The sequence below is a fragment of the Metapseudomonas phytobenefica genome (genome assembly GCF_043392685.1).
In the GTDB taxonomy this organism is placed as follows: domain Bacteria; phylum Pseudomonadota; class Gammaproteobacteria; order Pseudomonadales; family Pseudomonadaceae; genus Metapseudomonas.
In genome coordinates, this window is sequence record NZ_JBHZGM010000017.1 from 1 (window position 1) to 54,555 (window position 54,555).

The 54,555-nt window shown below is 65.7% G+C and carries 59 protein-coding genes, 2 pseudogenes and 1 riboswitch (1 of these 62 only partly in view); of the genes and pseudogenes, 30 read left to right on the forward strand and 31 right to left on the reverse strand.

The genetic code is table 11. The annotated features are described in order from the left end of the window. A partial coding sequence (locus tag ACFW0B_RS14610) for an aldehyde dehydrogenase family protein (RefSeq protein ID WP_449149315.1) occupies positions 1-308 on the forward strand: 308 nt, incomplete at its 5' end. Between the two features lie 311 nt (positions 309-619). Here the strand turns inward: ACFW0B_RS14610 and qhpR are convergent. Then, complete coding sequence (gene qhpR, locus ACFW0B_RS14615; protein ID WP_449149317.1) at positions 620-1,672, reverse strand: AraC-like transcriptional regulator QhpR; 1,053 nt, start codon at positions 1,670-1,672, stop codon at positions 620-622. A 298-nt stretch (positions 1,673-1,970) separates the two neighbouring features. Between qhpR and eat the strand changes: the two genes are divergently transcribed. From eat to ppa, 7 genes are all read left to right on the forward strand, one after another. Beyond that, a complete protein-coding gene (eat, locus tag ACFW0B_RS14620) occupies positions 1,971-3,338 on the forward strand; it encodes an ethanolamine permease (RefSeq protein WP_449149319.1) in 1,368 nt (455 codons plus the stop codon). A gap of 108 nt (positions 3,339-3,446) precedes the next feature. Further along, positions 3,447-4,841, forward strand: coding sequence for an ethanolamine ammonia-lyase subunit EutB (locus tag ACFW0B_RS14625; protein ID WP_449149321.1), 1,395 nt, complete (start codon positions 3,447-3,449; stop codon positions 4,839-4,841). A gap of 16 nt (positions 4,842-4,857) precedes the next feature. Continuing rightward, entirely contained in the window at positions 4,858-5,691 is an 834-nt protein-coding gene (gene eutC / locus ACFW0B_RS14630) for an ethanolamine ammonia-lyase subunit EutC (protein ID WP_449149323.1), read from the forward strand. A gap of 220 nt (positions 5,692-5,911) precedes the next feature. Beyond that, positions 5,912-6,370, forward strand: coding sequence for a GNAT family N-acetyltransferase (locus ACFW0B_RS14635; RefSeq protein ID WP_449149325.1), 459 nt, complete (start codon positions 5,912-5,914; stop codon positions 6,368-6,370). Positions 6,371-6,570: 200 nt separating this feature from the next. Beyond that, a complete protein-coding gene (locus tag ACFW0B_RS14640; RefSeq protein ID WP_449149327.1) occupies positions 6,571-7,227 on the forward strand; it encodes a DedA family protein in 657 nt (218 codons plus the stop codon). Between the two features lie 10 nt (positions 7,228-7,237). After that, the gene (locus ACFW0B_RS14645) at positions 7,238-8,056 is read left to right on the forward strand and encodes a M90 family metallopeptidase (RefSeq protein ID WP_449149329.1); all 819 of its coding nucleotides are present in this window, start codon (positions 7,238-7,240) and stop codon (positions 8,054-8,056) included. A gap of 78 nt (positions 8,057-8,134) precedes the next feature. After that, positions 8,135-8,662: an inorganic diphosphatase gene (gene ppa / locus ACFW0B_RS14650; RefSeq protein ID WP_004420411.1), complete on the forward strand. Its 528-nt coding sequence runs from the start codon at positions 8,135-8,137 to the stop codon at positions 8,660-8,662. Between the two features lie 78 nt (positions 8,663-8,740). Here the strand turns inward: ppa and ACFW0B_RS14655 are convergent, their stop codons facing one another. The 5 genes from ACFW0B_RS14655 to ACFW0B_RS14675 are packed head-to-tail and all read right to left on the reverse strand — an operon-like array spanning position 8,741 to position 14,251. Beyond that, the gene (locus ACFW0B_RS14655; RefSeq protein WP_449149331.1) at positions 8,741-9,892 is read right to left on the reverse strand and encodes an acyl-CoA dehydrogenase family protein; all 1,152 of its coding nucleotides are present in this window, start codon (positions 9,890-9,892) and stop codon (positions 8,741-8,743) included. Continuing rightward, positions 9,892-11,001: an enoyl-CoA hydratase/isomerase family protein gene (locus ACFW0B_RS14660; RefSeq protein WP_449149333.1), complete on the reverse strand. Its 1,110-nt coding sequence runs from the start codon at positions 10,999-11,001 to the stop codon at positions 9,892-9,894. Before ACFW0B_RS14660 ends, ACFW0B_RS14655 begins: the two co-directional genes overlap by 1 nt. A 2-nt stretch (positions 11,002-11,003) precedes the next feature. Beyond that, a complete protein-coding gene (mmsB, locus tag ACFW0B_RS14665; protein WP_449149335.1) occupies positions 11,004-11,897 on the reverse strand; it encodes a 3-hydroxyisobutyrate dehydrogenase in 894 nt (297 codons plus the stop codon). Between the two features lie 19 nt (positions 11,898-11,916). Beyond that, a complete protein-coding gene (locus ACFW0B_RS14670) occupies positions 11,917-12,690 on the reverse strand; it encodes an enoyl-CoA hydratase (RefSeq protein ID WP_449149337.1) in 774 nt (257 codons plus the stop codon). A gap of 46 nt (positions 12,691-12,736) precedes the next feature. Then, the gene (locus ACFW0B_RS14675; RefSeq protein ID WP_449149339.1) at positions 12,737-14,251 is read right to left on the reverse strand and encodes a CoA-acylating methylmalonate-semialdehyde dehydrogenase; all 1,515 of its coding nucleotides are present in this window, start codon (positions 14,249-14,251) and stop codon (positions 12,737-12,739) included. A 146-nt stretch (positions 14,252-14,397) separates the two neighbouring features. On the opposite strand from ACFW0B_RS14675, the gene ACFW0B_RS14680 reads away from it, so the two are divergent. Then, a complete protein-coding gene (locus ACFW0B_RS14680; protein WP_449149341.1) occupies positions 14,398-15,306 on the forward strand; it encodes a LysR family transcriptional regulator in 909 nt (302 codons plus the stop codon). Between the two features lie 175 nt (positions 15,307-15,481). On the opposite strand, the gene ACFW0B_RS14685 is transcribed toward ACFW0B_RS14680, so the two are convergent. Continuing rightward, the gene (locus ACFW0B_RS14685; protein WP_449149343.1) at positions 15,482-15,622 is read right to left on the reverse strand and encodes a hypothetical protein; all 141 of its coding nucleotides are present in this window, start codon (positions 15,620-15,622) and stop codon (positions 15,482-15,484) included. A 109-nt stretch (positions 15,623-15,731) separates the two neighbouring features. Between ACFW0B_RS14685 and ACFW0B_RS14690 the strand changes: the two are divergent. Next, positions 15,732-17,411: pseudogene (locus ACFW0B_RS14690) on the forward strand (T1SS-143 repeat domain-containing protein); the annotation flags it as partial. Between the two features lie 193 nt (positions 17,412-17,604). On the opposite strand, the gene ACFW0B_RS14695 reads toward ACFW0B_RS14690, so the two are convergent. Together ACFW0B_RS14695 and ACFW0B_RS14700 are read right to left on the reverse strand one after the other, a co-directional pair. Then, positions 17,605-18,321: a response regulator transcription factor gene (locus ACFW0B_RS14695; RefSeq protein WP_449149345.1), complete on the reverse strand. Its 717-nt coding sequence runs from the start codon at positions 18,319-18,321 to the stop codon at positions 17,605-17,607. A 376-nt stretch (positions 18,322-18,697) separates the two neighbouring features. Next, a complete protein-coding gene (locus ACFW0B_RS14700) occupies positions 18,698-19,528 on the reverse strand; it encodes an oxidoreductase (RefSeq protein WP_449149347.1) in 831 nt (276 codons plus the stop codon). A gap of 287 nt (positions 19,529-19,815) precedes the next feature. Between ACFW0B_RS14700 and ACFW0B_RS14705 the strand changes: the two genes are divergently transcribed. Next, positions 19,816-20,754, forward strand: a complete 939-nt coding sequence (locus ACFW0B_RS14705; RefSeq protein ID WP_449149349.1) for a class I SAM-dependent methyltransferase — start codon at positions 19,816-19,818, stop codon at positions 20,752-20,754. A 45-nt stretch (positions 20,755-20,799) separates the two neighbouring features. On the opposite strand, the gene ACFW0B_RS14710 is transcribed toward ACFW0B_RS14705, so the two are convergent. The 7 genes from ACFW0B_RS14710 to ACFW0B_RS14740 all read right to left on the reverse strand — a co-directional run bounded on the left by ACFW0B_RS14710 (position 20,800) and on the right by ACFW0B_RS14740 (position 26,399). Next, positions 20,800-21,687: a SphA family protein gene (locus tag ACFW0B_RS14710; RefSeq protein ID WP_449149351.1), complete on the reverse strand. Its 888-nt coding sequence runs from the start codon at positions 21,685-21,687 to the stop codon at positions 20,800-20,802. A 91-nt stretch (positions 21,688-21,778) separates the two neighbouring features. After that, on the reverse strand, positions 21,779-22,840 hold the full coding sequence (locus ACFW0B_RS14715; protein ID WP_449149353.1) for an NADH:ubiquinone reductase (Na(+)-transporting) subunit F: 1,062 nt from the start codon (positions 22,838-22,840) through the stop codon (positions 21,779-21,781). 10 nt (positions 22,841-22,850) lie between these two features. Next, complete coding sequence (locus tag ACFW0B_RS14720; RefSeq protein WP_449149355.1) at positions 22,851-23,210, reverse strand: phenol hydroxylase subunit P4; 360 nt, start codon at positions 23,208-23,210, stop codon at positions 22,851-22,853. Positions 23,211-23,266: 56 nt separating this feature from the next. Beyond that, the gene (locus ACFW0B_RS14725) at positions 23,267-24,793 is read right to left on the reverse strand and encodes an aromatic/alkene/methane monooxygenase hydroxylase/oxygenase subunit alpha (RefSeq protein ID WP_449149357.1); all 1,527 of its coding nucleotides are present in this window, start codon (positions 24,791-24,793) and stop codon (positions 23,267-23,269) included. A 35-nt stretch (positions 24,794-24,828) separates the two neighbouring features. Then, the gene (locus ACFW0B_RS14730; RefSeq protein WP_449149359.1) at positions 24,829-25,098 is read right to left on the reverse strand and encodes an MmoB/DmpM family protein; all 270 of its coding nucleotides are present in this window, start codon (positions 25,096-25,098) and stop codon (positions 24,829-24,831) included. Then, positions 25,095-26,090 (reverse strand): aromatic/alkene monooxygenase hydroxylase subunit beta, encoded by a 996-nt coding sequence (locus ACFW0B_RS14735; protein ID WP_449149361.1) that lies wholly within the window; start codon positions 26,088-26,090, stop codon positions 25,095-25,097. The genes ACFW0B_RS14730 and ACFW0B_RS14735 overlap by 4 nt, the downstream gene beginning before the upstream one ends. 54 nt (positions 26,091-26,144) lie before the next feature. Continuing rightward, positions 26,145-26,399 (reverse strand): phenol hydroxylase subunit, encoded by a 255-nt coding sequence (locus tag ACFW0B_RS14740; RefSeq protein WP_449149363.1) that lies wholly within the window; start codon positions 26,397-26,399, stop codon positions 26,145-26,147. On the opposite strand from ACFW0B_RS14740, the gene ACFW0B_RS14745 reads away from it, so the two are divergent. From ACFW0B_RS14745 to ACFW0B_RS14825, 17 genes are all read left to right on the forward strand, one after another. Further along, positions 26,398-26,637: a hypothetical protein gene (locus ACFW0B_RS14745; protein WP_449149365.1), complete on the forward strand. Its 240-nt coding sequence runs from the start codon at positions 26,398-26,400 to the stop codon at positions 26,635-26,637. The genes ACFW0B_RS14740 and ACFW0B_RS14745 overlap by 2 nt on opposite strands. A gap of 145 nt (positions 26,638-26,782) precedes the next feature. Next, the gene (locus ACFW0B_RS14750) at positions 26,783-28,486 is read left to right on the forward strand and encodes a sigma 54-interacting transcriptional regulator (protein WP_449149367.1); all 1,704 of its coding nucleotides are present in this window, start codon (positions 26,783-26,785) and stop codon (positions 28,484-28,486) included. 89 nt (positions 28,487-28,575) lie between these two features. Further along, a complete protein-coding gene (locus ACFW0B_RS14755; RefSeq protein ID WP_449149369.1) occupies positions 28,576-29,010 on the forward strand; it encodes a 3-isopropylmalate dehydratase in 435 nt (144 codons plus the stop codon). Between the two features lie 320 nt (positions 29,011-29,330). Next, the gene (locus tag ACFW0B_RS14760) at positions 29,331-30,089 is read left to right on the forward strand and encodes a sulfite exporter TauE/SafE family protein (protein WP_449149371.1); all 759 of its coding nucleotides are present in this window, start codon (positions 29,331-29,333) and stop codon (positions 30,087-30,089) included. A gap of 168 nt (positions 30,090-30,257) precedes the next feature. Next, a complete protein-coding gene (locus ACFW0B_RS14765; protein WP_190826621.1) occupies positions 30,258-30,500 on the forward strand; it encodes an exodeoxyribonuclease VII small subunit in 243 nt (80 codons plus the stop codon). After that, positions 30,497-31,384 (forward strand): (2E,6E)-farnesyl diphosphate synthase, encoded by an 888-nt coding sequence (ispA, locus tag ACFW0B_RS14770; RefSeq protein WP_449149373.1) that lies wholly within the window; start codon positions 30,497-30,499, stop codon positions 31,382-31,384. The genes ACFW0B_RS14765 and ispA overlap by 4 nt, the downstream gene beginning before the upstream one ends. A gap of 115 nt (positions 31,385-31,499) precedes the next feature. Continuing rightward, positions 31,500-32,435: a 4-hydroxyproline epimerase gene (locus tag ACFW0B_RS14775; RefSeq protein WP_449149375.1), complete on the forward strand. Its 936-nt coding sequence runs from the start codon at positions 31,500-31,502 to the stop codon at positions 32,433-32,435. Beyond that, complete coding sequence (locus tag ACFW0B_RS14780; RefSeq protein ID WP_449149377.1) at positions 32,432-33,550, forward strand: NAD(P)/FAD-dependent oxidoreductase; 1,119 nt, start codon at positions 32,432-32,434, stop codon at positions 33,548-33,550. The genes ACFW0B_RS14775 and ACFW0B_RS14780 overlap by 4 nt, the downstream gene beginning before the upstream one ends. Continuing rightward, positions 33,547-33,783 carry a 2Fe-2S iron-sulfur cluster-binding protein gene (locus ACFW0B_RS14785; protein ID WP_449149379.1) on the forward strand — a complete coding sequence of 79 codons (237 nt, stop codon included), beginning with the start codon at positions 33,547-33,549 and terminating at the stop codon, positions 33,781-33,783. The genes ACFW0B_RS14780 and ACFW0B_RS14785 overlap by 4 nt, the downstream gene beginning before the upstream one ends. Continuing rightward, positions 33,780-35,024: an FAD-dependent oxidoreductase gene (locus ACFW0B_RS14790; RefSeq protein ID WP_449149381.1), complete on the forward strand. Its 1,245-nt coding sequence runs from the start codon at positions 33,780-33,782 to the stop codon at positions 35,022-35,024. Before ACFW0B_RS14785 ends, ACFW0B_RS14790 begins: the two co-directional genes overlap by 4 nt. Before the next feature lie 130 nt (positions 35,025-35,154). After that, entirely contained in the window at positions 35,155-35,901 is a 747-nt protein-coding gene (locus tag ACFW0B_RS14795) for an AraC family transcriptional regulator (RefSeq protein ID WP_449149383.1), read from the forward strand. A 259-nt stretch (positions 35,902-36,160) separates the two neighbouring features. Continuing rightward, positions 36,161-36,982 (forward strand): ABC transporter substrate-binding protein, encoded by an 822-nt coding sequence (locus ACFW0B_RS14800; RefSeq protein WP_449149385.1) that lies wholly within the window; start codon positions 36,161-36,163, stop codon positions 36,980-36,982. 56 nt (positions 36,983-37,038) lie between these two features. Further along, a complete protein-coding gene (locus ACFW0B_RS14805; protein ID WP_449149387.1) occupies positions 37,039-37,704 on the forward strand; it encodes an amino acid ABC transporter permease in 666 nt (221 codons plus the stop codon). A gap of 10 nt (positions 37,705-37,714) precedes the next feature. Further along, positions 37,715-38,365 (forward strand): amino acid ABC transporter permease, encoded by a 651-nt coding sequence (locus ACFW0B_RS14810; protein WP_449149389.1) that lies wholly within the window; start codon positions 37,715-37,717, stop codon positions 38,363-38,365. Then, positions 38,358-39,080 (forward strand): amino acid ABC transporter ATP-binding protein, encoded by a 723-nt coding sequence (locus tag ACFW0B_RS14815; protein ID WP_449149391.1) that lies wholly within the window; start codon positions 38,358-38,360, stop codon positions 39,078-39,080. The genes ACFW0B_RS14810 and ACFW0B_RS14815 overlap by 8 nt, the downstream gene beginning before the upstream one ends. Before the next feature lies 1 nt (position 39,081). Further along, complete coding sequence (locus ACFW0B_RS14820; RefSeq protein WP_449149393.1) at positions 39,082-40,119, forward strand: trans-3-hydroxy-L-proline dehydratase; 1,038 nt, start codon at positions 39,082-39,084, stop codon at positions 40,117-40,119. Positions 40,120-40,243: 124 nt separating this feature from the next. Next, complete coding sequence (locus ACFW0B_RS14825; protein ID WP_449149395.1) at positions 40,244-41,161, forward strand: dihydrodipicolinate synthase family protein; 918 nt, start codon at positions 40,244-40,246, stop codon at positions 41,159-41,161. A gap of 88 nt (positions 41,162-41,249) precedes the next feature. Here ACFW0B_RS14825 and ACFW0B_RS14830 read toward each other — a convergent pair whose 3' ends face one another. The 3 genes from ACFW0B_RS14830 to ACFW0B_RS14840 form a co-directional block, all read right to left on the reverse strand. Further along, complete coding sequence (locus tag ACFW0B_RS14830) at positions 41,250-42,257, reverse strand: Ldh family oxidoreductase (protein WP_449149397.1); 1,008 nt, start codon at positions 42,255-42,257, stop codon at positions 41,250-41,252. A 103-nt stretch (positions 42,258-42,360) separates the two neighbouring features. Beyond that, the gene (locus ACFW0B_RS14835; protein ID WP_449149399.1) at positions 42,361-43,260 is read right to left on the reverse strand and encodes a phosphatase PAP2 family protein; all 900 of its coding nucleotides are present in this window, start codon (positions 43,258-43,260) and stop codon (positions 42,361-42,363) included. Continuing rightward, positions 43,257-43,529: a hypothetical protein gene (locus ACFW0B_RS14840; RefSeq protein WP_449149511.1), complete on the reverse strand. Its 273-nt coding sequence runs from the start codon at positions 43,527-43,529 to the stop codon at positions 43,257-43,259. Before ACFW0B_RS14840 ends, ACFW0B_RS14835 begins: the two co-directional genes overlap by 4 nt. Here ACFW0B_RS14840 and ACFW0B_RS14845 point away from each other — a divergent pair. Both ACFW0B_RS14845 and dxs read left to right on the forward strand, forming a co-directional pair. Then, positions 43,504-44,049, forward strand: a pseudogene (locus ACFW0B_RS14845) (carboxyl transferase domain-containing protein); the annotation flags it as partial. The gene ACFW0B_RS14840 and the pseudogene ACFW0B_RS14845 sit on opposite strands and share 26 nt — an antisense overlap. Before the next feature lie 260 nt (positions 44,050-44,309). Next, positions 44,310-46,205, forward strand: a complete 1,896-nt coding sequence (gene dxs, locus ACFW0B_RS14850) for a 1-deoxy-D-xylulose-5-phosphate synthase (protein WP_449149401.1) — start codon at positions 44,310-44,312, stop codon at positions 46,203-46,205. A gap of 143 nt (positions 46,206-46,348) precedes the next feature. Here the strand turns inward: dxs and ACFW0B_RS14855 are convergent, their stop codons facing one another. The 12 genes from ACFW0B_RS14855 to ribD form a co-directional block, all read right to left on the reverse strand. Further along, entirely contained in the window at positions 46,349-47,146 is a 798-nt protein-coding gene (locus ACFW0B_RS14855) for a cobalamin-binding protein (protein ID WP_449149403.1), read from the reverse strand. Further along, positions 47,146-47,565 carry an MFS transporter gene (locus ACFW0B_RS14860; RefSeq protein ID WP_449149405.1) on the reverse strand — a complete coding sequence of 140 codons (420 nt, stop codon included), beginning with the start codon at positions 47,563-47,565 and terminating at the stop codon, positions 47,146-47,148. The genes ACFW0B_RS14855 and ACFW0B_RS14860 overlap by 1 nt, the downstream gene beginning before the upstream one ends. Then, positions 47,562-48,176 carry a GTP cyclohydrolase II gene (gene ribA, locus ACFW0B_RS14865; protein WP_449149407.1) on the reverse strand — a complete coding sequence of 205 codons (615 nt, stop codon included), beginning with the start codon at positions 48,174-48,176 and terminating at the stop codon, positions 47,562-47,564. The genes ACFW0B_RS14860 and ribA overlap by 4 nt, the downstream gene beginning before the upstream one ends. Before the next feature lie 108 nt (positions 48,177-48,284). Next, positions 48,285-48,953 (reverse strand): retropepsin-like aspartic protease family protein, encoded by a 669-nt coding sequence (locus ACFW0B_RS14870; protein WP_449149409.1) that lies wholly within the window; start codon positions 48,951-48,953, stop codon positions 48,285-48,287. Then, positions 48,940-49,695 (reverse strand): substrate-binding periplasmic protein, encoded by a 756-nt coding sequence (locus tag ACFW0B_RS14875; RefSeq protein WP_449149411.1) that lies wholly within the window; start codon positions 49,693-49,695, stop codon positions 48,940-48,942. The genes ACFW0B_RS14870 and ACFW0B_RS14875 overlap by 14 nt, the downstream gene beginning before the upstream one ends. 46 nt (positions 49,696-49,741) lie before the next feature. Then, a complete protein-coding gene (locus ACFW0B_RS14880; RefSeq protein ID WP_449149413.1) occupies positions 49,742-50,242 on the reverse strand; it encodes a phosphatidylglycerophosphatase A family protein in 501 nt (166 codons plus the stop codon). Continuing rightward, entirely contained in the window at positions 50,235-51,203 is a 969-nt protein-coding gene (gene thiL, locus ACFW0B_RS14885; protein ID WP_449149415.1) for a thiamine-phosphate kinase, read from the reverse strand. Before thiL ends, ACFW0B_RS14880 begins: the two co-directional genes overlap by 8 nt. 21 nt (positions 51,204-51,224) lie before the next feature. Further along, complete coding sequence (gene nusB / locus ACFW0B_RS14890) at positions 51,225-51,698, reverse strand: transcription antitermination factor NusB (protein WP_449149417.1); 474 nt, start codon at positions 51,696-51,698, stop codon at positions 51,225-51,227. Continuing rightward, complete coding sequence (gene ribH, locus ACFW0B_RS14895; protein ID WP_377694892.1) at positions 51,695-52,171, reverse strand: 6,7-dimethyl-8-ribityllumazine synthase; 477 nt, start codon at positions 52,169-52,171, stop codon at positions 51,695-51,697. Before ribH ends, nusB begins: the two co-directional genes overlap by 4 nt. A gap of 62 nt (positions 52,172-52,233) precedes the next feature. Continuing rightward, positions 52,234-53,328, reverse strand: a complete 1,095-nt coding sequence (ribBA, locus tag ACFW0B_RS14900) for a bifunctional 3,4-dihydroxy-2-butanone-4-phosphate synthase/GTP cyclohydrolase II (protein WP_151131619.1) — start codon at positions 53,326-53,328, stop codon at positions 52,234-52,236. A gap of 17 nt (positions 53,329-53,345) precedes the next feature. Then, a complete protein-coding gene (locus ACFW0B_RS14905) occupies positions 53,346-54,008 on the reverse strand; it encodes a riboflavin synthase (RefSeq protein WP_449149420.1) in 663 nt (220 codons plus the stop codon). Positions 54,009-54,227: 219 nt separating this feature from the next. Beyond that, a riboswitch (FMN riboswitch) is annotated at positions 54,228-54,453 on the reverse strand. An 88-nt stretch (positions 54,454-54,541) separates the two neighbouring features. Further along, a protein-coding gene (gene ribD, locus ACFW0B_RS14910) for a bifunctional diaminohydroxyphosphoribosylaminopyrimidine deaminase/5-amino-6-(5-phosphoribosylamino)uracil reductase RibD (protein ID WP_449149422.1) crosses the window boundary here: on the reverse strand, positions 54,542-54,555 show its 3' portion. The gene runs 1,096 nt beyond the window's last position; the window shows 14 of its 1,110 coding nt (coding positions 1,097-1,110); its start codon lies off the right edge, out of view; its stop codon occupies positions 54,542-54,544.

Here is a 54,555-nt window from a genome sequence, read left to right on the forward strand (position 1 = left end):
GCCCGGTGGTGGGCGTCACCACCTTCAAGGACGAAGCCGAAGCCCTGGCGATCGCCAACGACACCGAGTTCGGCCTCGGCGCCGGCCTGTGGACCCGCGACATCAACCGCGCCTACCGCATGGGCCGCGGTATCAAGGCCGGCCGCGTGTGGACCAACTGCTACCACCTGTACCCGGCGCACGCCGCCTTCGGTGGCTACAAGAAATCCGGCGTCGGCCGCGAAACCCACAAGATGATGCTCGACCACTACCAGCAGACCAAGAACCTCTTGGTGAGCTACGACATCAACCCGCTGGGCTTCTTCTGATCTCTGGCACCCCCATAAAAAACGCGGCCTCGGCCGCGTTTTTTCATTCTCATGGGCAATGTTCCTGTAGGGGGGAATTCATTCGCCAAGCAGGCCGAAGGGCTGCAATTGCGAACGCCTAGCTGGCCGGATGCCTCCCTCATCCGCACGCGGCCTGCCCCGGCCCCGCCGTAGGAGCGAGCTCTGCTCGCGAATGGCCCACGCACCGAATCGCGAGCAGAGCTCGCTACATACTCTTGAACTCCGCGCGGAGGCATTAACCCTCTCCCTGAAGGGAGAGGGGGCGGTTTGTGCCAAGACTTCCACAGGCCTCAGCGCTCATCCCCCCGCCACTGCCGCGGGCTCACGCCGAACCAGCGGCGGAAGGCACGGGAGAAGGCGCTGGTTTCGGAATAGCCGAGCAACGGCGCCAGTTCGGAGATGGGCCGCTGGCGCTGGCGCAGGTAATGCAGCGCCAGTTCGCGGCGGGTCTGTTCCACCAGTTGGCTGAAGCTGAGGTTCTCTTCGCGCAGGCGGCGTTGCAGACCGGTCGGGGTCAGTTCCAGGCGCTCGGCGATCTGCTCCAGGCTGGGTTCGCCCAGGCTCAGAGCCAGACGGATCTGCGTGCCCGCCGCCTCCAGCAGGCTCGGCTCGCCGCCCTGCTCGCCCAGGCGGCGGATCACATCCTGGAACAGGAACAGCAGATTGGGATCGGCCTCGGGCATCGGCTTGCCCTGCACGTCGCCCTTGGGCACCAGCAGAAAATTGCACGGCCGGCCGAACTGCACCGGCGCACCGAAGGCCTGGCTGTGCTCCTGCCAGCCCTCAGGGCGGTCATGCACGAAGGCCACCGCGCGCGGGGACCAGTCGCGGCCCAACACGTGGCGGATCAGGTTGAGCGCCATGCCCATGGTGAGCTCGGCGTCCTGGCGGCGGTCGAGGATCGCGCCGTGGCGAACCTGGTAGTCGAAGCGCAAGCACTCGCCGCAATCCACCAGGCGGATCAAGGTGCTGTGCTGGTGATAGGGAAAGGCCGCGGCAAAGTTTTTCAGCGCCTCTTCCAGGGTGTTCGAGAACAGCCCGACATAGCCCAGCAAGCCGAGGTCGCGGGGTTGGAACTGCTGGCCGTAGCGCAAGCCGAAATTGTCGCAACCGGATTGTCGCGCAGCCTCTTCCAGCACTTGGCAGTAGTTGGTCAGGGCCAGGCTCAGGGTCGGGTGCCGCAGTTGTTCCGGATCGATCCCGGCACGGCCGAAGATGCGGTCGAGGTCGCCGCCCTGATCCGTGATGAAACGGTCGAGACCACTGGCGGCAGCCGATAACACGCCGACGTTGCTGGTCATGTGCGCCTGCAGGCCGGCACTGGGGAACAGGGACTGGTTCATCACGGACTTCCAGGTCTTTTTTTGATCGCACGTTCAAGCAAAACCCATGCCCTTGCGCCGTACCTTGCAGGCATTGGCCGCAGCCCCCGCGCGCGGGCCATTGCCGGGCCAGATCCGTGCACGGTGGCGCTCCATGCACCGGGCCGGAGCAGGGGCCGTGGGGCGATGGGTAACAAAGCGACACAACTTGACCGCACAGGCCGCACATGGCGTTCCACGGTCAAGTCCTGCGCAGGGGCGCTGGATAAGATCGGACCTGGTCTTCCACCAACGACGCCCCCTGGGGCGAGGAGTCCCGATGAGCACAACACAACTAAAACCAACGCTCGGCACCCTGCACCTCTGGGGCATCGCGGTCGGTCTGGTGATCTCAGGCGAATACTTCGGCTGGAGCTACGGCTGGGGCACGGCCGGCACCCTCGGCTTCCTGGTTACCGCCCTGCTGGTGGCCACCATGTACACCTGTTTCATCTTCAGCTTCACCGAACTGACCACCGCCATTCCCCACGCGGGCGGCCCCTTCGCCTACAGCCGTCGCGCCTTCGGCGAAAAGGGCGGGCTGATCGCCGGCATCGCCACCCTGATCGAGTTTGTCTTCGCCCCGCCGGCCATCGCCATGGCCATCGGCGCCTACCTCAACGTGCAGTACCCGGAACTGGACCCGAAGCACGCCGCGGTGGGCGCCTATATCGTGTTCATGACCCTGAACATCCTCGGCGTCAGCATCGCCGCCACCTTCGAGCTGGTGGTCACCGTGCTGGCCGTGGCCGAGCTGCTGGTGTTCATGGGCGTGGTCGCGCCGGGCTTCAGCTTCTCCAACTTCGTCTTCAACGGCTGGGCCGGCTCCGATGAGTTCGGCAGCCAGGCCATCTCCGGCATCTTCGCCGCCATTCCCTTCGCCATCTGGTTCTTCCTCGCCATCGAGGGCGCGGCCATGGCGGCCGAAGAAGCAAAGGATCCGAAGCGCACCATCCCGCGTGCCTACATCGCCGGCATCCTCACCCTGGTATTCCTGGCCATCGGCGTGATGATCATGGCCGGAGGCGTGGGCGACTGGCGCGAACTGTCGAATATCAACGACCCGCTGCCGCAGGCCATGAAGGCCGTGGTCGGCAACGACTCCACCTGGATGCACATGCTGGTGTGGATCGGCCTGTTCGGCCTGGTGGCCAGCTTCCACGGCATCATCCTCGGCTACTCGCGCCAGTTCTTCGCCCTGGCCCGCGCCGGCTACCTGCCGCGCAGCCTGGCCAGGCTGTCGCGCTTCCAGACGCCGCACCGCGCCATCATCGCCGGCGGCGTGGTGGGCATCGCCGCCATCTACAGCGACGGCCTGGTGAACCTGCAGGGCATGAGCCTGACCGCCGCGATGATCACCATGAGCGTGTTCGGCGCCATCGTGATGTACATCATCAGCATGCTCAGCCTGTTCAAGCTGCGCGCGAGCGAACCGCACCTGGAGCGCACCTTCCGCGCGCCGGGCTATCCGGTGGTGCCCGCCATCGCCCTGGTGCTGGCCGTGGTCTGCCTGCTGGCGATGGCCTGGTTCAACACCTTGATCGGTTTCATCTTCCTTGGCTTCATGGCGGCGGGGTATATCTACTTCCAGTTCACCGCCCACCATCGCGCCGGTGCCCCGGCCGATGCCCTGCTGAACCGCGCCTGAGTCAGGCGAAGAAGGCCCAGCAACGATGGATAGAAAGCGCTATCCACCCCACGGGTTGCGCTCGACCCAGGAGCGTGGCCCGGGGCACCTCACCAAGGAGAGCTTCGAGTGAGCAGTTTTTCCCACAGCGTCGGCGGTGAAACCTGGCGCTTCGACAGCCTCAAGGACGTCATGGCCAAGGCCAGCCCGGCACGCTCCGGCGACTACCTCGCCGGTGTAGCCGCCACCAGCGACGGCGAGCGCGTCGCCGCGCAGATGACCCTGGCCGACATCCCTCTGAAGCACTTCCTCGACGAGGCGCTGATTCCCTACGAGGAAGACGAGGTCACGCGGCTGATCATCGACAGCCACGACCGTGCCGCCTTCGATCCGGTCAGCCACCTCACCGTCGGCGGCTTCCGCGACTGGCTGCTCAGCGAGCATGCCGACGAAACCAGCCTGCGCGCCCTGGCCAAGGGCCTGACGCCGGAGATGGCCGCGGCGGTGTCGAAGATCATGCGCGTGCAGGACCTGGTGCTGGTGGCGCAGAAGATCCGCGTCATCACCCGCTTCCGCAACACCATGGGCCTGCGTGGCCGGCTCTCGACCCGCCTGCAACCCAACCACCCCACGGACGACCCCGCCGGCATCGCCGCGAGCATTCTCGACGGCCTGCTCTATGGCAACGGCGACGCCATGCTCGGCATCAACCCGGCCACCGACAGCATTGCCTCCATCTGCGCGATGCTGGAAATGCTCGATGCGATCATCCAGCGCTACGAGATTCCCACCCAGGCCTGCGTGCTGACCCACGTCACCACTTCCATCGCCGCCATCGAGCGTGGCGTGCCGCTGGACCTGGTGTTCCAGTCCATCGCCGGCACCGAGGCGGCCAACGCCAGCTTCGGCATCAGCCTGAAGATTCTCCAGGAAGGCTATGAAGCCGGCTTGTCGCAGAAGCGCGGCACCCTGGGCAACAACCTGATGTACTTCGAAACCGGCCAGGGCAGCGCGCTATCGGCCAACGCCCACCACGGCGTCGACCAGCAGACCTGCGAAACCCGGGCCTATGCGGTTGCCCGGCACTTCAACCCGTTCCTGGTGAATACCGTGGTGGGCTTCATCGGCCCGGAGTACCTCTACAACGGCAAGCAGATCATCCGCGCCGGCCTGGAGGACCACTTCTGCGCCAAGCTGCTGGGCGTGCCCATGGGCTGCGACATCTGCTACACCAACCACGCCGAAGCCGACCAGGACGACATGGATACCCTGCTGACCCTGCTTGGCGTGGCCGGGATCAACTTCATCATGGGCATCCCCGGCTCCGACGACGTGATGCTCAACTACCAGACCACCTCCTTCCATGACGCTCTCTACGCCCGCCAGAGCCTGGGCCTGAAGCCGGCGCCGGAGTTCGAGGCCTGGCTGGAGCGCATGGGCATCCTGGTGCAGAGCGATGGCCGGGTCATGCTCGGCGACCAGCTGCCGCCCGCCTTCCGCCAGGCCATCGCACGACTGGCCTGACCCCGAGGAGAGATGCATGAAAACTCCACGCCCCATCTCCGGCCACACCGCCAACCCCTGGGAAGAACTGCGCCGCCTGACCCCGGCACGCATCGCCCTGGGCCGCGCCGGCATCAGCCTGCCCACCCATGCCCAGTTGAACTTCCAGTACGCCCACGCCCAGGCGCGAGACGCGGTACACCTGCCGTTCGACCACGCCGGCCTCAGTGCCGCGCTGGCCGAACGCGGCCGCGACAGCCTGCTGCTGCACAGCGCGGCGGCGGACCGCGACACCTACCTGCAACGCCCGGACCTCGGCCGGCGCCTGGATGCCGCCTCGCGGGAACAGCTGCGGGAGTACGCGCGGGCCAATCCCGGCGGCTACGACCTCGCGGTGGTGGTGGCCGACGGCCTGTCCGCCCTGGCGGTGCAGCGCCACAGCCTGCCCTTTCTCGAACGCATGGAAGAACAGGCCCTGGCCGAAGGCTGGTCGCTCTCGCCCGTGGTGCTGGTGCAACAGGGGCGCGTGGCGGTGGCCGACGAGATCGGCGAACTGCTCGGCGCGAAGATGGTGGTGATCCTGATCGGCGAACGCCCCGGCCTCAGCTCACCAGACAGCCTCGGCCTGTACTTCACCTGGGCGCCGAAGGTGGGCCTCACCGATGCCTATCGCAACTGCATCTCCAACGTGCGACTGGAAGGCCTCAGCTACGGCATGGCGGCCCATCGCCTGCTCTACCTGATGCGTGAAGCCTGCCGCCGCCAGCTCTCCGGGGTGAACCTGAAGGACGAAGCCGAAGTACCGAGCCTTTCCGGCGAGCCGGACCGCGCCCTGGCCGGCAACTTCCTGCTGGCGACCGACCACCACTGACTTTTCCGCAGCCGGCGCTGCGCTCGAACCACGCGCCTTCATCGAATCCCCGCCGGCAAGCAGCCGCCCTCGTGACGGCACCAGCAGTCACGAGGCGACCAGCCAGTCAAACGCTTGTTTGGATTGCGCTTTCCACATTGTCTGATGCAGCATCGACCGCGCTGGCTGGCACAGCCCCTGCATTGCCATTCACGTCAATCCACAGATACCGAGGCCCACCATGCGCATCGTCCAAGCCACCCTGGAGCACCTGGACCTGCTTACGCCGCTGTTCGTGAAGTATCGTGAGTTCTACGGTGAACTGCCGTTCCCGGAGTCTTCGAAGAAGTTTCTGGAAAAGCGCCTGAGCCGCAAGGAGTCGGTGATCTACCTGGCCTTCGCGGATGACGACGACACCCGCCTGCTGGGCTTCTGCCAGCTCTACCCGAGCTTCTCCTCACTGGCCCTCAAGCGTGTGTGGATCCTCAACGACATCTATGTCGCCGAGGACGCCCGCCGCCAGCTGGTGGCCGACCGCCTGCTGCAGACCGCGAAGAAGTTGGCGCGGGAAACCAATGCCGTGCGCATGCGCGTGTCCTCCAGCGTGAGCAACGAAGTGGCGCACAAGGTGTACGAATCCATCGGTTTCCACGAAGACACCGAGTTCAAGAACTACATCCTGCCGATCAACAGCGACTGAACCCGCTGCCAGGGCCCGGCCAGCGAGCCGGGCTCTGCCCACTCCCCTTCCCTCGCAATCTGATCCGCGAAATCACTCGCAACAGATGCAGTCCTCGTGCCGTCCGCAATTCGGACAACCGCTCGCCGTTGCCGGGAAACTTCCCCCTATAATGCGCCGATAAACGCCCTCACCCGCCGCAGCCACTCACAAGGCGTCTCATGGATTTCAACCCGATCGACCTCATCCTGCACCTGGACCAATACCTCAACCTGCTGGTCACCAACTACGGAACCTGGATCTACGCCATCCTCTTCCTGGTCATCTTCTGCGAGACGGGCCTGGTGGTAACGCCCTTCCTGCCCGGCGACTCCCTGCTCTTCATCGCCGGCGCCGTCTGCGCCACCGGCGGCATGGACCCGTGGCTGCTGGGCGGCCTGCTGATGCTCGCCGCCATCAGCGGCGACAGCACCAACTACCTGATCGGACGCACCGCAGGCGAGCGCCTGTTCAGCAACCCGGACTCGAAAATCTTCCGCCGCGACTACCTGCAGCGCACCCACGAGTTCTACGACCGCCACGGCGGCAAGACCGTGACCATGGCGCGCTTCCTGCCCATCGTGCGGACCTTCGCCCCCTTCGTCGCCGGCGTGGGCCGCATGCCCTACCCCCGCTTCCTGGCCTTCAGCGTGCTCGGCACCATCCTCTGGGTGGGCGGCCTTGTGACCCTCGGCTTCTTCTTCGGCAACGTGCCCTTCATCAAGCAGAACCTCTCGCTGATGGTGATCGCGATCATTGGCGTATCCCTGCTGCCGATGGCCATCGGCTTCGCCCGAAGCCACTTTCGTACCGCCAAGAGCGCCGAGCACTCGAGCTGATCCGCGCCCCATGTGGTCCTATCGCAGCTGGCGCCGTCGGCGCATCCTCGCCCGCAATCCGGTCACAGCCCAGCAATGGGCGGTGGTGCAACACCGCCTGCCGATCCTCGACGGCCTGGACGAAGCGGAGAACCAGCGCCTGCGCGAGCGCAGCGTGCTCTTCCTGCATGAAAAGCGCATTACCGCCCTGCCCGGCGTCGAGCTCACCCACGAGGACCGCCTGACCCTCGCCGCGCAGGCCCAGCTGCCCCTGCTGCACCTGCCCGACCTCAACTGGTACCAGGGCTTCCATGAACTGGTGCTCTATCCCGACGACTTCATCAGCCCCCAGCGCCACCGCGACGCGGCGGGCGTGGAGCACGAATTCGACGACGAGCGCAGCGGCGAATCCTGGCAGTACGGCCCGGTGATCCTCGCCTGGCCCGGCGTGACGGCCAGCGGTGGCTGGGATGGCTACAACCTGGTGATCCACGAGCTGGCACACAAGCTCGACATGCTCAACGGCTCGCCCAACGGCCTGCCGCCGCTGCACCGCGACATGCGCCAGTCCGACTGGGCGCTGGCCATGAAGACCGCCTTCGACTCACTGAATGCCCAGCTCGACCGCGACCCGGACGCCGAAACGCCGATCGATCCCTACGCGGCCGAAGACCCGGCGGAATTCTTCGCCGTTGCCAGCGAGTACTTCTTCACCGCACCGGACTTGCTGGACCAGGCTTTTCCCGCTGTCTACCGCCAGCTCCAGGCCTTCTACCGCCAGGATCCGCTGGGCCGTCTCAAGCACTTGCAGGACACCCATCCCGACTATCGCGACGCGACCAATGGATGAGCACAACTGCGTGGCATCGGCCCTGGAATGTGCCTATAATCGCGCCCACTTTTTTGGCCTACCCCCAGGGAGTTGACCATGAGCTACAGCAAGATCCCGGCTGGCAAAGACCTGCCGAACGACATCTACGTCGCCATCGAAATCCCGGCCAACCACGCGCCGATCAAATACGAAATCGACAAGGACAGCGACTGCCTGTTCGTCGATCGCTTCATGGCCACCCCGATGTTCTACCCGGCCAACTACGGCTACATCCCCAACACCCTGGCTGACGACGGCGATCCCTTGGACGTGCTGGTCGTCACCCCCTACCCGGTCGCCCCGGGTGCCGTGATCCGCGCCCGTCCGGTCGGCGTCCTGCACATGACCGACGAAGCTGGTGGCGACGCCAAACTGCTGGCCGTTCCCCACGACAAACTGAGCGTCCTCTACAAGGACGTGAAGGAATACACCGACCTGCCGGCCCTGCTGCTGGAGCAGATCAAGCACTTCTTCGAGAACTACAAGGACCTCGAAAAAGGCAAGTGGGTGAAAGTAGAAGGCTGGGGCAACGCTGACGAAGCCCGTGCCGAAATCACTAAAGCGGTTGCGGCTTACCAAAAGTAAGTCCCGACCTCTCATGAAAAGCCGGCCACAAGCCGGCTTTTTTATTTCTGGTATCAGGCGGCATACGCCGCCTGACACTTACAGGGTGTAAGTACTGAGCTCACGAGCGATCAGCAAACGCTGGATTTCACTGGAGCCTTCGTAGATCTGGGTGATGCGGGCATCGCGGTAGAACTTCTCCACCGGGTAGTCCTCCAGGTAGCCGTAGCCACCGTGGATCTGCACGGCGCTGGAGCAGACTTTCTCCGCCATTTCCGAAGCGAACAGCTTGGCCTGAGACGCTTCGGAAAGGCACGGCACGCCAGCGTCCTTCATCCGCGCGGCATGCAGGATCAACAGACGCGCCGCGTTTATCTGCATGTGCATGTCCGCCAGCATATTGGCGATGCTCTGGTGCTCGATGATCGGCTTGCCGAACTGCACCCGTTCGCGGGCGTAAGCCAACGCCGCCTCGAACGCGGCCCTGGCGATGCCCAAAGCCTGCGCAGCGATGCCGATGCGGCCGCCTTCCAGGTTGGACAGGGCGATGGCCAGGCCCTTGCCGCGCTGGCCCAGCAGGTTTTCTTGCGGGATGCGGCAATCGCTCAGGGTCACCGCACAGGTGTCGGAGGCCTTGATCCCCATCTTGTGCTCGCTGCGGTCGACCACGAAACCTGGGGTATCGGTGGGCACCAGAAAGGCCGAAAGGCCCTTTTTACCGAGTTCCGGGTCGGTGACCGCAAAGACGATGGCGAGGCTGGCACGCTTGCCGTTACTGACAAACTGCTTGGCGCCGTTGAGCACCCACTGGCCGTCCTTGAGCTCGGCACGCGTGCGCAGGTTGTGCGCTTCGGAACCGGCATGTGGCTCGGTCAGGCAGAAGCAGCCGATCTTGCGGCCCGAGGCCAGGTCCGGCAGCCAGGTCTGCTTTTGCTCGTCACTGCCGTAGCGCAGGATCGGCCCGCAACCTACCGAGTTGTGAATGCTCATGAACGCGCCCAGCGCGCCGTCGCCAGCGGAAATCTCCTCGACGGCAACGGCATAGGCGACGTAATCGACAAAGGTGCCCTGCCACTGCTCCGGCACGATCATGCCAAGCAGGCCCAGTTCACCCATGGTCCTGACGACGCCATCATCGATCCAGCCAGCCTTTTCCCAAGCCTGGGCGTTAGGCGCCACTTCGCTGCGGGTAAAATCGCGCGCCATGTCGCGAATCATGCGCTGGTCTTCGCTCAGTTCAATGTCATACATCAGCGAATTCTCTCATCGGGCTCGGCGGCTTGCCGCAGGGCCGGTTTGCTCTTGGGGCGGGTGGCAAAAAAGCTCTGGACCAGCTCCTGCTGCACCTGCTCGATCGTGGCTTGCTGCCAACGTGGCGACTTGTCCTTGTCGATAATCAGCGCGCGCACCCCTTCGATCAGGTCACCGCGCTCAAACCAGGCATGGGCCAGCTCAAGCTCCTGGGCGAAGCATTCGGCCAGCGACTTGTCCTGCCCGCGTTGCATGAGCTCAAGGGTGACGGCGACTGCCAGCGGCGAACGGCTCTCAAGGGTTTGCAGCGTTTCCTGTGCCCACTCGGCAAACTCAGGACGCGCTTCACTCTTGAGCGAGGCGACAATCGCCTGCACCGAGAGTTGGCTGAAGTGCTCGTCGATCGCGCCGCGTACGGCCTCGAGCCCGGCACCGGGCAGACGCTCACTGGCCAGCGTAGCCAGCAGCGAACGCAGGTCTTCGCGCGGGTTGTAGGTCCAGTTCATGTTGTTCAGGCAGTGATCGAGCTCGGCCAGTTGCTCGGGCTTGAGGCACCAGTCGGCCAAGGAGGCATAAAGCGCATCGGCTGCACGGACATGATTGCCGGTCAGCGCCAGGTAGATACCCAGCTTGCCCGGCAGACGCGGCAGGAAGTAGCTGCCACCGACATCCGGGTAGAAACCGATGCTCACCTCGGGCATGCCCATACGGGTCGACTCGGTGATCACCCGGAAGGTCGCACCCTGTACCAACCCCATTCCACCGCCCAGGACAAAGCCATTCATCAGCGCCAACACGGGCTTGGGATAGTGGTGAATGTACTGATCGAGCCGGTATTCCTCGGACAGGAACACAAAGTGCTGGTTATCACCGCCCAAGTGGCTTTCATAGAGCATGCGGATATCACCGCCCGCGCAAAACGCCTTCTCGCCGTTGGCACGCAGCACCACAGCCAGCACCTTGGGGTCTTTTTCCCAGGCCTTGAGATGCTGATCGAGCAGACGAATCATCGGCAGCGACAGGGCATTGAGCCCTGCCGGCCGATTCAGCGTCAGGTGCCCGATGCCGTTGCGCACCTCGGATATGACAGGCAAATCGTGCTCGCTCACGATCAGCTCTCCTGCTTGTGATAGAGGCTGATGATGGCGGAGAAATCCAGCTGCCCATTACCCAGGCTGCTGAAGGTCTGATACAGCTGCTGCGCGGCCGCACCAAGGATGACCGGCTGGCGCACCTGACGGGCAGCCTCGGCGGCCAGCCCCAGGTCCTTGAGCATCAGGTCGGTGCCAAAACCCCCGGTGTAGCCACGCGAGGCCGGTACACCTTCCATCACCCCCGGGAAGGGGTTGTAGGTATCGGAACTCCAGCAGCGGCCGCTGGCGGTATTGATGATGCCGGCCAGCACTTTCGGGTCGACGCCCAGCGCGACACCCAGGCTCATCGCCTCGGAAGTGGCGATCATGGAAATGCCCAGCAGCATGTTGTTGGCGACCTTGGCCGCCTGGCCGGTGCCGGCATCGCCGCAATGCACGATGTTCTTGCCCATGGCCTGCAGCACGGGCAGGGCGCGGTCGAAATCAGCCTTGGCGCCACCGACCATGAAGGTCAGGGTGCCGGCGGCCGCACCACCGGTACCACCGGACACCGGCGCGTCGAGCATGGCGTGGCCCTTGGCGCTGACCGCGCTGGCCACATCTCGTGCGCTTTGCGTGTCGATGGTGGAGCTGTCGATCAGCAGGGTCGGGGATTTCAGCGCGGCAAGCAGGCCGTTGTCGCCCAGGTACACGCTTTTCACATGCTGCGCAGCCGGCAGCATGGTGATGATGATTTCCGGGCTGTACTCGGCCGCAGCGGCCGGGGATTCGACGGCGGTGGCACCTTCGGCAACCAGCGATTGCACGGCGGCGGCGGAAAGGTCGAAGACGAACAGTTCGTGGCCGGCCTTGACCAGATTGCGCGCCATTGGCGCACCCATGTTGCCGAGACCGATAAATCCGATACGCATGGTTTTCTCCAGGAAGGCGTCAGTTGTGTGTGAACACAGGGGCACGTTTTTCGACGAAGGCACGCATGCCTTCCTTCTGGTCGTTCAGCGCGAACACCGAATGGAAGACCCGGCGCTCGAACAGCAGGCCTTCGCGCAGGCCCACTTCGAAGGCACGGTTCACGCATTCCTTGTTCATCATGATGCTCGGCAGGGACTTGGCCGCGATCAGCTGGGCGGCGTCCATGGTGTCCTGCAGCAGCCTTTCCAGCGGAATGATGCGCGCCACCAAGCCGGCACGCTCGGCTTCTTCGGCATTCATCTGGCGCCCGGTCAGGCACAGGTCCATGGCCTTGGCCTTGCCCACGGCGCGGGTCAGACGCTGGCTGCCGCCAATGCCGGGCAACACGCCCAAGTTGATCTCGGGCTGGCCGAAACGGGCATTATCAGCGGCGAAGATCATGTCGCAGAGCATCGCCAGTTCACAGCCACCGCCCAGGGCGTAGCCGGCTACGGCGGCGATGATCGGCTTGCGGCGCGAGGCGATGTTGTCGGCAATGCTGAAAAAGTCTTCCAGATAGGCTTCCTGGAAGGTCTTGTCGGCCATTTCCTTGATATCGGCGCCAGCGGCGAAGGCCTTTTGCGAGCCGGTCAGCACCATCACGCTGATTTCCGGGTCACGGTCGAACTGGCAGACCGCATCGCTGAGCTCGCGCAGAAGCGTCTGGTTCAGCGCGTTGAGGGCCTGCGGGCGGTTCAGGGTGATCAGCGCTACGCGGTCGTGGCGTTCGATCAGCAGCGTTTCGTAGTTCATTGTCATGCTCTCCCACGTGGCCGGGCACGGGGCCCGGCCGCCGCCATTACTTGAGGGTGATGGTGGTGTTCAGGGCACCCGCCTCGCCGTCCTCGAACCAGCGCTCGGTGACGGTCTTGGTCTGCGTGTAGAACAGAATGACTTGCTTGCCGTAGGGGCCCAGGTCGCCCAGCTTGGAGGCGCGCGAGCCGGAGAAGCTGAACAGCGGAACCGGCACCGGGATCGGTACGTTGATGCCGACCTGGCCGACATCGATGTCTTCCTGGAAGCGACGAGCCGCCGCGCCCGAACTGGTGAACAGCGCGGTGCCATTGCCGTTGGGGTTGGCGTTGATGATGTCGATGGCTTCATCGAGGGTGGCGGCATTCATCACGCTCAGCACCGGGCCGAAGATTTCCTCTTTGTAGATGGTCATCTCAGGCGTCACGTCGGTGAAGATGGTCGGCCCAACGAAGTTGCCATTCTCGTAGCCAGGGACCACCGGGTTACGGCCATCGAGCACGAGGGTCGCGCCCTCCTCCACACCCTTGGCGATCAGGCTGGAGATGCGGTCAAGCGCAGAGCAGGAAACTACCGGGCCCACATCGGTACCCGCCTCGTGGCCAGCGTTGACCTTGAGAGTCCGGGTTTTCTCCACCAGCTCCGGCAGCCACTTCTGCGCCTCGCCCACCAGAATCACCACCGGCAAGGCCATGCAGCGCTGACCGGCCGCACCGAAGGATGCGCCCATCAGGTTATTCAGGGTCTGCTGCTTGTTGGCATCGGGCAGCACGATGCAGTGGTTCTTCGCCCCCATCATGCATTGGGCGCGTTTGCCGTTGAGGCTGGCGCGGTTGTAGACGTGGGTGCCGACCTTGGTCGAGCCCACGAACGACACGGCCTTGATGTCCGGGTGGTCGCACAGCAGGTTCACCGCATCCACACCACCATGGATGACGTTGAGCACGCCAGCCGGGATGCCGGCTTCGAGGGCCAGTTCGGCCAGGCGCATGGTCACCATCGGGTCCTGTTCGGACGGCTTGAGGACGAAGGTGTTGCCGCAAGCGATGGCCATTGGGAACATCCACAGCGGAATCATCGCCGGGAAGTTGAACGGGGTGATGCCGGCACATACGCCCAGGGGCTGCAGCAAGGTGTAGGTATCCACGCCAGTGGCCACGTTGTTGGCCAGCTCGCCCATCTGCAGGGTGCCGATGTTGGCAGCATGTTCGACCACCTCAAGGCCACGGAACACATCGCCCTCGGCATCAGGCAGGGTCTTGCCCTGCTCGGCGGTGAGGATGGCGGCCAGCTCCTTGATGTTTTCCCGGATCAGCTGCTGGTACTTGAGGAAAATGCGCGCGCGGGCGCCGATGGGGGTCTTGCGCCAGGTCTTGAAGGCCTCGCGTGCGGAGGCAACAGCGGCGTTCATTTCCTCTTCGGTGGCGAAGGGAACGCGAGCCAGCACTTCCTGAGTCGCCGGGTTGACGACATCACGCCATTGGGTGGTCTTGGATTCGACAAACTGGCCATTGATCAGCAGTTTGACGGTTGGAACGGCCGGTTGAGCTGAGGTGGTCATTGTTATTTTCTCGCCTTGGCACCAGTGGTTACGACGGAGCATCCCGAATCGGGTGCGGTTTCGGCGATCGTATCAGTGTGTTTTTGTCCATAGAACAATCCAATTTGCAGTACCATTCTGCAAATTTGCACAGATGGAGCCGCACAGTGGACTGGAACAACCTGCGTTTCTTTCTCGAAGTGGCCAGAACACGCCAATTGACGGCCGCGGCACGCTGTCTGTCGGTCGACCACACCACAGTCGCCCGGCGTATCCAGGCGCTGGAAAAGGACCTGGGTCAGCAGTTGTTCAGTCGGGGGACCACCGGCTACAGCCTGACCGAAGCCGGCCGGCGCCTGTTGCCAAAAGCCGAAGCCATGGAGAGTGCGTTTTCGGCCATCGAGAAAACCAGCGACGGCCAACAGCAGTCGATGTCGGGACAAGTGCGTATCGGTGTGCCCGAAGGTTACGGCACCGTGATGCTGGCCCCGCAGCTCGCCTCGCTGACACGGCAGCATCCCAATCTCGGTGTGGAGCTGTTGGCGGTGCCGCGCACGGTGCATTTGTCACGGCGCGAAGCCGATATCGTGATCACCCTGGAGCGGCCTGAACGCGGCCCGTACATCATCACGCGCCTGACCGACTACGTACTCAAGCTCTACGCCAGCACCGAGTACCTGGAGCAGCACACCCCGATCACCAGCCTCGATGATCTGCGTGAGCACAGCTTCGTCAGCTATATCGACGATCTGCTCTACAGTAAGGAGCTGTTTTACCTCGATGAAATTGGCAAGCCGCGCCGAGTCGCGCTGCGCAGCACCAGCATCCTGGCCCAGCAGCAAGCGGCGGCGGCAGGTGCGGGACTGGCGATCCTGCCCGCCTTCGCCGCCGCCACCGACAAAGGTCTGCAGTGCGTCCTGGGCGACCAGATCGTGTTTACCCGCACCTTCTGGATGCTGATGCCCATCGAACTCAAAGATATTGCGCGGATGAAAACCACGTGGAACTTCCTGCGCGAGCAAGCTGGCCTGCACCAGGCGCTTTTGATGGGCGGGCACGCCTCCTCCCACGCATAGGAGAACAACAATGGCCGGAGCAGGCGTCGAGGCGGCTAAAGCTTGCATGGCGCCGGCAGGCTTCTCGCTGTTCGCCGATTACTTCCTGCATCTGCAACAGGGTAGATACGCCGGGCCAGTGGGCTCAGCGCATACCCCGAAACCGGTGCGATGCGACGCCTGGCAAACTGCTTGCTCAAGCGTCCGAATTGACCTCATCCGTCCCAAGCAGCAGGACCACCAGGAGATCAGCCAGGTGCTCGACGTTACGGGTATCGCCAATGCGCTGGTTGATAACGAAACCGTCGAAGGCCATCCACAGGATATGGGCCATCATCCCGTCGCCCAACAAGGCATGGCGGTCCGCTGGGAGGCAGTCGCGAAGCAGGGCCGAGACGCGGGCTTCAGCAAGGAACAGCAAATCATTGGGTTTGCCCTGGTCCCTGGGCGCCGAGGCGCCACTGAGCTATTCCCTGGCGAGCGACACCAGCGACTTGCCGCAAACGCTGAAGTCGGGCGGCGTGACGGTGACCTACAACGTCCTCGGCAACACGCTCACCGCCTCGGCTGGCGTGACCCCCGTGTTCACCTTCAGCCTCACCGCGGCGGGCTTGTACAGCTTCACGCTGCTCAAGGCCCTGGACCATGCGGCGGGCAATGACGAGAACGACATCCCCCTCAACCTCGGCTCGCTGCTGCAGGCCACCGACGCCGACGGCGACACGGTGACGGCCGCGCCCGAGAAGCTGGTCATCACCGTCGACGACGACACGCCGACGCTCGCGTTCGGCAACCTGATCGGAACAGGTACCGTCCTTCCCCAATACGGAAACTGGAGCATGGCGGCCGGCGCCGACGGATTGGGAGCAGCGGGTCTGGATATCTCGTTGGTCAATGGTCAGTTCACCCTGATCAGGCCGGACGACACGACCACCACCGGTACCGGTACGCTCAACGATCTTTCGCCCTCACCGGATGCCAATGGCGCATACCACTTCGCAGGTAGCCTGACCGGCGACTTCGACAACGACGCGACAACGGCCGATACCACCATCGACTACACCCTGACGGCCTTTGCCAATGGCACCTATGCCCTGGATCTGGTGCAAGGCTTCAGTTCGACCGTCGTCCTCAGCAGCGCCGACGGCTCACTCGATGCAGGCGGCCCCGACCCTGTCCGCACCTTGCTGATTCCCAAGCAGGACACGCCGACCATTCCTTCGCCATCCGAGGAGATCGTGTTCTTCGGCGTGAACGCGAACACGACCGCAGACCAGGTATTGAGCGCCATCGTGCAGGGAGCGCCCGACCTCACCGAAGCGCAGATCGAAGCCGGCGGATTCTCCTTCCTCGGCACGGCGAACATGAACGTCAGCACGTCCGGCATCGGCATCGCCAACAACAACCTGGAGGGCAACGGAACGGCCGGCATCAATAGCGGCGACGAGAGTTTCGTGATCAACCCCGAGACCTTGCTGACGGCCGTGAAGGTGTTCATCGACAACTCGCTGCAGGGTTACAACCCGGCAACCGAAGAGCTGTATTACAGGGTCTTCTTCGAGGACGGCACGAGTTCGGCCCAGACGAAGGTTCTTGCCGCCGATCTCGCCTCCGAGGCTGGGGGCCAGAAGTCCTTCCTCGTCCAGTGGGATGACGTGAAGATGATCGATGCCGTTCAGCTCTCGATGGGCCTGGGCGCGATCAAGGTGCCGGTGATCCAGTTCATCAAGCAGGTCGAGAACATGGCCAACGATGTCCAGTTGGCCTTCAACGCAACACTGACGGACAAGGATGGGGACACGGCGAGCAGTACGTTCGAAGCCAAACTGTTTGCGAACGACCCGAATGACCAGCTCTTCGACTACAGGTTGGCCGGCACTATTGGCGAGCAGGATGCCTTCAACATCGATCTGTCGGCCGCCGAGAACCTGTACCGGGTCAACGGCTTCGATGTGGGGCCAGACAAGCTGATGCTCATTGGTGACCCGGGCGCCGCAATCCAATCAATCGACAACTCTGGCGCAGACAGCATCGTGACAATCGACGAGTCGGGCGCACAGACAACGACCATCACCGTGGTCGGTGTCGACCTCACGAACGCCGACATTCTCTTCGGCGGCGCCTGACAGGCACCGGCAAGGCACAGGCAGGGTGGATATCGCTTTTCATATCCACCCGCGAGGCCGTGCCGAGCCACGATGGTGAGTCGATGAAGCGCGATCCAAGCTACGGTTCCTGATGCAGACATGGCCAAAGTGAACGACCAGTCCCCCGCAAGGGAGCCTGGTCGTTTTCATCGGGAAAGCCGGACTGGAAGGCTCAGTCCATTTCTACCCAGGTGGAATCCGGTGGCTCGCCGCCGCTGGTGAGTCCGTGCTTCAGCGCGTACATCAGCAGGTCGACGCGATTGATGAGGTTCAGCTTGTGATAGATGTTGCTGAGGTGGTTGTGCACCGTGTGCTCGCTGATGCCCAGGCGCGCGGCGATGCACATGTACTTGGCGGACGGGTCGCCCACGATGGCGCCAATCAGCTCCCTTTCGCGCAGGGTCAACTGCGAGTACCGCGCGCGCTCCGGGTCTGCATTCACCCGTAACTGTCCGGCCGCGGAATACCCGGAAAGTCCGCCGGCCCATGCCCGTTCCAGCCCGATGTCGCGATGGTGGACCTTGATGATGGCACGGATGATCGACTCCGTGGGATCCTCCGCCAGCACGACGCCCCGGGCACCGGCATCGATCGCCCGGGCAATGGGAACGGCTTCGTACAACCCCCTGAGCAGCAGCACCTTCATCTCGTCTCTGCGGGTAAGCAGCGAGATGACGTCCAGCGGGTCCAGGGCATCCGGAAAGAAACTGAAGAAAATGACATTCGGGCGCAGCTGATCGGCAAGATCCAGCGCGTGGGCATAGGTACTGGCCTGGCCGCACACTTCCATCCTTGGCTTTCTGGCATTGATCAAGTCATGGAGCCCCATCAGGACGAGGGGACGACAATCGATCAGCATCACGCGTATCGGTTGGGTACGGAATTGCATTTACATACTTCGCCCCCCTGAAAGGTGGCTCGTCGTGCGGGGTTGCGCGGACGGATCGCACTCGTTGTATAGAAGGGCGATGGGGCGAATTGCCAGCAGCGCCAGACGTCACGTTGAGTTGCCAGGATAAGCGGCCATCAGGTATCCCGCCCGACGAACGGGTGTCTCGCAAGCGAAAGTTGGCACACCGAAATCCGGCGCTGGAGGCCTTGAAATGTAGGGGGCGCCACGCGCACCGACGGCTTGACGTGGAGCCGACGCCGGAGTCGGTGCGTAGCGGATCGACGCCACCTTGGCTGCCCGACCATTCCCTGCACGAAGCCCCTGAAAACCGAAGGATCTCCAGGGGCTTCGTCTTTTTTGCAGCTGGCCCGCGTCAGGCCTCGAGGTCAGTGGACAGGGACAGCGCTTTCCAGGCCGCCACTTCGCTTTCCACCAGATTGTGCTTGTCGGCGATGCGCTGCACCGCGTCGCTGCCCAGGGCGAGGCGCTGCGGCGGGTTGGCGGCGTTCGCCAGCGTCAGGATGGCGCCGGCGAACTTGCTCGGGTCGCCCGGCTGGGCATGGTTGGCGCCTTCGGCGAAGCGGCGCATGGCGCCCACGGTTACGTCGTAGTCCGCCAGCTCCAGGGCAGTCTTCACCAGGGATTGCTCATCGAGGAAGTCGGTGCGGAAGAAGCCCGGCTCGACCACCGTGACCTTCACCCCCAACGGTGCCAGCTCCTGGTGCAGCGCTTCGCTGATGCCTTCCACGGCGAACTTGGTGGAGCCATACACGCCCCAGCCGTAGTAGGACTGGTAGCCGCCCAGGGACGAGATGTTGATGACGTGGCCGGAGCGCTGGCGGCGCATGTGCGGCAGCACGGCGCGGGTGACGTTGAGCAGGCCGAAGACGTTGGTGGCGTAGATGCGCTCCACCTCCTGCGCGCTGGTTTCTTCCACCGCACCGAGGATGCCGTAGCCGGCGTTGTTGAGTAGCACATCGATGCGGCCGAAGCGCTTGATGCCCTCTGCCACCGCGTCGTGGGCCTCGCTTTCGCGGGTCACGTCCAGGCGCAAGGCCAGCAGGTTGGGATGCTTGCCCAGGCGGGCAACGACGTCTTCCGGCTTGCGGGCGGTAGCGATTACCGCATCACCAGCCTCCAGGGCCTGCGCTGCGATGAGGGCGCCGAAACCACGGGAAGCTCCAGTAATGAACCAGGTACGCATAGCAACTCTCCTGTGTGGGAGCCCGCACCGCGCGGGCTTTCTGTTCGAGTTGCGTTCACTGTATGGCGGAGCGACTCATGCGATAATCCCAATAAAATTGCATGAGCTTGTGATCTGTATTCATCAATATGACGGCCACCTCCAGGGGACCGCAGCGTGCCCTGGTCAGTGAATGCACTGCGTTGAGTGCTACCGGAACCGCTGAGCCAGGCTGATTGCCATGCCCCGGCAGTCGACGGAAGGCTCGGGTTAGAATGCCGCCCCTCGTTTCCCTCGAATCGCCCGCCATGAATCTCGACGCCATCGCCACCCTGGAACAGCAACTGACTTCCGCCCTTGGGCATGTGCCGGACGAAGTCCGCCGCCTGTTCCACGGCCGCGGCCGGCGCTTTCCCGGGCTGGAGCAGGTCACGGTCGACTGGTTGCAGGGCGTGGTGCTGGTGTCGTTGTTCCGCGAAGTCGCGGAAGACGAGCTCGCTGCGCTGCGGGCCATGCTTCTGCGACTCACCCAGTCGCCGGTCTGGCAGCGCAGCGGTGCGCGGAGTCTGTTGCTGCAGCATCGCTACCTGCTGGAAAGCACTGTGGAGCTGCTCTGGGGCGAGGCGGTGGATGAGTGCGTGGTCAACGAGGGCGGGCTGCGCTTCAAGCTGGACCTGGGCAGGAAGCAGAACAACGGCCTGTTCCTCGACATGCGTTACGGCCGCGACTGGGTTCGTGCCAATGCCCGCGGCAAACGGGTGCTCAATCTGTTCGCCTACACCTGCGGCTTCTCGGTAGCCGCCATCGAGGGCGGCGCGGAGCATGTGGTGAACCTGGACATGGCCAGTTCGGCGCTCAGCCGGGGGCGGGAGAATCACCGGCTCAATGGCCATGACCTGGGCCGGGTGAGTTTCCTCGGCCATGAGTTGTTCAAGTCCTGGGGCAAGGTGAAAAAGAGCGGCCCCTACGATCTGGTGATCATCGACCCGCCGTCCTTCCAGAAGGGCAGCTTCGCCCTGACCCGCGATTACCAGAAGATCCTGCGGCGCCTGCCGGAGCTGCTGACCGAGGATGGAGTGGTGCTGGCCTGCGTGAATGATCCTGCCATCGGTCCGGACTTCCTCGTGCAGGGTATGGCGACGGAGGCTCCGGAATTGCGCTTCGTGGAGCGGCTGGAAAATCCGCCGGAGTTTGCGGATATCGATGAGGATGCGGGGTTGAAGGCGCTGGTGTTTCGGCGCGGGTAGTTGCCGGGGCCCCTCTCCCTGAGCAGAGAGAGGGGAGAATAAGCGCTAGAACGGCACGGTGAGTTTCAGCCAGTAGGCATCGCCTTCCGCGCGGTTGCGCACCTGGGTTTCCTGTTCCCATTTGGCGGTGAGGAACCAGCCGTCCTTGTTGCTGTACATGATCGACGGGCCGATGGAGAAGGCGCGGCCCTTGTTGTCGTCGATGGTCTCGCCGTCCTGGCGGTCGTCGGTGGTCTGGCGGTAGTAGTAGCCACCCACACCCAGCACCCAGCCGTTGCCCAGGCCCCAGCCGACGGCGTAGTCGAAGTGGAATTCCTGGCCGGAGCGGTAGTCGGTGGCGGGGTTTTCCCGGTTGAAGTCGTACATCAGTTTCACGCTGGCGTTGAGCCCGGCGGGGTCGACGTAGGAGATCGCCCACACCGGTTCGACAGTCCAATAGTTGCGCCCGATGTTGGCCAGGTCGCCGCGGTCGTACTCGCCGGAGGGGGCGATGAAGTCCAGGGCGAAGATGCTGTGCAGCTTGTCGCTGTGATGAAAGCCCAATGCCGGACCGAAGATGATGTCACCCAGGCCTTTCTTGCTCTGGGACTGGCCGTTCACTTCCACCTTCAGGTCCACGAACGGGAACAGCGCGGCGAAGGCCAGGTTGCCGCCGAACAGCTGCTGCTCGCTCACCCAGATCAGGCGCGGGGCGATGACGTTGGCGCGCACGCGGAAGTCCACGGGCAGGCTGCGGCCGTCGTTGCCGCGAAGTGTGTCGGCCTCGTAGTGGGTGGAGAACACCTGGCCGTAGAAACCGGGTGGCGGCATGGCACCGGACATGTAGTTCTCGGCACCCATCGGGTAGGTGGAGCCACCGCCTTCGGAGGCATGGGCGACCTGGACGAGGGCGGCGAGGATGCAGCAGGAAAGGACACGCAGGTTGGCACTCATCGGCAATACCTTCTTGTTGTTATGGGCGTGAGCCGCCGTCCGCGCACATGGCGCGGAGCGGCGGATGAAGCAGGGTCAGATGCGCGTGGGCTCAGATTCGCTTGAACAGCGCCGAGCGGGTGCTCTCGCCGGCGCCGTCGGCGGCGGTGAGGAAGCGCTCCATGAAGATGTCGCGCTCGAACAGCCGCCCCTGCATCAGCGCGGTGATGGCAGCGTCGATCATCGGCGGCGGGCCGCAGAGGTAGGCCTTATTGCCGGAGAAACGACCATCGAAATGCTGCTTCGCCGCGTCGTGCACATAGCCCCGGAATCCGGTCCACTCGGTGTCGTCGGCGGCCTGGCTGAGAGACGGCACGTAGGTGAAGTTCTCGTGCTGCTCGGCCAGGCGCTCGAAGAGTTCGCGGTTGTACAGCTCGGCGCGGGTGCGCGCGCCCTGGAACAGCACCATGCGCCGCGTATCGCCCTGTTCCAGCAGGTCGAGGATCATCGACTGCGGGCTGGAGAGGCCCGAGCCGCCTGCGATGAAGATCAGGTCGCCGGCCTGGGACCCGCGCACGAAGAACTGGCCGTAGGGGCCGGAGAGCTCCAGCGCATCGCCCACCTTCAGTTCGCGGTGGATGAACCCTGTGGCCTGGCCTCCCTCGACCAGGCGCACGTGCAGTTCCACCTCGTCGGCACGGCTCGGCGGGTTGGCCAGGGAGAAGGCGCGGGTACCCTCGATGCCGGGGATCTGCAGGTTGATGTACTGCCCGGCCTGGAAGTCCATGGGGCGGTCCAGTTTCAGGCGCACACCCTTGATGGTGGGCGAGAGGTCGTCCAGCGCGACCACCGTCGCCTGGAAGTCCTGCACCGCGTGGCCGGCGAAGTCGGGGTCGACGTCGATGTCGGCCTCGATCACCAGGTCGCTCTGCGGGATGGCGCAGCAGGCCAGCACCTTGCCCTCGTCGCGCTCCATGTCCATCAGTGCGAAGGGCGAGGCGGCACCGACGTCCACCTCCCCTTCCAGCACCTGCAGCTTGCAGGTGGCGCAGGTGCCGTGGCCGCAGGCGAAGGGCAGCCAGACGCCCTGGCGCAGCGCGGCCTGGAGAATGGTCTGGCCCTCTTCGACGTCGATCTGTTCACCGGTGGGTTCGATAGTCACCTGGTAGCTCATGGCGACCTCCTCAGTTGAAGCTGCCGTTGAGGCCATCCAGGCCGGGAGTAGAAAGGTGCAGCAGGCTCTTGTGGCCGATGCCGTTGGCGGCGAGGCCAGCCTTCAGGTCGGGCGCGAAATCGGCGTCGTCGAGGCGCCACAGCGCCTTGGCGAAATCCACCTTCGCCGCATCCGGGTGCGAGGCGATGGAGGGCTTGACCACGTTCTCGATGAAGTCGCCGAAGGGCATGTCCGGCGGCAGCGGCAAGGTGAAGGGGGCGCAGAACATCAGGTGGCGCTCCCAGCAGAGGTACACCAGTTGCAGGCCGTTGAAGTTTTCCTGGCGGTCCAGGGATTGCGCCTGGTAGGCGCCGATGGCGGTCACGGGCATGACGCTGTCCTTCTTGTAATGGGGTGGAAGGCGGGCACGCGCTGCCCGCCGTGGACTCAGCCGGCGCTGGCAAGGTCGGCGGGCTTGTCGCCCTGCCACTCTCGCCAGCGTTGGTGTTCGGGCGAGTCCTGGTAGTCGAAGTTGTCCTGGCCGAAAGCGATGTTGTAGTAGTCGCGCACCACCGTCTCGACGTCGCCGCCGCCGCAATTGCCCTGGAGGATCTGGTGCACCGGCAGCCAGGCCTGGACGTACTTCTCCGGCTCGAACCGGAAGATGTCGCAGCAGCCGTCGGAGCAGAAATGGAAGCGCTCGCCGCCATGGATCACGCTGCGATGGCTCAGCGTCGTGTCCGCGTCCGGCTCGGTGAAGGCCAGCGGGATCTGGCAGATCTGGCAGAGCATCGGCAGCGCGTTGTTGTAGAAGCGCTCGCCACGGGCCTGCATCTCGCGCCAGTGCTCATAGCGTGGGCGGTAGATGCGGTCGAAGGTGTTCGGGTACTTGGCCGAGAGCCAGTCCAGTTCCTCGTCGCTGGGCATCCAGGTATGGAAGTTGGTGGCCTGGCTGTACTGGTAGAAGATCGACCAGGCCTGGTGGCTGATGTGTTCCTTGCCGATGGTGGTCTGCTCGACGTACTTCGGCGGACGGATGCCATAGCGCTCCAGGTCCTTGAACAACGCGCCGCCGGCCTGCTCGTAGTACACCTCCCAGGCCTCGGCCCAGGACATGACTTTGTTCGACAGCATGTAGTCCATCATCATCCCCACCAGCGTCAGCAGGCGGTAACCGCGCCAGAACCACTTGTCGATCCAGCGCTGGATGATCGGCACATTGTCTTCGTGCTGCTCCAGCAGGAACTTGATCACCTCCAGCCCCAGGGTCATGTGCCGGGCCTCGTCGGACTGCGCCGAGAAGCCGAAGGTGACGGTCGCCATGTCGCCGTTGTAGGCGGCGCCGGACATGAAGGGCACGAACAGCAGGTTGGTCAGCACGTATTCGAAGCTGAAGGAAATCGCTGTGAGGAACTCGAACGGGCCGGCGGTGCGGGCGTCCTCGAAGAACGACTTGGGCACCGAGAGGAACCACACCCGGTCGTGCATGTGGGCGAAGTCATGCAGGCCGTTGAAGTGCTTGTTGTAGTGGCTCATGGCGTGGATCTGGGTCTGCACGTGGCGCAGCTCGTCGATCGCCTGCATCTGGCAGGCGACCCGCGCCCCGGCGCCGCCAAAGTGCCGGCCGACGCGAGCGAAGCCCTGGTAGGCCTGGTACTCCAGCGGGGTCACGCCGCAGAGGAACAGCTTCAGCGCGTTGACGTAGCGCGCGTCGGACAGGTTGGTATGGCCGTTGTTCTGGGAGAAGGCGTCGAAGATGGCGTAGAGCTTCTTCTCCTTCTCGGCCTGGTATTTCCAGTAGGCATCCATGGTCAGGCGGAAGGGGTCCTCCCACTTGTCCCAGTCGGTGATCTTGATGCCCTCGAAGCGCTCAAAGGGGTAGATGTCGTCCTTGCTCTGGTAGCTCGGTTCCCAGGCCAGGTCACGGGTCAGGCAGCGGTACTTGTCTTTCTGGTTCAGGCGTTTGGCGGCCATGGCGGCTCTCCCGATTCTTGTCGTTATGGGCGGATTCAGTTCCAGTGCAGGGCGAAGCGATCTTCGTCCTCCTCAACGTTGCCGCCGAGGGTGATGACGTCGATGAGCATTTCCTGCACGTCCCATTCGCGGCCGAGCTTTTCTTCCACCGTGGCGCGGTTGATCTCCAGGCGGCCTTCGGCCTGGACGCGGATCATGGCCGGCTGGTGCTGGATCTCGGCGTGGGGGTTGTCCTCGGCAATGGCCTCGACGATGTAGCGGGCGTTGTCGTTGTCCTGGAAGGCGATGTAGACGAGGGAAGTCATTGCGCGGCTCCTGCAAGGCCGAGTTTCTTCAGGCGGGCGGCGAACTCGCCGGCCACGGTGTCGAGGGCGTTGGCGCCAGGACCGATCTCGGCGAGCGGCGCGAGGGCTTCCAGGGCGCGCGCCTGCCAGTGGCTGACCCAGCCTTCCACCAGCGCACGGTTGTCGGCGCTTTCAGCGATCGCGGTCTTCACCAGGGCATCCACCCAGCGCTGGGTTTCGGCGAACCAGAGGCGCATGAACTCGGTGAGCATCCCCACCTGGCCGGCGCCCTGTGCACACAGCTGCTCGTCGAACTTGTGGAACACCAGCGGATAGAGCAGGCCATCACTGACCAGGTTCTGCGCCAGGGTCAGCTCGAACCAGTCGCGCACCACCAGGCTGTCTTCCACGTAGCGGCGCAGGCCTTGCCAGGCCGGGTCATCCAGCCACTGGCGCTTGGCTTCGGCGAGCAGGTCGGTGCCGCCGTCGTCGAGCATCAGGCCGATGCGCGACAGGTACTGGGCGATGCCGAGGCGGTCCATGGCGTGGAACATGTGCAGTTGGGTCAGGCTGGTAGCGACGCCGTCGGCGGCGATGCCGCTGTTGTTCATGTTGGCGCCGAGCTCGGCATGGCGCAGGGGCAGCAGCAGGCGAGCGATCTGCTCGCGGCTGCTGGCATCGAGGCCGGCCAGCAGGTTGCGCTTCTCGCAGAAGGCGTAATCGTGCTCGGCGTTCTCCTGCATCCTGGCGCGGGTCTGCACGTAGGCGCCGTAGTAGAACTGGCGCGGGTCGCTGACGGCGTACCAGTCGGCCATGCGCACGGCGGTGCGGGTGGCGTCGTTGAGCAGCTTGTCCGGCTGCCACAGCGGGCGGTAGTGGAAGTTGGTGGCGGCCTCGATGTCGAAGCTGGCCTCCTGGTAACGGCTGGCAGGCTTGTCGCCGAAACGTCGGCGGATGTGGCTGAAGGTCTGGCGGATCGGCTCGGCCGTCGCCGTCTTGATCTCGATACTCATGCAAGGCGTCCTGTACTTGTTGTTGTGAGGAACCGACGCGTCGTCGCGGGGCGCTCAGTCGGCCTGGCCACGGCTCTCGCCGTAGCGCCACTTCTCCATGTCTGCGTCGATGGCATCGGCCATCTGCGCGTCCATGTGTTGAACCCGGTTCTGTTCGCAGAAGCTGGCAAAGGCCGCCCGCGGCAGGACGAGTTCGACGAAGAGATCCGGATAGCCGATGGCGAAGTCGAACTCGACGAAGGTGGCCTCGGGCTCGCTGCGCACCCGGACGTAGCGCGGCAGTTGATCGAAGGACTGTGGCTGGCTCATGCAAGGCAACTCCATGGGCGGGTTGCCTGAGTCAGAGCAACGGCTGTGCCAGGGCCTTGAAAACGCCGCCACAAGCAACTCAAACCATTGTTTTTATTGGACTTTAAAACTCATCAACGCGCAGAAGGCACAGCCCGAACAGGCCCGCCCGGACGGCGGCCATTCACCATTTGCTCAATTGCCCCGGAGCGCCTTGAGCAAATCGCCAATCGGCCCTCCCCGGCACAAGGCCGATTGACATTTGAGTGGCTTTCAGGCCGCTTAGAAAAAAGAACGCGGCCCTTCCTTGCGTCCACCGGCCGCCCGGTCGAACCCTTGCAACCGCCCGCCCGAGCGGTGGTTCGCCGACCTCCCCGTACAAGAACAATCTGGGGTGCAGCACGATGAAAGTTGATTACAAGGCGTCGGAGCACAGCCCGACCCTGAAGGACCTGACCGACCGGGTCCGCTTCCTCGGCAACGAGGGCAAGATCTGGCTCGACGAGCAACGCATGCTGCTGCTCCAGTCCGCCGCCATGGGCTCGTTCCGCCGCGAGCTGGTGGAAATGCTCGGCGAGGAACGCGCCAAGGGTCTGTTCCTGCGCCTGGGTTACCAGTCCGGACTGAAGGACGCCGAACTGGCGCGCAAGCTGCGCCCCGACGCCGATGCGGTGGAGATGTTCCTCACCGGCCCGCAGCTGCATTCCCTCAAGGGCATGGTCAAGGTCAACCCGCTTTCGATGAACATCGACATCGAGAACGGCCAGTTCTACGCCGACCTCGAATGGCAGAACTCCTACGAGGTGGAGAACTGCCGCGCCGAAGGTATTCACTCCGACCAGCCGGTGTGCTGGACCCTGCTTGGCTACGCCATCAGCTACTCGTCGTTCTTCCTCGGTCGCCAGGTGCTCTACAAGGAGGTCAGCTGCCGCGGCTGCGGCGACTCGCGCTGCCGCATCATCGGCAAGCCGGTGGAGGAATGGGAGGACGCCGAGGAGTTCATGCGCTACTTCCAGAGCGACCCGATCATCGAAGAACTCCAGGCCCTGCAGCTCCAGGTCGCGACCATGCGCCAGCGCCTGGAACAGGACGCCGGCCAGTACTACGGCATCGGCAAGGCGCCGCTCTACCGCAAGGCCTGCACCCTGATCGACAAGGCCGCGCCGGGCAAGGCGTCGGTCCTGTTGCTGGGGGAAACCGGCGTCGGCAAGGAAGTCATGGCGCGCAGCCTTCACCTGCGCAGCGAACGCGCCGGCGGGCCCTTCGTCGCACTGAACTGCGCGGCCATTCCACCGGACCTGATCGAAGCCGAGCTGTTCGGTGTCGAGCGCGGCGCCTACACCGGCGCCCAGCAGTCGCGCATGGGCCGTTTCGAACGCGCCAACGGCGGCACCCTGTTCCTCGACGAGGTGGTGGAACTCACGCCGCGCGCCCAGGCCAGCCTGCTGCGGGTGCTGCAGGAGGAAGAACTGGAACGGGTAGGCGATTCGCAGACCCGCAAGGTGGACGTCCGGGTGATCGCGGCCACCCACGAGGATCTGGCCCAGGCAGTGAAGGACGGCCGCTTCCGCGCCGACCTCTACTACCGGCTGAACGTCTACCCGGTGTTCATTCCCTCCCTGCGCGAACGCAAGGAAGACATCCCGTTGCTGGTGGATCACTTCCTCGCGCGCCTGCACAGCGCCTACGGCAAGCACACCCTGGGGCTCTCCGACCGGGCACTGGAAGCCTGCATGCGCTACGACTGGCCGGGCAACATCCGCGAGCTGGAAAACCTCGTCGAACGCGGGGTGATCATCACCGATGCCAACCAGAGCATCAGCGCCGACGCGCTCTTCCCGCATCTGTCCCACGAGGCCCAGAGCATCGGTCTATCCAGCAGCGGCGTGCTGGTGGAAGCACTGCCGAGCGTCGAGCCGGACTGGGTGGAACGCCTGATCGACAGCGGCGTCAGCCTGGACTCGGTGGAGGAAGCACTGATGCAGGGCGCGATGAAGCGCGCGCAGAACAACGTGTCGGAAGCCGCGCGGCTACTGGGCATGACCCGCCCCGCCCTGGCCTACCGCCTGAAAAAGCTGCCGACGGAGGATGCAACGGGCCAGCGCTGATGCGTCCGCCCGGGCTTTTCCATGGCAAAGCCCGGGGCATCCACTAGAGTTCCAGCAGCACTTCCGCTTTTCCGCCCAAGGAGGGCTCCATGCGTCTGATCTGTGCCGCCGTTTCTCTGCTCCTTCTCGCGGGTTGTTCGTCCTACCGCACGGAACCGGGCCAGATCACCCAGGTCCCCGCCGATCGCCTGCTGGCGTTCCAGGAGCCGGTAGCGGGCGGTGGACAGATCGTGGTGAACCGCGACATGGGGGGGCTGGGCAGTGGCTGCTACATCGCCGTGCATGTGGACCGCCAGCTGGCGGCACGCATCGGCATAGGCGAAGTCGCCAGCTTCCAGGTTCCGCCGGGCGAGCGCATCGTCGGCATCGGCATCGACGAAAGCGACGACACCCTCTGCTCCAAGGGCCGCCTGCGTCGCGAGAAGGCCGCCCACGTGGAGTCGGGTCAGAGCGAACACTTCCGCATCGTCAGCGACAACCGCGAAGGCTTTGCCTTGCTGGCGGACGAACCCCAGGCCAAGTAGGCCCTTTCCTCGGCCACACATAAAAAGACCGGAAGCAGGACTGCTGAATCCGCTTCCGGTCTGACGCTAACGTGTGGAACCTTGCCTGTTCGCCTTCCGCCATTACTGCCCCGGAAAGGCTTGTGGAATGGGCTTCCGTGCGGCTACTGCCCCCGCCCCATACGAGTTGTTGTCAGCATAGTGCCCGCGCGATTTCGCGCGTCCCCACTCATCAGCGATTCGGCTCACTGGTCGGCGGGCAGTCCTGCCGGCTACCGTTCGCCCCGTCTTTGCCACCGCTCACCCCCGGGGGTAACCTGCCGGCTTTTGCGCATCCGAACATGAGCCTTCACGATTTCTTCCTGCTGCTGGCGGCCGGCTTCGCCGCCGGGGGCATGAACGCCCTTGCCGGCGGTGGCACCTTCTTCTCCTTCCCGGCCCTGCTCGCGGCCGGACTGCCGCCGGTGACCGCCAACGCCACCAATGCCGTGGCCCTCTGGCCCGCCAGCCTGGCTGCCAGCTGGGCGGCGCGGGAGCAGCTGCGTCCGCTGGGGCGTTACGTGGTGCCGTTGGTGTTGCTGTCCCTGCTGGGCGGCCTGGGCGGTGGCCTGCTGTTACTCGCCGGCGGCGACGAAACCTTCCGCCGGCTGATCCCCTGGCTGTTGCTGGCCGCCACCCTGCTGTTCACCGCCAGCCCCTGGCTGAGCAGGCTGATCAATCGCCAGCACGGGGCCGGCAACCTGCCGCCCCACGGCATCGGCAGCAGCCTGAGCCACACGCTGGTGGCCATCTACGGCGGCTACTTCGGCGCCGGCATGGGCATCCTGCAACTGGCGGCGTTCTCCATCGAAGGCCATCCGCTGCTGCGCGCCAACGCTCTGAAAAACCTGCTGTCGAGCACCATCTACAGCGTGGCGGTGGTGACCTTCGTGGCGGCGGGCCGGGTGAGCTGGAGCGAGCTGGCGGTGCTGCTGGGCGCGGCCAGCTGCGGCGGCTACTGCGGCGGTGCGCTGGCGCGGAAACTGCCGACCCGGTGGCTACGCTGGCTGGTGATTGCGGTGGGAGCGGGGATGACGGCGTACTACTTCGCCATCACCTGAGCCCGATTCCCGTGTGGAAATCCTGATTTGTGGGGGCGAATTCATTCGCGAATGAATTCGCCCCCACAATTGAATCCTGCCACCCCGCAACCATCCGCCCCCTTCATTTGCCCGCAAGGTGCGGCTCTGCTAGTGTCGCGCCCGATTCGACCGCCGCGAGACAGCATCATGGCCCGCAAGAAAGCCACCCCCGATTTCGAACAGTCCCTCGCCGACCTGCAGGCCCTGGTGGAACGCCTGGAAAGCGGCGAGCTGTCGCTGGAGGACTCCCTCAGCGCCTTCGAACAGGGCATTCGCCTGACCCGCGAGTGCCAGGCCTCGCTGACCCAGGCGGAGCAGAAGGTGCAGATCCTGCTGGAACGCGACGGCCAGCTGGAAGAAGCGCCCTTCGACGCGGACGAACAAGCATGATCGCCAGCTACCAGGCCCGCTGCCAGGAACGGGTGGACGCCGCCCTCGCCGAACTTTTCATCCCCCCGCTCGCCCCGCTGGAACGTCTCTACCAGGCCATGCGCTACAGCGTGGTGAACGGCGGCAAGCGCGTGCGCCCGCTGCTGGTCTACGCCGCCTGCGAAGCGCTCGGCGGCGATGCGGCCTGCGCCGACGGCGCGGCCTGCGCGGTGGAACTGATCCACGCCTATTCCCTGGTCCACGACGACCTGCCGGCCATGGACGACGACGACCTGCGCCGTGGCCAGCCCACCACCCATATCGCCTTCGATGAAGCGACCGCCATCCTCGCCGGCGACGGCCTGCAGGCGCTGGCCTTCGAAGTGCTCGCCGACCCCATGCGCAACCCGCACGACGCCGAAACCCGCCTGGCGATGATCGCCAGCCTCGGTCACGCCGCCGGCCCCGCCGGCATGGTGGGCGGTCAGGCCATCGACCTCGGTTCGGTTGGCCTGAAACTCGACCAGGCGGCCCTGGAGGCCATGCACCGGCACAAGACCGGCGCGCTGATCGAAGCCAGCGTGCGCCTCGGCGCCCTGGCCAGCGGCCAGGCCGACCCGGCCTCCCTGGCGGCGCTGCGCATCTACGCGCGGGCCATCGGCCTGGCCTTCCAGGTGCAGGACGACATCCTCGACGTGGAGAGCGACACCGCCACCCTGGGCAAGACCCAGGGCAAGGACCAGGCCCACGACAAGCCCACCTATCCCGCCCTGCTGGGCCTGGATAACGCCAAGGCCTATGCGCTGGAACTGCGCGACCAGGCCCTGCGCGCCACCGCCAACCTGGGCGACGCCGCCGAGCCGCTGCGCACCCTGGCCCGCTACATCGTCGAACGGCGCAGCTGACCGCCCCTCCGGCCTGTGCCGATTTCGTCACGGGCCGGGATGAAATCCCTCAAGCCGCCAAGGCTCCCGCAGCGCCACCCTTGCCAGGAAATATCCACAGCAAGGGCAGGCATCCATGAAGAGCATCCGCGTTATCGATTCGCACACCGGCGGCGAACCTACCCGCCTGGTGATCGACGGTTTTCCTGACCTTGGCCAGGGCAGCATGGCTGAACGCCGACGCGTTCTCGCCGAGCGATTCGATGCCTGGCGCGCCGCTGCCGTGCTCGAACCCCGTGGCAGCGACGTGCTGGTGGGGGCTCTGCTCTGCGAACCGCAGGACCCGCGCGCCTGTGCCGGAGTGATCTTTTTCAACAACACCGGTTACCTCGGCATGTGCGGCCACGGGACCATCGGCCTGGTGGCGTCGCTGGCCCACCTTGGGCACATCCAGCCCGGTGTCCATCGCATCGAAACGCCGGTCGGCACGGTGGAAGCGACGCTGCATGAAGACCGCTCGGTCAGCGTGCGCAATGTGCCGGCCTACCGTTACCGCAAGGACGTCCAGCTGGAGGTGCCGGGTATTGGCCGGGTGGTCGGCGACATCGCCTGGGGCGGCAACTGGTTCTTCCTGATCGCCGACCACGGCCAGCGGGTGGCCGGCGACAACCTCGACGTCCTCACCGCCTATACCTGCGCCGTGAAGCAGGCCCTGGAGGACCAGGGCATTCGCGGCGAGGACGGCGGGGAAATCGACCATATCGAGCTGTTCGCCGAAGACGCCGATGCCGACAGCCGGAACTTCGTGCTCTGCCCGGGCAAGGCCTACGACCGCTCACCCTGCGGCACCGGCACCAGCGCCAAGCTGGCGTGCCTGGCAGCCGACGGCAAGCTGGCGGCAGGCGAACCCTGGCGCCAGGCGAGCGTCATCGGCAGCCAGTTCGAAGGCCGCTTCGAGTGGCTGGACGGCGGCCGCATCGTGCCGACCATTCGCGGCCGTGCCCACCTGAGCGCCGAAGCCACCCTGCTGCTGGAAGCGGACGATCCGTTCGCCTGGGGCATCCGCCTGTGACAGCGGACGTCATCGTCATAGGCGCCGGGATCGTTGGCAGCACCTGCGCCTTCGAACTGGCCCGGCGCGGCTTGAAGGTGCTGGTGCTGGACAGCGGCCAGGGGGGCGCCACCGCCGCCGGAATGGGGCACCTGGTGGTCATGGACGACAACCCGGCGGAACTGGCGCTGTGCAGCTACTCGCTGGAGCTCTGGCGCCAGTGGGCGGCGCGCCTCGACGACAGCTGCGCCTACCGCAACTGCGGCACCCTGTGGCTGGCGGCCAATGACGCGGAGATGCACGAAGCGGAGCGCAAGGCCGCCACCCTGCGCGAGCAGGGCGTCGCCTGCCAGATGCTCGACGCGAACCGCCTCCAGGCCCTGGAGCCCATGCTGTCTCGGGGCCTCAAGGGCGGCCTGCGGGTCACTGGCGACGGCATTCTCTACGCACCGAACGCCGCGCAGTGGCTGCTCGGCCAAGGGGGCAACGGCATCACCTACGAGCGTGCCCGGGTCAGCACCCTGCGGGGTTCCCGCGTGCGCCTGGACGATGGCCGTCAGCTCGATGCCGGTGCCGTGATCCTGGCCAACGGCATTCAGGCGCCGGCGTTGTGCCCGGGCCTGCCGATCACGCCGAAGAAAGGCCATCTGCTGATCACCGACCGCTACCCCGGCCAGCTCCATCACCAGCTGGTGGAACTGGGCTACGCCAGCAGCGCCCACGCCAACAGCGGCACCTCCGTGGCCTTCAACGCACAGCCCCGACCTACCGGCCAGATCCTGCTGGGCTCGTCGCGCCAGTTCGACACGCTTGATCCCCGCATCGACGGCCCCGTTCTCGGCCGCATGCTGGCCCGGGCGCTGGAGTACCTGCCGGGCCTCGGCGATCTCAACGCCATTCGCTGCTGGACCGGCTTCCGCGCCGCCACCCCGGACGGTCTCCCCATCATCGGCCAGCACCCCGAACAAGCTGGCCTCTGGCTCGCGGTCGGACATGAGGGGCTGGGCGTGACCACCGCCCCCGCCACCGCGCAGCTGCTGGCGGCCGGGGTGCTCGGCGAACATTCCCCGATTTCCAGCGCGGCCTACAGCCTGGAGCGTTTTTCCCCCGCACTCGCGGCAGGAGCAGAAGGATGATCGAACTCAACCTGGACGGCCGCAGCGTGACCGTTGCGGCGGGCACCACCGTGGCCGCCGCGCTCGCCCACGGCGGCGACGGCAGCAGCCGCACCTCGGTCAGCGGCCAGCGCCGCACGCCCTTCTGCGGCATGGGCATCTGCCAGGAATGCCGGGTGAACATCGACGGCCGGCGCCGCCTGGCCTGCCAGACTCTGTGCCAGGCCGGCATGCAGGTGGAGACGCAAGCATGAAGGTCGACCTGCTGATCATCGGTGCCGGTCCCGCCGGCATGGCTGCGGCCCAGGCTGCTGCCCCGAGTGGCGCGCGCATCGCCGTGATCGACGACAACCCGGCCCCCGGCGGCCAGATATGGCGGGACGGACCGCAGGCGCCTCTGCCGGAAAAGGCGCGGACGCTGCGCCAGTCCCTGGCGGACGCCGGCAACGTCCAGGTGTTCAGCGGCACCCGCGTGGTCGCCCTTGCCGGTGCCAGGCGGCTGCTGCTGGAAGACGCCGAACGCGGATGGGCGCTGGCCTACGACAGACTCATCCTCTGCACCGGCGCCCGCGAGTTGTTGCTGCCGTTCCCGGGCTGGACGCTCCCCGGCGTCACCGGTGCCGGTGGCCTGCAGGCGCTGATCAAGGGCGGCCTGCCGGTGGCCGGGGAACGGCTCGTCATCGCCGGCAGCGGCCCGCTGTTGCTGGCCAGCGCGGCAACCGCGCGCAGCGCCGGCGCCAGGGTCCTGCGCATTGCCGAGCAGGCGTCGCCCAAGGCCCTGGCCGGGTTTGCCGCCCGCCTGCCGCGCTGGCCGGGCAAGGTCGTGCAAGCGCTGGGGCTGCTGGATGCCAGCTATCGCCCCTCCTGCCATGTGCTCGCCGCCCTGGGGCGCGAACGCCTTGAAGCCGTGCGCCTGCAGCAGGGCAACAGGGTGGTGGAAATTCCCTGTGATCGCCTGGCCTGCGGCTTCGGCCTGATCCCCAATACCCAGCTCGGCGAGCTGCTGGAATGCCACGTGGAGCAAGGGGCCATCGCCGTGGACGATTGGCAGGCCTGCAGCCTGGAGGACCATTTCGCCGCTGGCGAATGCACGGGCTTCGGCGGCAGCGAGCTGGCCCTGGTGGAAGGCGCCATTGCCGGCCATACAGCGGTGGGAAGACACGACCTGGCCCGCGCGCTCTGGCCGCAACGGCGCCACTGGCAGGGCTTTGCCGAGGCGCTGGCACGCGGCTTTGCGCTCGATCCGAAACTCAAGGCCCTGGCGCAACCCGACACCCTGGTCTGTCGCTGCGAGGACGTAGCCTTCGCCGAGCTGTCCTGCCGCCGCGACTGGACCGAAGCCAAGCTGCACAGCCGTTGCGGCATGGGCGCCTGCCAGGGGCACGTGTGTGGCGCTGCCGGCCAGTTCCTGTTCGGCTGGACGCCACCGGCGCCGCGCCCGCCGCTCTCACCGGCGCGAATCGAAACACTGGCACGTCTGGAACCGGAAAACTGACTGGGTGGGTCACGCTTTATCGACCCACCATCGCAGCCGGAACCTACCCATGACGGCGGATGTGAACGGCGAAACCCACCCCACGGACTGACCTTGTAGGATGGCCACCTCGACCGAGGCACAGTGCACCATGAAGCTCGAACACCTCCCCACCGCCCGCAGCCTGCCCACGCTGCTCGACAGCCTGGAGCAGATCGCCCCGCTGCTGGATGCCATGCCCGATGTGGTGTTCTTCATCAAGGACCCGCAGGCGCGCTATGTGCTGGTCAACCAGACCCTGGCGCAGCGCTGCGGCCTGAAGAGCAAGGGCGCCCTGCTCGGGCGCACCGCCGAGGAGGTGTTCCCCACACGCTTCGGGCCGCATTACACCGCACAGGACCGCCGTGTGCTGGAAGGCGGCGAACCGCTCAGCGACCAGCTGGAACTGCACCTCTATCCCGGCCGGCAACCCGGCTGGTGCCTGACCCACAAGCTGGCCCTGCGCGACATGCAGCAGCAGGTGATCGGCATGGCCGGCATTTCCTACGACCTGCAGGCCCCGCACTCCAGCCACCCCGCCTATCAGCGACTGGCGGCGGTGGATGCCTACATCCGCGAGCATTACGCCGAGCCCATAAGCCTGGAGCAATTGACCGCCATCGCCGACCTCTCGGTCGCGCAGCTGGAGCGCCTGTGCAAGCGCATCTTCCAGCTAACCCCGCGGCAGATGATCCACAAGGCGCGCCTGGGCGCCGCCAGCCAGCTGCTCGCCGGCGACCTGCCCATCACCGAGGTCGCGCTCTGCTGCGGCTATACCGACCACAGCGCCTTCAGCCGCCAGTTCAGGGCCCTCACCGGCCTCTCCCCGAGCCAGTACCGCGACACCTGCCGCAACTGACCCACTAGCCCCGAACGCTCCCGCCACAGGCATGGCCGCCCCGCGCGCCATGCCTGTTCGTGCGCGTCCAGCAGAAACCGCACTGTGCTGATTTCGTCATCACCCCTACGGAAATCCATCAAGCCGCAAGCAGCCTTCCAGGGCGACGCTTGAGCCATCGAAACGACTTCAGGAGTCCAGCCGAAAAACGCCATACCGGGAGAACGCGACACCCTTTCCAACCACCTGCCGCACCTGAACACGACTTACGAGGCCCACGATGAACAACAATAAAGCCCTTGTCCTGACCCTCAGCGCCGTACTCGGCTCGACCCTGGCGCTCACCGCACAGGCCGACAAACTCGACGACATCATCGAATCCGGAACGCTGCGCTGCGCGGTCACGCTGGACTTTCCGCCCATGGGTTTCCGCGACGGGAACAACGCCCCGGCCGGCTTCGATGTCGACTACTGCAAGGACCTGGCGAAACAACTGGGCGTGGAGGCCGAAGTGGTCGAAACCCCCTTCCCCGACCGCATTCCCGCACTGGTTTCCGGCCGCGCCGACGTGATCGTCGCCTCGACCTCGGACACCCTGGAACGCGCCAAGACAGTCGGCCTGACCATCCCCTACTTCGCCTTCCAGATGGTCGTGCTGACCCGCGAGAACGCCGGCATCAAGGGCTACGACGACCTCAAGGGCCGCTCCGTTGGCGGCACGGCAGGTACCTACGAAGCCATCGCCCTGGAAAAGGACGTCAAGCAATGGGGCGATGACAAGGGCGCCTTCCACGCCTACCAGTCCCTGGCGGACGCCGTGCTCGCCCTGAGCCAGGGTCAGATCGACGCCACCACCGTGACCTCCACCGTCGCCTCCTCGCTGATCAAGTCCGGCAAGTACCAGGGGCTGACCATCGCCGGCACCGCGCCCTACGACATCGACTACGTCTCCCTGGGCGCCAAGCGCAGTGAGTACGGCCTGCTCAACTACCTCAACCTATTCGTCAACCATCAGGTGCGCTCCGGCCGCTACCAGGAACTCTTCAACCAGTGGGTTGGCGGCGAAGCCCCGGTGCTGACTGCCAACGGCGTTTACCGCTAAGCGCAAGGAGCCGGCCGGCGGCACCGCCTCCGGCCGGCTCCGCAGAGGAGTTTCGGATGTTCGATTACACCTTCCACTGGCGATCCGCCTTCATGGCCCTGCCGGAAATGCTCGGTGGTGCGCTGCTGACGCTGGAGATCGCCGTGCTCTCGATGCTGCTGGGCACGGCCATCGCCATCGGCCTCGCCCTTGGCCAACAATCCGGCAGCCGCCCGGTCAGGGCGTTGGCCTCGGCCTGGGTCTCGATTGCCCGCAACACCCCGGCGCTGTTCCAGGTTTACATCCTGTATTTCGGCCTGGGCGTCTTCGGCCTGCACATGGGCTCCTGGTCCGCCTTGCTGGCCGGCATCACCTTCAACAACGCCGGCTATCTGGCCGAGACCTTCCGCGGCGGCCTCAACGCCGTGCCCCATACGCAATTGCGCGCCGCCCGCTCGCTGGGCATGGACGCCTTCCAGGCCTACCGGCTGGTGGTGATTCCGCAGCTGCTGCGGGTGGTGTTCTACCCGCTGACCAACCAGATGGTCTGGGCGCTGCTGATGACCTCGCTGGGTGTGGTGGTGGGCATGACCAGCGATCTGACCGGCGTCACCCAGGCGTTGAACGTGAAGACCTTCCGCACCTTCGAGTACTTCGCCCTGGCCGCCATCCTCTACTTCGTCCTCGCCAAGCTGATCGTCCTCGGGGCGCGGCTGATGGCCTGGCGCCTGTTCCGTTACTGAGGAGTCCGGCATGTATAGCTCGAGCTTTACCTGGAACGACATGCAGTTCCTCCTCCAGGGTGCCTGGACGACCCTCGCCCTGACCGCCTGGGCCATGCTCATCGGCACCTTGCTGGGCGTCATCTGCGGCCTGGCCCGCGCCCTGCTGCCGCGCGCCAGCCTGCCGCTGGCCTGGGTGCTGGACGTGTTCCGCAGCGTGCCGCTGCTGATCCAGTTCGTCCTGCTCAACGCCTTCAAGACCATCATCGAACTGGACTGGTCCGCCTTCACCGTCGCCTGCGTGGTGCTCGGCACCTACGCCACGGCCTATTGCGCAGAGATCGTCCGCGGCGGCGTGCTGGCCGTGCCGCTGTCGACCCGCCGCGCGGCCCGTTCGCTGGGCATGAGCCATACCCAGGACCTGCTGCATATCGTCCTGCCCATGGCCACCCGCGTGGCCTTCCCCGGCTGGATCAACCTGACCCTGGCGGTCATGAAAGACACCTCGCTGGTGCTCTGGATCGGCATCGTCGAGTTGCTGCGCGCCTCGCAAACCATCGTCACCCGGCTGCAGGAGCCCTTGTTCGTGCTCGGCATCGCCGGACTCATCTACTTCGTCATGAGCCTGGTGATCGCCCGCCTGGGCGCCCAGCTGGAAAAAAGGTGGCAGGAAAATGATTGAGATCGACAACGTGCACAAATCCTTCGGCGCACTCGACGTGGTCAAGGGTGTCAGCCTGACGGTGAACAAGGGCGAGGTGGTTTCGATCATCGGCGGCTCCGGTTCCGGCAAATCGACCCTGCTGATGTGCATCAACGGCCTGGAGCCGATCCAGGGCGGGCAGATCCGCGTCGACGGCACCGAGGTTCACGCCCCGCGCACCGACCTGAACAAGCTGCGGCAGAAGATCGGCATCGTCTTCCAGCAGTGGAACGCCTTCCCCCACCTGACCGTGCTGGAGAACGTGATGCTGGCCCCGCGCAAGGTGCTCGGGAAAAACCGCGAGGAGGCCGAGGAAGTCGCCGTGCGCCAGCTCACCCACGTCGGCCTGGGCGACAAGCTCAAGGTCTTCCCCAACAAGCTCTCCGGCGGCCAGCAGCAACGCATGGCGATCGCCCGCGCGCTGGCCATGTCGCCGGACTACATGCTGTTCGACGAGGCCACCTCGGCGCTCGACCCGCAGCTGGTCGGTGAAGTGCTGGACACCATGCGCATGCTCGCCGCCGAAGGCATGACCATGGTGCTGGTGACCCATGAAATCCGCTTTGCCCGCGACGTGTCGGACCGCGTGGCCTTCTTCCGCAATGGCCGCATCCATGAGATCGGCCCGCCGGAGCAGGTGATCGGCGCGCCGCAGCTGCCGGAAACCGCTGACTTCCTGAAATCGGTGAACTGACATGCGCAGCTCGAAGATCGTTCATGTGGTCAGTTGCCATGCCGAAGGCGAAGTGGGCGACGTGATCGTCGGCGGCGTCGCACCACCGCCCGGCGCCACCCTGTGGGAGCAGTCACGCTGGATCGCCCGGGATGAAACCCTGCGCAACTTCGTCCTCAACGAACCTCGCGGAGGCGTGTTCCGCCACGTCAACCTGCTGGTGCCGGCCAGGGACCCACGGGCGCAGATGGCCTGGATCATCATGGAACCGGCGGACACCCCGCCCATGTCCGGCTCCAATTCGCTGTGCGTATCCACCGTGTTGCTGGACAGCGGCATCCTGCCGATGACCGAGCCGCAGACCCACCTGGTGCTGGAAGCGCCGGGCGGGCTGATCGAGGTCACCGCCGACTGCCGCGATGGCAAGGCCGAGCGCGTGACCGTGCGCAATGTGCCGTCTTTCGCTGACAAGCTGGACGCCTGGATAGAAGTAGAAGGCCTCGGCTCGCTGCAGGTGGACACCGCCTATGGCGGCGACAGTTTCGTCATCGCCGATGCCCGGAGGCTTGGCTTCGCCCTGACCGCCGACGAGGCCGCCGAGCTGGTGGCCACCGGCCTGAAGATCACCCGCGCGGCGAACGAGCAGCTGGGCTTCGTGCACCCGCTCAACCCGGATTGGGACCACATCTCCTTCTGCCAGATCGCCGCGCCCGTCGAGCGCGAACAGGGCGTGGCGAGCGCGGCCAACGCCGTGGTGATCCGCCCGGGCAAGATCGACCGTTCCCCCTGCGGCACCGGCTGCTCGGCACGCATGGCGGTGCTGCACGCCAAGGGCCAGCTGGAACCGGGGGAAAACTTCATCGGCCGCTCCATCATCGGCTCGCAATTCCATTGCCGCATCGAAGCGCTGACCGAGGTTGCCGGGCGCACGGCGATCATCCCGAGCATCAGCGGGCGAGCCTGGATCACCGGCACGCACCAGCACCTGCTCGACCCTGGCGACCCCTGGCCCGGCGGTTACCGGCTGTCCGACACCTGGCCGCGAGAACCCGTGCAGTAGCACCCCCAACGCGGCACGAAGATTCCTCATCCACCCCGGCGCCCGCTCCGGCAGGCGCCAACGGTTTCGGCTCGCCCGCATTCCCGTGAGCGAGCCGGCCGCAACCATCGAAATGGAGTTACCCATGAGCAAGCACGTCAACTGGAGCGGTGTATTCCCCGCAGTCACCACCCAATTCAACGCCGACTTCTCGGTGAACCTGGAGGAGACCCACAAGGTCATTTCCAACCTGGTGCGCGACGGCGTATCCGGGCTGGTGGTGTGTGGCAGCGTCGGCGAAAACACCTCGCTGACCATCGAAGAAAAAATGGCCGTCACCGAAGTCGCCAAGGACGCCTCCGGCGGCCGCGTGCCGGTCATCTGCGGGATCGCCGAGTTCACCAGTGCCGGTGCCTGCAAGGTGGCCCAGGCGGTGGAACGGGTCGGCGTCGACGGCATCATGGTGATGCCGGCGCTGGTGTACTCCTCCAAGCCCCATGAAACCGCCGAGCACTTCCGCACCGTGGCCAGGAGCACCGACCTGCCGGTGATGGTCTACAACAACCCGCCCATCTACAAGAACGACGTCACCCCGGACATCCTCATCTCCCTGGCCGACTGCGAGAACGTCGTCTGCTTCAAGGACAGCTCCGGCGACACCCGCCGCTTCATCGACGTGCGCAATGAGGTGGGCGATCGCTTCATCCTCTTCGCCGGCCTTGACGACGTGGTGCTGGAAAGCATCGCCGTCGGTGCCCAGGGCTGGATCTCCGGCATGTCCAACGTGTTCCCGAAAGAAGGCGAAACCATCTTCCGCCTGGCCAAGGCCGGCCGCTTCGCCGAAGCCATGCCGATCTACGAATGGCTGATGCCGATCCTCCACCTCGACGCCCGCCCCGACCTGGTGCAGTGCATCAAGCTCTGCGAAGAAATCGCCGGCCGTGGCAGCGCCCTGACCCGTCCGCCGCGCCTGGCCCTGCAAGGCGCCGACCGCGAGCACGTGGAACGCATCATGGCCAAGGCCCTGGCCACCCGCCCGCAGTTGCCGGACGTGGGTCTCTGAAGGAACAGCTGGCGGCCCCTGCGCTGCCGGCTCCCTCCACTCCCGGCCGGGCAACGACGAGTTGCCCGGCCGCTTTTCTCCAGCCCCCTCAAGCCACCAACAATGCCTGGACTTCCTCGTACAGCGCACGAGGAATCCTCACCCCCTCCCGCTCACTGAGCACCCGCGCCTCGTAACGCCGCTGCGATGGCAGGCGTGCGCCTTGCCCCAGGATGCCCGCGAACACCGCCTCGGCACGTTGCAGGTGCTGCGCTGCCTCGGCGCCCAGAATGCGCTGCGGGTCGATGGCGATGATCAGTTCGCCGCCGTAGGGCGAAGACTTGGTGCCCTCGTCGAAGGCCAGGGATTCGGCGCTGGTGAGGTCGCCGATCATGGGCCCGGCGATCAACTCCACCATGGCCGCCAGGGCCGAGCCCTTGTGACCGCCGAAGGTGAGCATGGCGCCGTTGAGAGCGGTCAGCGGGTCGGTGGTGGGCTGTCCGTCCTGGTCGATGCCCCAGCCCAGTGGAATGGGCTTGCCGGCGCGGCGGTGCAGGTCGATATCGCCACGGGCGGAGGCGCTGGTGGCGAAGTCAAAGATGAACGGCGGCTTGTCCGCTCGCGGCCAGCCGAAGGCGATGGGGTTGGTGCCGAACAGCGGGCGGATGCCGCCGGCGGGCGCCACCCAGGCATGGCTGGGGGTGAAGGCCAGGGCCACCAGGCCCTGTTCGGTGAGCGGTTCGACTTCCGGCCAGAGCGCCGAGAAGTGCACGCAGCGATTGATCGCCAGGAGCGCAATACCCTGGCTGCGGGCCTTTTCCACCAGCAATGGCATTCCTGCATGGAAGGCGCACTGGGCGAAGGCGCCATGGGCATCCACCCGCACCACCGAGGGCGCGCTGTCGAAGACTTCGGGCCGGGCATCCGGCGAAACCTTGCCCGCGCGCAGGGTGGCGATGCAGCCGGGCAACCGGTACACCCCGTGGGAAGTACAGCCGTCGCGCTCGCCGGCCACTATGGTGGCCGCCACCGCCTGCACGTGGGGTTCGCTGAAGCCGTGGCGGCGCAGCACCGTTTCCACCAGGTGGCGGACGTCTGCCAGGGTCATGTGGATCATGGGGCATCTCTCCTCTGTAGCCAGCCGCTACAGTGGCCCGGATGCCCCCCGCCCGCTTGGCCCTATTCCCCTCCCCCGATGCCGAATTCGGCACAACCCGCCGTCAGGCGGCCGACCCGGCCAGTGCTTCGACCTTTGGCTTGTCGACCGACTTCAAGAGGCCCAGGCGCACCAGCGCCCAGGGCATGGCCGCGGCCACGAACAGCCCCATCAGCAACCCGCGCAGCCCCTGCCACAGCTGCGGGTCCAGCGGCCAGGCGGTGCCGGCGAGCTTGAGCACCTTCTGCAGCAGGATGAAGCCCAGCGCACCGATGGCGGCGGCGAGCAGGCGGCGCCAGATCGCCACTTCGGCGGAGAATGCCAGCTGGCGGTAGCCGAACAGCACGCCGACCATCAGCCCCGCCAGCAGCGGTACATAGCTGGGCGCGACACCCGGCCAGGTCAGCCAGCAGGCGAGAAACACCAGCATGATCAGCGCCAGGTGCCAAAGGCCATGGGCCTCGCGCCACCAGGTCCAGTGGCGCACCCGGGCGAACAGCAGCAGGGTGGCGATGCCCAGCAAGGCGCCGCCCAGCACATCTTCCACATCGTGGGCGCCGAGGTAGAGCCGGCTGAAGATGATCCCCGCCACCACCACGCCGCTTACCGCCCAGGCCCAGGCGCGACGCAGCTCGAAGGCCAGCCAGAACCAGATGACCACAGCAATCTGCGCATGGCCGCTGGGCAGGCCGAAGCTGTCGCCCACCTCATGGTCCATGCGCAGGGCGATGTCCGGACGCGGGTCCTGCCAGTGGTCCTTGAGCCAGGCGTTGAGCAAGGCTGTCACGGCCACCAGCACCAGCAGACGCAGGAACACTCCACGGTGCCAGGCCCAGTAGCCCAGCGGCAGGAAGAACAGGATGAACTTCTCGTAGCCCAGCAGGGTGAAGAAGCGCATCACCGGCGTCAGCGCCTCGCTGCGCAGGGGCAGCACCCAGTCCAGGCTGTGCAGCAGTTCGTTCATGGACGGTCCTTGTGCAAGTAATGAAGGCGCCACAGATACTGCAGGGCGCCGGGCCGCCACAAGGGCCGATTCGGACATTCCGTGTCACCGGCATTGATCTGGTGCAGACGCAATTGCGCCTGGCCGAAGGCTTCAGCCTGGCCGAACTGGGCCTGCTGGAACCCGCCGCTCCGCGCGGCTTCGCCGTGCAGCTGCGGATCAACCTGGAAAGCATGCAGGCCGACGGCAGCGCGCGGCCGGCCGGCCGGCGACAAGGCGGCGCGCTTCATGCAGCTGTGCGACGCCTTCGATATCCCCATGCTGTCACTCTGCGATACCCCCGGCTTCATGGTCGGGCCGGATTCGGAAAAGCAGGCCACGGTGCGCCACGTCTCGCGCATGTTCGTCGCCGCCGCCGGCCTGTCGGTGCCCTTCTTCACCGTGGTGCTGCGCAAGGGCTACGGCCTCGGCGCCCAGGCCATGGCGGCGGGGAGCTTCCATGCACCGCTGTTCACCGTCGCCTGGCCCAGTGGCGAGTTCGGCGCCATGGGCCTGGAGGGTGCGGTGCGCCTGGGCTACGCCAAGGAATTGGCCGCCGTGGAAGACCCGGCCGAACGCCAGCAGCTGTTCGACAGCATGGTTACCAAGGCCTACCAGAACGGCAAGGCGATCAACATGGCGAGCTTCCTGGAGATAGACGCGGTGATCGACCCGCAGGAAACCCGTGCCTGGCTGCTGCGCGGGCTCAATGCCGCGCCGCGTCCGGCTCCGCGCTCCGGCAAGAAACGTCCCTTCGTCGATACCTGGTAGGCCGCGGAGGTCGCCATGCCCTCTCCCTCGCCCCCTCTTTCGCAGGCGGGCGAGGGGTGACTCGCGCCGGCAAGGTACGCGTCACCCTGAAGCAGCCATCGGCCGCCGGAACATGGCTGAAGCGGTGGGGCAGCGGCTCGACGCAGACATGGCCCAACCGATCGCACAGACCGCTACGAATCGGCTGACAGCGTGTTTGGGCACTGAGGGGCGCATCAGGTAAACTTGCCCATCTTTTTTTGCCCATAACGACTAGCCTGATGCCCACGACGTTCCACGAGATTCCCCGCGAACGCCCCGTCACGCCCCTGCTCGATCGCGCGGCGACGCCGGAAGAGCTGCGCCGGCTTGGTGAGGCTGAGCTGGAAACCCTGGCCGACGAACTGCGCCAGTACCTGCTCTATACCGTCGGCAAGACCGGCGGCCACTTCGGCGCCGGCCTGGGCGTGGTGGAACTGACCATTGCCCTGCACTACGTCTACGACACGCCCGAAGACCGTCTGGTCTGGGACGTGGGCCACCAGGCCTATCCGCACAAGATCCTCACCGGGCGCCGCGAACAGATGGGCACCCTGCGCCAGAAGAACGGTATCGCCGCCTTCCCGCGCCGCGTGGAAAGCGAGTACGACACCTTCGGCGTCGGCCACTCCAGCACCTCCATCAGCGCCGCCCTGGGGATGGCCATCGCCGCCCGCATGCAGGGTTCCGGGCGCCGCTCGATCGCGGTGATCGGCGATGGCGCGCTGACCGCCGGCATGGCCTTCGAAGCGCTCAACCACGCTTCGGACGTCCAGGCCGACATGCTGGTGATCCTCAACGACAACGACATGTCGATCTCGCGCAACGTCGGCGGCCTGTCCAACTACCTGGCGAAGATCCTCTCCAGCCGCACCTACGCGAGCATGCGCGAAGGCAGCAAGAAGGTGCTCTCGCGCCTGCCCGGCGCCTGGGAAATCGCCCGCCGCACCGAGGAATACGCCAAGGGCATGCTGGTTCCCGGCACCCTGTTCGAGGAACTGGGCTGGAACTACATCGGCCCCATCGACGGCCACGACCTGCCCACCCTGGTGGCGACCCTGCGCAACATGCGCGACCTCAAGGGCCCGCAGTTCCTCCATGTGGTGACCAAGAAGGGCAAGGGCTTCGCCCCGGCCGAGGCCGACCCCATCGGCTATCACGCCATCACCAAGCTGGAGCCGATCGACGCCCCGGCCGCGCCGAAGAAGCCGTCCGGCCCGAGATACTCCAACGTGTTCGGCCAGTGGCTGTGCGACATGGCCGGGCAGGACCCGCGTCTGGTGGGCATCACCCCGGCGATGAAGGAAGGCTCGGACCTGGTGGCCTTCAGCGAACGCTTCCCGGACCGCTATTTCGACGTCGCCATCGCCGAGCAGCACGCCGTGACCCTGGCGGCGGGCATGGCCTGCGACGGCGCCAAGCCGGTGGTGGCCATCTATTCCACCTTCCTCCAGCGCGGTTATGACCAGCTGATTCACGACGTGGCGGTGCAGAACCTCGACGTGCTGTTCGCCATCGACCGCGCCGGCCTGGTGGGCGAAGACGGCCCGACCCACGCGGGCAGCTTCGACCTCTCCTACCTGCGCTGCATCCCCGGCATGCTGGTGATGACGCCGAGCGACGAAAACGAACTGCGCCTGCTGCTGACCACCGGCTACCACTTCGAAGGTCCGGCGGCGGTGCGCTATCCGCGCGGCAGCGGCCCCAACGCACCCATCGAGCGCGAACTGCAACCGGTGGAAATCGGCAAGGCCGTGCTGCGCCGCCAGGGCTCCAGGGTCGCCATGCTGGTGTTCGGCGTGCAACTGGCCCAGGCGCTGCAGGTCGCCGAAAACCTGGATGCCTCCGTGGTCGACATGCGCTTCGTCAAACCCCTGGACGAAGCGCTGGTGCGCGAGCTGGCCGGCAGCCACGAGCTGCTGGTGACCATCGAAGAGAACAGCGTGATGGGTGGCGCCGGCGCCGCGGTCAGCGAGTTCCTCGCCCGCGAGAACCTGATCAAGCCCGTGCTGCACCTGGGCCTGCCGGACTACTACGTCGAACACGCCAAGCCAGCGGAAATGCTCGCCGAGTGCGGGCTGGATGCGGCGGGTATCGAGGTGTCCGTACGCGAACGGATGGCCCTGCTGGGGCTCTGAGCTTCGCCTGAGGCTGTGGGGGGGTGAATTCATTCGCTCCCACAGCATGGGTTTCGCTTCGCTCTACCCATCCTACATCGGCATATCCACCTCTTTCGTAGGATGGGTTGAGGTTCGAAACCCATCGGCTTCACCTCGTTCAATTACCTCGCCGCGTCCAGCAAGCGGCAGAGCTTCGCGGTCGCCGCCAGCATCTGGAAGCTCGGCCGTTCCAACCCCCGGTCCGGCACCTGCCAGACCTGCCCCCGCCTGACCGCCGTCAGCTGCGGCCAGGCCTTCCAGGCATCGGCCTGGCTCGGCTCGCTCACCAGGATCACCGCCGGGTCGCGCTGCAGCACGGCCTCGATGCCCACCTGGGGCGCCGGCAGGGAGAGGTCGGCGAAGACGTTCTCCGCCCCGCAGACTTTCAACGCATCGCTGACGATCTGCTTGCCGCCGAGGGTATAGAGCGGCTTGTCCCAGACCTGGTAGAAGACTTTCAACGGCACATCGCGGTGGTGGCGTTGGCGCAGTTCCGCCAGCCCCGACTCGAAGCGCTCGGCCATCTGGCGGCCCTGTTCGGCGCGGCCGACCCGCTCGCCGATCTCGGCAAAGGCAGTCGCCAGTTGCTCCAGGTTCCGGGGTTCCACCACCAGCTGCGGAACCGGGAATTTCTTCAGTTGCTCGCGTCCGGCCGAGCCCACACTGTCGGGCCAGAGCAGCACCAGATCAGGCTTGAGGGCGAGCAGGCTTTCCGCCTGTAGCTGCCCGTAGCGTCCCACTGACGGCAGGCCGGCCAGGGCGTCGGGGCGATCGCCGCCGTCGAGCACACCCACCAGCAGGTCGCCGGCACCGAGGTCGAGCATGATTTCCGTCAGGGAGGGCGCCAGGCTGACGACCCGCAGCTGTGCCGTGGCGGGCAGCGCCAGGCACAGCAGCACGATGGTGAGCAGCCGGCGCATCAGCCGAGCTGGCGGGGGATTCGGTAGAGGTAGAGCAACACCAGGCTGCTCATGGCCAGGAGGAACAGTGCGACCGAATTGAGCCCGACCAGCACCGCCAGGGCGGCGATCCAGGCGGGCAGGCTGGCGGCGAGGAAGCCCTTGTTGCGGCGGCGGGTCAGTTCCTGCCAGGCGCCGGGTTCTTCGGCCCGGCCAAGGGCGGCCTCGGTGGCCACGAGGGCGCGCTTGTAGGCGGAAAACATCGGCAGGCTGAGGAACAGGGACACCAGGGCGGCAATGAAGATCGGCATCTGCAGGACCGGCAGCACCGGTTCGCCATCACCGAACAGGTAGCCCATGACGAACAGCGGCACCAGCGTGAAGCCCACCTGGCGCCACCAGGTCGTGGCCAGCCGGCGACGGACTTCCTTGCGGGTCACGATTCGGATTCCGCCTGATGCAGGTTGCCGAGCATGTGCCCGAGCTTGCCGGCCTTGGTGGCCAGGTACTTGCGGTTGTGCTTGTTCAGGCCGGTCTGCAGCGGGACGCGCTCGGCGACCCGGAGACCGTAGCTTTCCAGCGCCTTCACCTTGCGCGGATTGTTGGTCATCAGCTTGATCGCGTCGATGCCCAGGTGCTCCAGCATCGGCTGGCACATGGCGTAGTCGCGCTGGTCGGCGCCAAAGCCCAGGCGCTCGTTGGCTTCCACAGTATCGGCGCCGGCGTCCTGCAGCTCGTAGGCGCGGATCTTGTTCAAAAGACCGATGCCGCGGCCTTCCTGGCGCAGGTAGAGCAGCACACCGCAACCGGCCTCGGCGATGGCACGCAGCGCCGCTTCCAGCTGGAACCCGCAGTCGCAGCGCAGGCTGAACAGGGCGTCGCCCGTGAGGCACTCGGAATGCAGGCGACCCAGGACGGGTCCGCCGTTGGCCACATCGCCCAGGGTCAGGGCTACGTGCTCCTTGCCGCTGGCCTCATCGAGAAAGCCATGCATGGTGAACACGCCGAACGGAGTCGGCAGCTGGGAGGCGGCGACGAAAACGACAGACACCGTGTAACTCCTGGAAATTGGCAAGGCCGGCATTGTAGCAGCAGCGCTGTCCGGCAGGTCAGATTGAATAGTTGGGGATAAGTATCGAATGGCTCGAAGCAAGCGACCTCAGAACTTGGACTCCAGCATCAGCACGCCCTGCTCTTCGCGCCAGCGCACGCGGTTGAGGAAGCTCATGCCCAGCAGCACCTCCACCGGCGCCTCGCCTTCGATCACCGCACCTTCCACGCCCAGCACTTCGAGACTGCCGATCTTGATGCGATCGAAGCTCACCCGCCAGGCGTTGACCGTTCCACCGGCGGTGCTGGCCTTCATCGGCAGCCCCTTCACCCGGTAGTCGATACCCAGGCGGCGGGCCTGGCTTTCGTTCATGGCGACGCTGGTTGCTCCCGTATCCACCAGGAACTGCACCGGGTGGCCATTGATGGAACCGGCGACTTGGTAGTGCCCGTTATTGCCCCGCGCGATGCTCAGCTGGGCTTTCTGCTGTGCCTCCGGCGTGCCGGGGCCGCCGGCGCTGGCGGGGTTGTACTCGCGGCTGAGGCCGTAGCTGCGCTCGACACCGTCGACCCGCAGCACCGCGCCCTTGCTGTCGGCACTGATCACCTGGACGCCGCCGGGGCCGGTCTGGCCCACCTTCACCAGCTTGCGCTGGCCGTCGACGTTGATCACCGCGGCACCGGGGAACAGTCCGACCACCTGCACCTGGGTGGCCACGGCGAACAGCGGGGCGAGCGCCAGCAGGCAGGCGGCGATACGCAGGTCAGGGCGCGACATGAGGGTTCTCCAGTTCCTTGTCGAAGGCATAGGGCTGATTCCAGCGCTTGAACAGCGGCCGCAACTCACCGCTGGCCACCAGGGCCGCCATGCGTTGGTCGAAGATGCCCGCCAGGCGGCGACCGCGCGGCGTGTCGGCAAAGCCCAGGTAGAGCGGCAGGCGCATCAGCGGGGTGACGCGGTAGCGGCTGCGGTCGATGGCGTCGTCCAGCACGTCGTCCACTTCGGTCCGGGCATCGATGTAGAAGTCCACATGGCCCAGCTCGAGCATCGAGAGGATGCCGCTACGGCGCTGGATTTCCGTGTAGTGCTGCAGGTTCGGCAGGTAGTCCTGGTAGTCGTAGCCACGGATCCAGGCCAGGCGGTAGCCACCCAGGGTGTCCAGGCTGGGGACGGGCGTGGAGTTCAGCGAGAGCGCGCTGACCTGGTCCGCGTCGTAGTGCCAGCGCGGATAGAGGGTGCCCGGGACCTCGTTGTTGTAAGAGCCGACCCAGGCATCCGCCTCGCCGCGCTGCACCAGGCCGATGGAGCGGGTGTAGGGCACGATGTGGATCTTCAGCTGGATGCCTTCGGGCTCGAAGACCCGGCGCAGGATGTCCCAGCCCAGTCCGCTGCCATCGGCTTCGGTGTGCTCCGGCCAGAGGTCGCTGGCGAGGTGGATTTCATCGTCCGGAAAAGGCGCCGCCCAGGCCGCCGGCAGCAGCAGGCAGCCGATCAGGACCTTCAGTAGCCAACGCCGCATCCCCCGTCCCTCCATCAGCCCTTCGCCGGCGCAGGTCCGCCCGGGATCAGGCCAGACCCCAGACAATGAGCTGCATCGCCAGCCAGGCGAAGACGCCGGCCAGGACGTCATCGAGCATGATGCCCACGCCGCCGTGGACATGCCGGTCGATCCAGTGGATCGGCCAGGGCTTGAGGATGTCCATCACGCGGAACACCAGGAAGCCGATCAGCAGCCAGTGCCAGCCCTCGGGCACCAGCCAGAGGGTGATCCACATACCGACCATCTCATCCCAGACGATGCCTTCGTGGTCATGCACGCGCAGGTCGTCGGCCACCTTGCCGCACAGCCAGAAGCCGAACAGCATGGTCAGCCCCAGCATCAGCCAGTAGCCCCAGTCCGGCAGCATCTGCCAGAGCGGAATGAACGGCAGCGCCACCAGCGACCCCCAGGTGCCCGGGGCCTTGGGCAGGGTGCCCGAGCCGAAGCCGAAGGCAATGAAATGCCAGGGGTTGCTCCACACCGAGTGGGGAATGGGTTGCGGCGTGGCCGATTCGTGATCAGTCACCTTGACTCCCGAAATGTTGATAACCCAATGCCGGCGGCTGCAGTTCGGCACCGGCGGCGTCCAGCAGGTGAACTCCCTGCCCGGCTTCCACCCGGCCGATCACGGTCACTTCCGGCCACTGCACCTTCACGGCGGCCAACTCTGCGGCAGGCAGGGTAAAGGCGAGGCGGTAGTCGTCGCCACCGGACAGCGCACATTTGCGCGCGAAGTCGCCGGGGAAGAGCCGCTCGAGGGCCGGCGACAGCGGCAGCCTTGCCGCTTCCACCAAGAGCGCGACGCCCGAGGCAGCGGCGATGTGGCCGCAGTCGGCGAGCAGGCCATCGGAGATGTCCAGCGCGGCAGTGGCCCGGCCACGCAGCACCTGTCCCAGGGCCAGTTGCGGTTGCGGCGCCCAGTAGCGCTGGCGCAGGTATTGCGCATCAGCCCCGCTGTCCTGCCGTTCTCCCAGCACCAGCGGCAGCGCGCCGGCACCGTCGCCCAGGCTGCCGCCCACGCAGAGCAGATCGCCGGGACGCGCGCCGGCGCGGGTCAGCGCCTGTCCGGCAGGTACGCCGCCGAACACCGTGAGGGTCAGGCTCAGCGGACCACGGGTGGTATCGCCGCCCACCAGGCCAATGCCGCACGCCTGCGCCATGGCGCAAAGGCCACGGGCGAAGCCGTCCAGCCAGTCGGGCCGGGCGTCGGGCAGGGTCAGGGCGAGGGTGAAGGCAACAGGCCTGGCGCCCATGGCCGCCAGATCGCTGGCGGAAACCGCCAGGGCGCGCTGGCCGAGCAGGAAGGGGTCGGCCACTTGCGGGAAGTGCACGCCGGCCACCAGGGTATCGGTGGAAATCGCCAGCTGCTCGCCGGGTGGCAACTGCAACAGGGCACAGTCATCGCCGATGCCAAGGGCAATGCCTTCGCCCCCGGCCGCACAGGCGGCGGAGGCGAAGAAACGGCGGATCAGCTCGAACTCACCCATTCACTGAGGGACGCGCTGCGATCAGCGCTTGCCGCCGCGCACTTCGGCCGCGCGCAGGCGTGGCGCCAGCTTGTCCAGCACGCCGTTGACGAACTTGTGTCCGTCGGTGGCGCCGAACACCTTGGCCAGCTCGATGCCTTCGTTGATCACCACGCGGTACGGCACGTCCACGCGGTTCATCAGCTCGTAGGTGGACAGGCGCAGGATCGCCAGCTCGACCGGGTCGACTTCCTCGAGAGCACGGTCCAGGCAGGGCAGGAAGGCCGCGTCGATCTCGGTCTTCTGGCGCGGGACGCCGTGGAGGATCTCGTGGAAGTAGGCGCCATCGACGCTGCTGAAATCGTTGTCGACGCGGAACTGCGCCTCGATTTCGTTGAGCGGCTGACCGGCGATGTGCCAGGAGTACAGCGCCTGCATCGCCAGGCTACGGGCCTGGCGACGGGCTGCGATCTTGCCTTTCGGCGCCTTGGGCGCCGAACCGTCTGCGTTGCTCACTTGGCCTCCAGGGCAGCCAGCAGGCTTACCATCTCCAGGGCGGACAGGGCAGCTTCGGCACCCTTGTTGCCGGCCTTGGTGCCGGAACGTTCGATGGCCTGTTCGATGGAATCGACGGTCAGCACGCCGAAGGCGACCGGTACGCCGAACTCCATGGAAACCTGGGCCAGACCCTTGGTGCATTCGCCGGCAACGTATTCGAAGTGCGGGGTGCCGCCACGAATGACCGCGCCGAGGGCGATGATGGCGGAGTACTCGCCTTGCTGGGCGACCTTCTGGGTCACCAGCGGGATTTCAAAGGCGCCGGGTGCGCGGATGATGGTGATGTCGTCTTCGCTGACACCGTGGCGGACCAGGGCGTCTACGGCGCCGCTCACCAGGCTTTCCACGACGAAGCTGTTGAAACGGCCGACCACCAGGGCATAGCGGCCTTTGGGGGCGATGAAGGTACCTTCGATGGTCTTCAGGGGCATGGGCGAGTTCTCGTCAATTAAAGAGCGAGGGCCCCGGCCTTGACGGCCGGAGCCCTGCGGGATCATTCAGCGGGCAGGTATTCTACAACTTCCAGGTCGAAACCGGATATCGCGTTGAACTTCATCGGCGAGCTCATCAGGCGCATCTTGCGCACTCCGAGGTCGCGCAGGATCTGCGATCCGGCACCAACGGTGCTGTAGGTGGTCGGGTTGGTTACGCGGGTTTCGGCCCCCAGCTGGCGCTCCAGGTGCGCCAGCAGCTGCGGACCGGTGAGCGGGGTGCCGAGCAGCAGCACCACACCGCTGCCGGCAGCGGCCACTTCCTTCATGGCGGCGCGCAGGCTCCAGCGGCCAGCCTGGTTGACCATGAACAGGTCGCGCAGCGGGTCCATGTTGTGCACCCGCACCAGGGTCGGCTCTTCCGGGCAGATCTTGCCCAGGGTCAGGGCCATGTGCACATCGCCTTCCACGGCATCGCGGTAGGTCACCAGGTTGAAGTGGCCCAGTTCGCTGTCCAGCGGCTGCTCGGCGATGCGCTCGACGGTGCGTTCGTGGATCAGGCGGTAGTGGATGAGGTCGGCGATGGTGCCGATCTTGATCCCGTGCTCGGCGGCGAAGGCTTCCAGCTCGGGGCGACGGGACATGGTGCCGTCGTCGTTCATGATTTCGCAGATCACGCCGGAAGGCTCGAAGCCGGCCATGCGCGCCAGGTCGCAGGCAGCCTCGGTGTGGCCGGCACGGGCCAGCACACCGCCCGGCTGGGCCATCAGCGGGAAGATGTGGCCGGGGCTGACGATGTCGTCGGCCTTGGCACCCTTGGCGGCGGCCACCTGCACGGTGCGTGCGCGGTCGGCGGCGGAGATGCCGGTGGTCACGCCTTCGGCGGCTTCGATGGACACGGTGAACTTGGTGCCGAAGCCGGAGCCGTTGCGCGGCGCCATCAGCGGCAGCTTCAGCAGCTCGCAGCGCTCGCGGGTCATCGGCATGCAGATCAGGCCACGGGCGAAGCGGGCCATGAAGTTGATGTGCTCGGCCTGCACGCACTCGGAGGCCATGATCAGGTCGCCTTCGTTCTCGCGATCCTCGTCATCCATGAGGATGACCATCTTGCCCTGGCGGATGTCTTCGATCAGTTCTTCGATGCTGTTGAGAGCCATGGGCCCTCCTTCTGAATTCAGTGTTTGAGGTAGCCGTGTTCGGCGAGGAAGCTTTCGGTCAGGCCAGAGGACTGGGGCTCGGCAGCCTTGTCGCCAAGCAGCAGGCGCTCCAGGTAGCGGGCCAGCAGGTCGACCTCCAGGTTTACCCGACGCCCCGGGCGGTAGTCGGCCATGATGGTCTCGGCCAGGGTGTGCGGGACGATGGTCAGCTCGAACTCGGCGCCATTCACCGCGTTCACCGTCAGGCTGGTGCCATCGACGGTGATCGAGCCCTTGAGGGCGATGTACTTGGCCAGGTCACGCGGCGCGCGGATGCGGAATTGCACGGCACGGGCGTTGTCCTCGCGCTTGACGATCTCGCCGATACCGTCGACATGGCCGCTGACCAGGTGGCCGCCGAGACGGCTGGTGGGAGTCAGGGCCTTTTCCAGGTTGACCGGGCTGCCGGGCTTGAGGTCGTCGAAGGCGGTGCGGGCCAGGGTCTCGCGGCTGACGTCGGCCCAGAAACCGTTACCGGGCAGCTCCACGGCGGTGAGGCAGACACCGTTGACGGCGATGCTGTCGCCCAGCTTGACGTCGGCGAGGTCCAGCTTGCCGGTTTCCACCAGGACGCGGACGTCACCGCCCTTGGGCGTGATCGCGCGGATGGTGCCGATGGCTTCGATTATGCCGGTGAACATGAGACCTCCAGAGCTTGCAGCACGCCGGTCGATACCGGCGAAACACGCATTATAAGCGCCCGCCCCTCAGCCGCGCGCAGGCATGCCGCCGACGCCGGAAGGAAGTGGACTGTTGCATATGACATCGATGGAACTCCTGTTTCGTGAAAAACAGGGCATATCGGATCGAAAGGGATCTGACGGACACAGGCACGGACGCACCCCGGACCAGGCAGGCAATCCCGTTCTCTCTTCATCCGGACTATTACCGTCGGCCTCGGAATCGCACCGAGTCTGCTGACCTTGCTGGATGGGCTGGCGGCACCTGGGCGATACGGCATTTCTGCCTTGTCTCGCTCCAGCTCGCTCACCCCTGGACAGACTGCTTCCAGCAAGCGCTCGCGGGCTATGCGCACTTCGCGCAATTACCGCCGGTGGGGACTTGCACCCCGCCCTGAGAACGTATCAGCCAGCATCGAACTGGCTGGCAGGCGTTTTATCACAGTCGCGGAGAACTTGCATCGGCCTTTGCGGCCATGCCGTTGACGCGGGAATCAGGCAGTGGCGC

Coding starts and splice junctions, on each gene's coding strand:
- qhpR (WP_449149317.1), bottom strand. CDS start 1,672: ATGAACCAGTCCCTGTTCCCCAGTGCCGGCCTGCAGGCGCACATGACC.
- eat (WP_449149319.1), top strand. CDS start 1,971: ATGAGCACAACACAACTAAAACCAACGCTCGGCACCCTGCACCTCTGG.
- eutC (WP_449149323.1), top strand. CDS start 4,858: ATGAAAACTCCACGCCCCATCTCCGGCCACACCGCCAACCCCTGGGAA.
- ACFW0B_RS14635 (WP_449149325.1), top strand. CDS start 5,912: ATGCGCATCGTCCAAGCCACCCTGGAGCACCTGGACCTGCTTACGCCG.
- ACFW0B_RS14640 (WP_449149327.1), top strand. CDS start 6,571: ATGGATTTCAACCCGATCGACCTCATCCTGCACCTGGACCAATACCTC.
- ACFW0B_RS14645 (WP_449149329.1), top strand. CDS start 7,238: ATGTGGTCCTATCGCAGCTGGCGCCGTCGGCGCATCCTCGCCCGCAAT.
- ppa (WP_004420411.1), top strand. CDS start 8,135: ATGAGCTACAGCAAGATCCCGGCTGGCAAAGACCTGCCGAACGACATC.
- ACFW0B_RS14655 (WP_449149331.1), bottom strand. CDS start 9,892: ATGTATGACATTGAACTGAGCGAAGACCAGCGCATGATTCGCGACATG.
- mmsB (WP_449149335.1), bottom strand. CDS start 11,897: ATGCGTATCGGATTTATCGGTCTCGGCAACATGGGTGCGCCAATGGCG.
- ACFW0B_RS14670 (WP_449149337.1), bottom strand. CDS start 12,690: ATGAACTACGAAACGCTGCTGATCGAACGCCACGACCGCGTAGCGCTG.
- ACFW0B_RS14675 (WP_449149339.1), bottom strand. CDS start 14,251: ATGACCACCTCAGCTCAACCGGCCGTTCCAACCGTCAAACTGCTGATC.
- ACFW0B_RS14685 (WP_449149343.1), bottom strand. CDS start 15,622: ATGATGGCCCATATCCTGTGGATGGCCTTCGACGGTTTCGTTATCAAC.
- ACFW0B_RS14695 (WP_449149345.1), bottom strand. CDS start 18,321: ATGCAATTCCGTACCCAACCGATACGCGTGATGCTGATCGATTGTCGT.
- ACFW0B_RS14700 (WP_449149347.1), bottom strand. CDS start 19,528: ATGCGTACCTGGTTCATTACTGGAGCTTCCCGTGGTTTCGGCGCCCTC.
- ACFW0B_RS14705 (WP_449149349.1), top strand. CDS start 19,816: ATGAATCTCGACGCCATCGCCACCCTGGAACAGCAACTGACTTCCGCC.
- ACFW0B_RS14710 (WP_449149351.1), bottom strand. CDS start 21,687: ATGAGTGCCAACCTGCGTGTCCTTTCCTGCTGCATCCTCGCCGCCCTC.
- ACFW0B_RS14715 (WP_449149353.1), bottom strand. CDS start 22,840: ATGAGCTACCAGGTGACTATCGAACCCACCGGTGAACAGATCGACGTC.
- ACFW0B_RS14720 (WP_449149355.1), bottom strand. CDS start 23,210: ATGCCCGTGACCGCCATCGGCGCCTACCAGGCGCAATCCCTGGACCGC.
- ACFW0B_RS14725 (WP_449149357.1), bottom strand. CDS start 24,793: ATGGCCGCCAAACGCCTGAACCAGAAAGACAAGTACCGCTGCCTGACC.
- ACFW0B_RS14730 (WP_449149359.1), bottom strand. CDS start 25,098: ATGACTTCCCTCGTCTACATCGCCTTCCAGGACAACGACAACGCCCGC.
- ACFW0B_RS14735 (WP_449149361.1), bottom strand. CDS start 26,090: ATGAGTATCGAGATCAAGACGGCGACGGCCGAGCCGATCCGCCAGACC.
- ACFW0B_RS14745 (WP_449149365.1), top strand. CDS start 26,398: ATGCAAGGCAACTCCATGGGCGGGTTGCCTGAGTCAGAGCAACGGCTG.
- ACFW0B_RS14740 (WP_449149363.1), bottom strand. CDS start 26,399: ATGAGCCAGCCACAGTCCTTCGATCAACTGCCGCGCTACGTCCGGGTG.
- ACFW0B_RS14750 (WP_449149367.1), top strand. CDS start 26,783: ATGAAAGTTGATTACAAGGCGTCGGAGCACAGCCCGACCCTGAAGGAC.
- ACFW0B_RS14755 (WP_449149369.1), top strand. CDS start 28,576: ATGCGTCTGATCTGTGCCGCCGTTTCTCTGCTCCTTCTCGCGGGTTGT.
- ACFW0B_RS14760 (WP_449149371.1), top strand. CDS start 29,331: ATGAGCCTTCACGATTTCTTCCTGCTGCTGGCGGCCGGCTTCGCCGCC.
- ACFW0B_RS14765 (WP_190826621.1), top strand. CDS start 30,258: ATGGCCCGCAAGAAAGCCACCCCCGATTTCGAACAGTCCCTCGCCGAC.
- ispA (WP_449149373.1), top strand. CDS start 30,497: ATGATCGCCAGCTACCAGGCCCGCTGCCAGGAACGGGTGGACGCCGCC.
- ACFW0B_RS14775 (WP_449149375.1), top strand. CDS start 31,500: ATGAAGAGCATCCGCGTTATCGATTCGCACACCGGCGGCGAACCTACC.
- ACFW0B_RS14785 (WP_449149379.1), top strand. CDS start 33,547: ATGATCGAACTCAACCTGGACGGCCGCAGCGTGACCGTTGCGGCGGGC.
- ACFW0B_RS14790 (WP_449149381.1), top strand. CDS start 33,780: ATGAAGGTCGACCTGCTGATCATCGGTGCCGGTCCCGCCGGCATGGCT.
- ACFW0B_RS14795 (WP_449149383.1), top strand. CDS start 35,155: ATGAAGCTCGAACACCTCCCCACCGCCCGCAGCCTGCCCACGCTGCTC.
- ACFW0B_RS14800 (WP_449149385.1), top strand. CDS start 36,161: ATGAACAACAATAAAGCCCTTGTCCTGACCCTCAGCGCCGTACTCGGC.
- ACFW0B_RS14805 (WP_449149387.1), top strand. CDS start 37,039: ATGTTCGATTACACCTTCCACTGGCGATCCGCCTTCATGGCCCTGCCG.
- ACFW0B_RS14810 (WP_449149389.1), top strand. CDS start 37,715: ATGTATAGCTCGAGCTTTACCTGGAACGACATGCAGTTCCTCCTCCAG.
- ACFW0B_RS14815 (WP_449149391.1), top strand. CDS start 38,358: ATGATTGAGATCGACAACGTGCACAAATCCTTCGGCGCACTCGACGTG.
- ACFW0B_RS14820 (WP_449149393.1), top strand. CDS start 39,082: ATGCGCAGCTCGAAGATCGTTCATGTGGTCAGTTGCCATGCCGAAGGC.
- ACFW0B_RS14825 (WP_449149395.1), top strand. CDS start 40,244: ATGAGCAAGCACGTCAACTGGAGCGGTGTATTCCCCGCAGTCACCACC.
- ACFW0B_RS14830 (WP_449149397.1), bottom strand. CDS start 42,257: ATGATCCACATGACCCTGGCAGACGTCCGCCACCTGGTGGAAACGGTG.
- ACFW0B_RS14835 (WP_449149399.1), bottom strand. CDS start 43,260: ATGAACGAACTGCTGCACAGCCTGGACTGGGTGCTGCCCCTGCGCAGC.
- ACFW0B_RS14840 (WP_449149511.1), bottom strand. CDS start 43,529: ATGAAGCGCGCCGCCTTGTCGCCGGCCGGCCGGCCGCGCGCTGCCGTC.
- dxs (WP_449149401.1), top strand. CDS start 44,310: ATGCCCACGACGTTCCACGAGATTCCCCGCGAACGCCCCGTCACGCCC.
- ACFW0B_RS14855 (WP_449149403.1), bottom strand. CDS start 47,146: ATGCGCCGGCTGCTCACCATCGTGCTGCTGTGCCTGGCGCTGCCCGCC.
- ACFW0B_RS14870 (WP_449149409.1), bottom strand. CDS start 48,953: ATGTCGCGCCCTGACCTGCGTATCGCCGCCTGCCTGCTGGCGCTCGCC.
- ACFW0B_RS14875 (WP_449149411.1), bottom strand. CDS start 49,695: ATGCGGCGTTGGCTACTGAAGGTCCTGATCGGCTGCCTGCTGCTGCCG.
- thiL (WP_449149415.1), bottom strand. CDS start 51,203: ATGGGTGAGTTCGAGCTGATCCGCCGTTTCTTCGCCTCCGCCGCCTGT.
- ribH (WP_377694892.1), bottom strand. CDS start 52,171: ATGCCCCTGAAGACCATCGAAGGTACCTTCATCGCCCCCAAAGGCCGC.
- ribBA (WP_151131619.1), bottom strand. CDS start 53,328: ATGGCTCTCAACAGCATCGAAGAACTGATCGAAGACATCCGCCAGGGC.
- ACFW0B_RS14905 (WP_449149420.1), bottom strand. CDS start 54,008: ATGTTCACCGGCATAATCGAAGCCATCGGCACCATCCGCGCGATCACG.